The sequence below is a fragment of the Algoriphagus sp. PAP.12 genome (genome assembly GCF_026652115.1).
GTDB lineage: Bacteria > Bacteroidota > Bacteroidia > Cytophagales > Cyclobacteriaceae > Algoriphagus.
The window spans coordinates 115344-173014 of the sequence record NZ_JAPPSQ010000007.1; the positions used below are offsets into that span (position 1 = coordinate 115344).

Consider the following 57671-nt stretch of genomic DNA (forward strand, 5'->3'; position numbering starts at 1 on the left):
AATCGGGAACATGGGCAATATCGCCTTTTGGTCACGCAATATTGAGAGAAAAGGCTTCCGGATTAATGGCTTTATAAACCACTATCCCGATTTTATCATCCAAACGAAGAGCGGTAAGACTGTCCTTTTGGAGACAAAAGGAGACCATTTGGATGCTGAGCAAAAAATCCGATTGGGTGCGTTTTGGGCAAATAAAGCAGGAAATAATTTCCGGTATTTTATGGTGTATGAAAGGCGTACGGTAGATGGTGCCTACAAGCTTGAGGACTTTCTAAAAATCATTAAGGATATATAGTCTTCGGAAGTACAATTCTCAATAACAGTCGGTAGCCTGAAATTAAATGCATGAAATCAAAACAGACAGTAAAGGTAGTTGTGACAATAGCAGCGTCTACGCTCGCTATTCTGCATCTTCTTTTTCCAAAGATCAATATTGATCTTATTACGGTTTTATTATTGGCTTTGGCTGTTATTCCATGGGTTGAGACACTTTTCAAATCTGTAGAGTTACCCGGTGGCTTAAAACTTGAATTTCAAGAATTGCGAAAACTTGAAGAGGAAGCCCAAAAGGTAGGGTTAATTAGTTCTGAAGATGTAAAAAAAGAGCCGGGAGAAGAAGAGGCTGGGAAAAGACTATTTGTTGAGCTAGCTGAACAAAATCAAGAACTGGCTTTGGTGAGCTTAAGACTGGATATTGAAAAGTGCCTACGAAGCATTGCTTTAAAATATGATCTAAAGACCCAGAAGTTGGGGATAAACAATCTCTTAAGGGAACTTGCTTCACATCATATTATTCCGATTGAAGAGGAAAGTGTTTTAAAAGACATGATCGGGGTGTTGAATCAAGCTTCGCATGGAGTGGAATATGATCAGAGGACGGCAAAATGGATAATTGAAGTCGGACCCAAAATCATTGAATCTCTTGAGAGTAAAGCCGAACATAGGGGAGGTAATTTTTCCCATTCTAATCCTGAAGCAAAGGAGCACTGGATAGACAAATCATTCCAAGAATGTGAGTGGGTAACTAATGTTGAATGGGGAGAATGCATCAATAAACATCGAGATCTTTGGGAAAAAGAACTGAACAATGTTTTCAATACTTTATTGCGAAAACTAGATCCAAGCAAAAAAGCCATGCTCGAAGATTCTCAGAAACACTGGGAAAGTCAGCTCGAAATTGACAGGAATCTTGTTTTTTCTTTTGATGATTTGCAATTCAAAGTTGGACGCGAAGGAATGTTTATTGCCTCTATTTCTTTTATGAATAGGATTAGACAAAGAGCTTTAGAGCTTGAGGAGATATTGACGGCCTTGGTATAAGTACATTATTTATATAAATACTTCAAAGTAAAGGCCAAATTCAATCTTTTTTCTTGGATACTTTCTTAATATAGGCAATTCTGTTTTTATGGCCTGATCTAGAAGCTTCTGATTTGGTTTTGTCTCTTGAAGAACGATATGCATTGCTCGTTGCACAAATTCCATTGTTTTTGACAATAACTCCAGTTACCTCAGGATTTCTTGTTTTGTAGGAACATTTATCAAAGCTTATTTGAAATCCAGCTTCCCTTAATCCCTCTAGTATTTTAGAAGTTTGATCCTTAAAGTCGACTGGGGAAGAGATTGTAATGTCATCAACATAGACTGTAACCTTATATCCTAGGCCTATGTAGCTCTGAAAAATATTGCTAGATCTGTCTTCTAAAACCATAGCTGCTAAATAAGAAGAAGTCGGGCATCCCTGAGGGATACTTCCTTTTGTAGTGCAAATCCTGGTTATTAGTCTAGCCACATCGGGATAAAAGCCTCTTTTCCTCAAGGCGTTTTCTACCCATGAAAAATGTATGGATGTATAGAATCCTTTAAAATCTGCTTGGAAGAAGAATTTATTTCCCTGATGAAATCTACCATTCTTAACTGCATCCTTTCCTTTTACTCCTCCGAAAAAATAATCTGGTAAAGGGAAGTTTGTACTTAATAACTGCAAAATTTTTGATTGAACATGCTTTAATTTTTCAACAGGAGCATTTATCGGTCTTGTTTGAATCACCCCGCCTTTTATTTTCGGGTTTCCTGATTTGTCTTTTTTTACCTCATTCCATTGCTTGTAAAATCTAGAATCATCTTCCTCTATCGAATCAAATAGAGACTTGAGCTCATTTGGTGGAACTTTTAAGGCAAAGGCGAGATCTTTGATTCTACTTTTCAATTTTTTAAAGGATCAGATAGGAATGCTTTGGATATAACATCTTTCATTGTATCCTCTAAAAAATGGTAGACTTCCTTTTTAGAATCATCAACATCGTTAATATCTAAAGATAAAAAAACAAGAATTGGTGTTGGTATAGATAAATTTTGGGCGATATCCTTTAATAGCCCTAAGGTGGGTTCCTTCTTACCTTTTTCGATTAATGATAGATATGGTTGAGATAGTCCGCATTTATTTGCAAACTCCCCCTGATTAAACCCTTTCCTTAATCGAAGGTCTTTGATTGTTTTTCCAATATTCATAGTAGAATGTGTTAAAAAAGAAATGTGAAGTGGGATTAGAACAATTGATCAATGTCGTCGATTCCAAAGAGTTTCAAAAACCTCATTGCAATAAGGAGAAATTTTAAAGGGGCATCACGGCTATTACCATCAATTTCCCTTTTGGATAACTCCTCAAGTTCATTTAAAATTTCTTCCAAAAGAACTTTGTCTTCATCCGAGAACCCGTACCCGTTCTCATTTAGTAGCGACCTTAACTTTTCGCAAAGCAGGTCATTTTTGCGATTTTTTAATTTTTCTTTTTCCATATGGAGTTTGATTAAATTATTGACGGGATATCCGTCTGCTTAATTCAGACCCGTCAAAGCCATCCCATATTGGATACGGTAATTACACTTCACAATTTCTGCTTAAAGTCAGTAAACTGTTTTTTCTATTCTGTCAATAAGACTACATGTAATTAGACTGTTCTGGACCTATGGCTTTGTACCTGAGCGGCTTTCCGCTTTTCTGGGAAACCTTTCTGTACTGTGCTTTGGAGGAGGAACATGATTTAACTACAAAAACCCGCTGAAGGGTGGAGAGCAAGCTCTCTTCATTTGCCTCGATTATAAGGCACTTGGGATGGCAAATCGCAAACTTTCAAAGAACTACACTCAAATATACGGAGAAATATTACTCAGGGTTAAAAAAAAGTAATAAAAAGCTCATTTATTTTCTTTTACAGTAAAAGGGTGTGTCGATTTTTTTATGTTTTTGAGTCGGGTTTCCTTTTTCTTTAAAGGCAAGGCGGGGCTTTCCTTCGGCCAGGCAATCCACTCCCAATCTTTCTCAGTTTCCAAGAGAAAGGATTTTCGCTTCTATCCTTAAGCCTTTTCCCCCGTTTCGCCCACTCCTTTCGTTCCGATTCAGTCGCACCATTTTTCAAATGACAGCTCCTTTCTCTACACGCTAGGAAAGGGCTTTCACTCCCCACGGCTACCGCTTCACTCCACTTACCCTACTCCTAAGTCCCGGCAAGCCTGGGACTCGGGAAGGCCGTATCGTGAAGCCGTAGCCCGAACCTCTTTTAGGGGGGGGGCAAGCCTTTTTTGATTTTTCTTCCGAGCACGTCGGGATTTTTGTCCGTTTCGGTCGGTGAGCGCTCCGTTCCATTTTTTTCCTTTTATATCCCCCGGTCTTCGGTGTATGACACGACTATGCAAAGGTTGAGTGCGAACCTGCAACAGTCAAAAGTGCGCTCCGCCCTGATCTAAAAAACAGGGTCTCCTACGGACTACCTCTCAGTTTTTTATCCCAGGCTTTTGCCTTATGCAGAACCACCCTCTATGGGTTGCATGTCGGTCAGAACCTCAATACCAGTGGATAAAAAAAATGTCACTTCACGCCCACATATCGCCCTTCACTTCCAAAAATTTACCCCTTGTACTCGGGAAAAATCTCGGTTTAAGAGTCGGGTCGATCTTCCTAATATCCTTGGATATACCTGGTCTTTATGTGGCTGACAAACAACTAAATGATTTCATTATCAATCCTTTTCTGTCACACTTTAAACCACTATCACTATGAAAGCTTGGGAAAATTTCAACCAATTAGCGGAAATCGTCACCAACGAAATCATCGAAGGTATCCAAAATGAAAACCTTACATGGGAACAAGTATGGAGTCCTAAAAACTCTCCGAAGAATTATGCTTCCAACCGTCCTTATTTGGGATTCAATGCACTTTGGCTTGCCTGGGTGACTATTTCTAAGAAATTCAAAAGTCCCTATTTCCTGACCTATAATCAGGCAAAACACCTTGGCGGTAATGTCAAGAAGGATGAAAAAGGCTCTAAAGTCGTATTCTGGAAGATTTCCAAGTTTGTAAAAGGAAAGGCTATCAATGAAGAAGGAGAAAACGAGGACCTGTTTGGAAGGAAGTTTACCCCCTTTATCTGGACGGTTTTTAACATCGATCAAATAGAAGGTATTGATTTTACCCTAGAAGGTGCCGAGGAAAGGGTTTTTTCTCCGATCGAAACTTGCGAATCCATCATTTCAGGCTACACCACCTGCCCGAATATCATTCATGAAGGTGACGAGGCATTTTACAGCCCTTCCCGAGATTTTATCAATATGCCGGAAAAGGAATCCTTCAATCGAGACGAGCAATATTATTCAGTCTTATTTCATGAAATGATCCATAGCACAGGCCATTCCAGCAGATTAGGAAGATTTGCAGAAAGACCGGCTTTGGTTGGCTTTGGTTCGGTGGAATATTCCAAAGAGGAATTGATTGCCGAAATGGGAGCCAGTTTTCTGAATGCTCTTGCCGGAATCAAGGATGTCAATTTCAAAAACTCCTTGGCCTATCTGAAAGGATGGTTTAAACCACTACAGGAAGATCCAAAAATGCTGATTTATGCAGCCCAAAAAGCACATCAAGCAGCCAATTACATCCTTGGAATTGACCAAGAAGGGGAGGAGTAATTCTCCTTTTTTTTGTCAATTTTTTCTTTCCATCCACCAAAAAAAATCGACCCCCTTCGGTGGTACTTCTGAATAGGAGAGAAATTCTTGCAGGAAGTTTATCGCTCCACTAAATCAAAAAAGACCATGAATGATGGAGCTAAAAAACGGAAGAAATTTGGTTGCAGAATACCTACTTTAGGTCAAGTCAGGGATTATTTTCTAATGAACAGGTTCGAAACAGAAGAAGGGGAGCTTTTCTTTTTCTTTCACCGATCAACTTATAGGCGTTCCCAGTCCGGGGATCCAATTGGAGATTGGGTGAAAGCAGCAGACAGATGGATGTGGAACCTGGAAAACTGACAGGTTTTTGGATTAGTTAGAAATCTTTAATCTTCTAATCTTGGAGAAATAGGCATTATCAAAAAGTGATTGGTTCTTGCAAGATTTATTTCTAGTGTTTAAAATGTTGACATGGATTTGTCAAAAAAATTAACACTCGAAGAGGAAAGTCTCCGGGAAGAATTGGTGACCTTGGAGGAGCGTATCAGATTGAAGATTCGAAGGATCTGTGAAACCAATTTGAAATTGCCTTATGAGCGACTCGCAGCGGGTCGGCACCTAAAGGAATTGTGCTTGTTGGCGATTGCTTCAATAGACAATGGAGATGAAATCACGTTAGCGGCCAGTTTGAGGGAATTAAGAGAAAAGGGGATAAATATTTGAAATTTCGGATACGTTTAAAGCTTATCCAAAATTTCCCGAATCAACCGCTCCCTGTCCAGTTCCTTTTTTCTTTTTGTCCGTAGGCTTAAGATGTAAAGTATCCAAATCCCCCACGCAACTGCAAAAAGCAGAAAAGGATTTTCTGCTCCCAATGCTCCAATCATTGCAATGAAGCTGATGAAAATAGTTCCTAAAAATTTGATGGTTGGCCACATGATTGAACGGTTTGATAATCAATATACTATTTTACGGTTTTGGATCAAAGCGTGTTGGGTTTTACATATAAATAAATAAAAAAGTATTTATATAAATATGTGTTCAAATCTGTTTCGAATTTTCAAAGTCTGATCAATCGAGACGTGAACGCAAAAGCTGGTATTAGAATGGTACTAATAAAGGCCTTGGATAAAGTTTTGGTTAGTAGGGAATTAGTGGCTGTGTTTATGATTACACTTCTGAATGAAATACTCTGGACTGTGCCTTGTTTGGAAAACTAGTTTCAAAAATAATGACATGCCCATAACTATCCTTTAATCTCGACCAAATGGAAAATAACTTAATCATTGCCTTCGGAGACATCCACGGCTGCTATCAAGCCGCTGCCAAAGCCGTCAGGCTCAGCGAAGAATTGGATGCAAAAGCAATATTCCTCGGTGATTATGTAGATCGAGGTCCATCGGCAGTCAAAACACTTCAGATCCTAATCGAAGCCCAAAAGAAACATCCTGATTGGATCTTTATCAGGGGAAATCATGATCAGATGCTTTTGGACTTGATTGAGGAAAAAGCGAGTCCCATGGATATCGGTACCGTTCTCAATGGTGAATTTGACTATTGGCAAGCAGCTAAGTCTTTCTTCGAGTGGAAGGAATTAGATGCTGTGGGAAGGAAAGCAATTTATGATTTCTTAAATGGAACCATCCTATTTCACGAAACCCGAGATTTTATCTTTTGCCATGCTGTCTTGCGAGATACGGGTGAGGAACTTGGAAAAAAGTCAATGGATGAATTGATGTGGAATTATGATTATGAGCCACATTGGACCGGGAAGCGCTTTATTCATGGCCACTTACCGATAAGGAGTGTAAGTGAAACAGGGCAGGGCATCAATATCAATACCTGCTGTGGATATGGTGGGCTGCTTACTGGGTTGATATTTGATGAAATCAATCCAACCGATTATTCCACGATTCAAATCTCTGAAAATGGGGGTTTAGCTTAGGCCTAATTGGAAAAATCAAAAAAATGGAATCTCATAGTAAAGCAGCAATGTTTATATTTGAAAAATAGTCACCTACATATTTGGCCCAGAAAAAAGTGTGATCCAATTTCACATTTCGCCACTAGCTGGAATGCAAGAGATTGAAGTTCTTTATTGGGATTAGTTTTTCGTAAGTTCAATCCAAACTAATCCATTTATCTGAATTCATGCTGGAGCCACTCCTTATCGTCACGTTATTTCTCGGATCTGGATTTGTACTTTCCTTGGTCCAAGATTCACATTTGAAGAGGCCATTCCTTTCGAAGGTGGGATTTAGGCTAGTTAGCTTTGGTTCCTTCAGCTTTTTCATTTTGGGATCTTTTGCGGCATTGAAGTTTCTTTTTGGCTTCTAAAATTTTTTGCAATTCGTACAGCTCGTACGCATCGTACACCTCGCACCGTACGAAGTGTTCGAGGATCGATATTTGAAAAGATTCAATTGAAGTTCCAGGTAGATAGATCCCAGGATTTGATCAATTACAGGTTGAAGGGAAGTCCCTGAAGACTTTTCAAAAAAACAGCGGACAAGTTCTATTGGGGAAACGTTGGGACGAAACGTGGAAGTATCAATTCAAAAATCAGACAGATTCGCTACTGAATTAGCTACTGACTCCAAAAAATAAACCCTAACTACCAAGATTTCAGGCAGTTAGGGTGTTTGTTTGCAGAGAGTGGGGGATTCGAACCCCCGGTACGGTTTGACCCGTACGACAGTTTAGCAAACTGCTGGTTTAAGCCACTCACCCAACTCTCTGTTTTCCTTATTTAGGATAGCTATTTGTCCCTAAGGCGATGCAAATATAAACTAATTGAGAAGATTTTAGCAAACATTGGTGCATCACAAATTCATATTCAAAAAGTATTTTTTTAATTCCCTGACTTTCAAACGATATAATTTTTGAACTTTTGTAAATTCATGCCGTAGAATTCCTAGAAACAGGGAATTTTGTTCTCAACGCCCTTATTTTTGATTTGAAACTTTTATCGATATGCTTCTTCAGATTTCTAATGCATCCTTTTTAATAGAGAATTGTGAAAAAGACAAAAGCTGTATTTCAGTAAAGTCGGATTCACAAGATGAGCTTTATAGGCTATTTTGTTCTTCCAAAGCGTTGGAAATAGTTTCAGGCCCCATGCCATTTAAGCTGAGAGTTAGTAGACAAGAGTTTTCTAATTCTTTGATTATGCTAGTGAAAGAGATCGATTACACCAAATTTGATGGTGTGACACAGATTTCTTGAAAAAATTCAAAAAATCTTGAAAAAATTTCTTCCATCCTTTTTTGAGGATGAAAAGCATTTTTTGTTTTTGGATCAACTTTTTAAAGTATCTGAACAAATAAAGTATTGAAAATCAGTTTGTTTTGAAATTTTATTTTTCAATTTGGAATTTTTTTTAAAGAAAGTTTTTACCAAATTTTGCTTTAGAAAGTAGGATTTATCACCCAATAATTCCCCTTTAAAGTGATTAGCATTTCAAATATTGATCAATTGATTCCGGAGTATTTGAGGGAATCTGAGCATTTCTTTCTTGTCTGTTTGGACATTGAAGGAAATGTAAAGGATTGCAATGCGCTTTTCCGAAGAGCAATTTCAATCAAAGAAGGAAATTCCATTTTATCCGCATTAAATCAAGGGTTCAGAAATGAATTTGAGGGGTTGATGGATCAAATGATTCACTATCCGAGTAAGTCTCACCAAGTAATCTTAGATTTTGGTACAAGCAAACCAATTTCTTCTTCTTGGGAATTCACTATGTTGATCAATCAAGAAATGGATCCTGTTGGATTTATTGGAATTGGAGTAGAACTTTCACTTTTGGAAGGGAAGCTTTCTTGGGGAAATCTGATGGAGGTATTAAGCCTTGGGAAAGCCGATTTGGACGAAAATCTGAAATTTAGATCAGCTGATGACCAAATTTTGAAATGGTTAAATATTGATTCGGAAACATTGATTTCTAAAAGTCTTTTTGAGGTGCAAACGTTGGAACTTAATCTATTAGATCAGCTGAAGTTAAAAGAAATAGATCGGCTCAAAGACTTCTACCACTTCTCATTAGATGTTACTTCTGGATCTCATCAAGGTAAATTTTCGATCAACCTATTAAGGCATTCTAAAGGTTTTTTATTGCTCATGAGACAAATGAACCAATTGGTAAAAGAGGAAATTTTTACAAAGCCATTTACCGACTTTCAAATTGAATCATTTTCTGGTCCAGTTTGGATTCTTGAAAGAGACACTAGAATTGTCCAGCAAAATTCCTTTGCAGAAGGAGTTTCAGAAAAGTGGTTGAAGAAATTGGCGAAAGAAAGAGACCTTTTTGATCTCAAGTTTGCAAATGAAAAGTCTGACCGATTCTTGGAATTGATTGGAGATGCTTTTGAAGGAAATGAAAAAGATCTGAACCTTCAGATAAAAACAAAGAACGGAACTGCTGAATATTGGACATTTCAGGTTAAGCCATTAAAGGTTAACCCAGAAAAAGTTTTTGTGATGGTTTACGCCATAGATATGACAGCTATCAATTCCAAATTAGTAAAAATGGAAGGTGAGTTAGAGACCTTGAGAGAATTGGCGCTGTGCCCATCTCATATTTTGAGATCTCCTCTTTCGTCTATGCTAGGTCTACTTGAGTTGATTGACTATAGAAAGTTAGATCCTGAGAACCAGCGATATATTTCTTACTTAAAGCCGCTTGCTCAAGAGCTGGATGACGTGATCAGAAGCAATGCCAAGAAAATGGCTGCGTTCGATTAAAGGATCCCGTTTAAGCTGAAAAGAGAAAGTTTCGGGGGGATTTCAGGAAATCCTGAGTAAGAAAACTGTTCAGAACTAATCAAAAGCTGCTTGTTTTCTCCCAAGCTTATCCCTTCTGTGTTTCCTCGGATGGTCAAATATCCAATTTTTATAAACTGAGTACGAGAACTAAGTTTTCCATTTCCCTGAATGCTTCCAAAAAGGGAAAGAAACTGCTCATAAGGTTTCGTGCCTTGTGGTTTTATACCCAAAAGTAAAATTTGGCCACTTTCTGAATCTATTTCCGCTCCTGTTACCATACAGTCGGTCTGGACTGATTCAATAAAATTGGCATTTTGATTTTCCTGATTGATCTCCAAAGTATAGTGATCCGAATCAAGAGTAGATGGGATTTTGGTGAAAATATGAAGTTGATTGTTTGAGAAAACCATTGCCTCACAATCAAACCGATGGTCTTCCCTTGAGGTAAAATCAATCTGATCAGGATAGATGAAATTGAGTTTTTCTCCTGTAACACTTGTTTTGGTGAGTAAATCTGAAATAGAAACCTTGTAAACTGCTAAGTCTTTCCGATACCCTAGATTATTGCCAAAATCCCCGATAAAGAGATGGGTGTCGCTTTGTGCTAATTCTTCCCAGTCTCTGTTTTGGGAGTTTTCTATAGTGATACTTCTTAGGACTTTCCCTGTGTTTGGATCCAGTTCATGAACTTGGTTGGTGTTATCACCATCATTGATAGAAAAAAGGCGTCCTTCAATCCAGGCGAGACCGGAGGTTTCGTTTTGGGAAGATTCTAGATTAGACTTTTCCAAACCGACTAAAGTCAAGAGATTCCCCTCAGGATCAATCTTTATGGTGTTGACTTCATAATCATTGTCACTCGCATCTAATTCAACTTGATAGGTTTTCTCAGAACCCAATTCCAATTGATCAAAAAAGGAAAAGGACTTGGAGCTTGAATAAGGTACTTCAATTTCAATTTGTCCTGTATTGTTGGTGTAAAGCTGAAAGAGCTTTGAGTTGGAATTTGAAAATTCAACTGAACTGGGAGCCTGTAAACTTGGAAGTCCAATTTTCTTATTTGAATTGATCACAATCCGAGAATTGTTCCGAGTTCCTACAAGATTGACAGTTTGTTCTCGATTAGAAAGGGTAAACGTGCCACCCAAAGTGATTTGAGCTTCCTTTGAAAATTCAGATGAATTAGCACTTTGGAAAGAATACAGATAGGTTTCAAAAGGCAAAACAATGAATTCCTGAATTGGACTTTCATTAGGGTGAATGGTCAATTCATTTGTTTCCGAGGTGCTTTGATTAGTTAATGAAATGGTGATTTCATCTTCAAAACTTTCAGGGAAGTTTTTGTCAGAGTTTGTGAGCTGGATTTCAGAAATAGATATCCTTCCATGACCTTCTGGAATTGGACTTGGTTTTTCGTCCTCTTTACAAGCTCCAAGGAGGAAAATACATCCTAAAAAGTAAAATAAGCGTAGAGAAACCAAATTGTTTTTCATAAGGTCAAATTCGAAAGAATTTAAAAATTAAAAGGTATAAAAACTTGAATGTCAAATCGATACTTTGTTTTTAAAACCAAAGTAAGCTACTGTCACCATAACTCAAGAATCGATAATCTCTTTCCAAAGCATCTTGATAGACCTTTTTCCAATCATCGCCTAGCATCGCAGCGATTAGCAGGACCAAAGTAGTTCCTGGTTGATGGAAATTGGTAATGAGTCCTTCGATCATCTGAAATTGATATCCAGGGAAAATAAAGATCTCTGTTGTCCCCATCAATTCTCCTAGGCCTGAGGAATCCATAAATTCCAAAACTGCTTTCAAGGATTCTTTTTTGGGTGGAAGGGACTTTCTGTCTTCGTAAGGGAATAGCTTTTCGATTTTGAATTCTTTTCCTTTTCCTTCAATAAGCTTCACGCCAAACCAAAACAAACTTTCCAAACTTCTCACAGATGTGGTACCCACCGCAATGGTTTTGCCTTCCTGTTCCATGCATAGTTGGATAGTCTCCCGGCTCAAATGAATCTGCTCGCTATGCATGGGATGTTCTGTTACCTTATCAACTTTGATTGGTTGAAAGGTCCCTGCAGACACGTGCAAGGTCACTTGAGCTTCCTTGATACGCTTGGATCGGATTTTTTCAAATACCTCATTGGTGAAATGAAGACCAGCTGTAGGTGCCGCAACAGCGCCTTCTTTTTTGGAGTAAACCGTTTGGTATCGAGATTTGTCCTCCTCATCTGCCTGACGGTTCAAATAGGGCGGAAGTGGCACTTCACCGCTCGCTTCGACTATATCCACGAATGGCAATGAGAAATCAGACCAGCTGAATTCTACTCGTTTTGTATCTCTATCAATGATTTTGGCAGAGAGTATAATCTCTTTTCCGCGGAAAGGAATTCTTCCTTTGAGTATTTCACCATCTTTCCACTTTCGGGCATTCCCGATCATGCATTCCCATTGGACAGGATGCTTTGCGAGCATGATTTCCGGAATGACGGTACTTGGGGAAACTGGCTGCAAAAGAAAAATCTCAATCCTAGCGCCTGTTTCTCTCTGGAAAATCAATCTTGCTGGAATGACTTTCGTGTCATTATAAACCAATAGACTTCCAGACTCAATCAAATTGGGGATTTCAAAAAAATGAAGATGTTCGATTTTCCCATTTTTATAATGGAGTAGCTTCGATTGATCCCTTTTTTCCAAAGGATATTTAGCAATTCGATCTTCGGGTAGTGTATATTCGTAGTCTCTTAAATTGACGAGAGGCTCTAGCATAATATGAGATTTGAAAGGGCAAATATAGCTCCTTCTATTCTTTTGGCCTCTTTTTCCAGCATTTGCATGAATACCACCAATCTAAAATTTGAAATAATACCTCGCACACTTCAATTCCGATTTGATGCGGGAACTTCTAGGGGAGTCCTCAGAACTAGAAATATTTGGTGGGTAAAAGCCTATAGTCCTGAGAATTCCGAGTTTATAGGTTGGGGAGAGGCAGCACCTTTGGTGAAGTTGAGCCCGGACGATAGGCCTGATTTCGAAGAGGTTTTGAAAGGGGTTTTGGAAAAATGTGAAAGGATAGAATGGCCAAATGCAGAAAATGAGATTATTTCTTTGATCAGAGAGTTAGTTCCTTTCGAATTGCCCTCAATTCGGTTTGGATTGGAGATGGCTTTACTAGATTGGCTTCAAGGTGGAGATAAGCGATTTTTCAAAAATTCATTTTTTGATGAAAAAAAAGCAATTCCTATCAATGGATTGATCTGGATGGGGGAAAGGGAATTTATGTTCTCCCAGATCAAAGAGAAATTGGATTCTGGATTCTCTTGTATCAAAATGAAGATTGGAGCGATTGATTTTGAACAAGAATTGGAATTGCTTTCCTATATCAGGAGTCAGTTTTCTGCAGAAGAGATTGTTTTGAGAGTGGATGCCAATGGAGCTTTTGCACCTAATGAGGCTTTGGAGAAATTGAAGAGACTTTCCGAATTGGAAATTCATAGCATCGAACAACCGATCAAAGCAGGTCAGTGGGAGGAAATGGCGAATTTGTGTGAAAAAACACCACTTCCGATTGCCTTGGATGAGGAATTAATTGGTTGTCATGAAAAAGAAGGTTTGCTGGATAAGATTCAGCCACAGCATATCATTTTAAAACCCACTTTGGTCGGTGGTTTTGATGAAAGCAGAGATTGGATTAAAAAAGCAGAAGATCGATCCATTGGATGGTGGATGACTTCTGCCTTAGAAAGTAATATTGGTCTGAATGCAATAGCACAATTAACCTCTCAATTCGAACCGATGATTCCTCAGGGATTGGGAACAGGGAAACTATATCATAATAATCTAGAATCCCCCCTTATGATTCAGTCTGGGAAATTAGTTTATGGAAACCACCCCTGGGAATTCCCTTCTTAATTAATTGGGAAAAGATAGACTGGCTGGTTTCCCATTGTTCGAAGAGAAGTTTCCTTCAATTCGCCTGTTTCCAAATTTCTATCGAATACCACGATATCACCTGACTTTTGGTGGGCAGAGATCAAGTATTTTCCATCCGGGGTTAGGTTGAAATTTCTTGGCATGATTCCACCAGAAGGATAATGAGCGATTAATTCGAAACTGCCATTTTCTCCTTTTCTAAATGCTGAAATGGTATTGGCATCACCTCGATTGGAAACATAGATGTTTTTGCCATATGGAGAAACACGGACCTCAGCTGCACCAACAGCTCCCTCAAATCCTTTCTCTAAAAGAGAAAGTCTTTGTTTCGAAGTCATTTTTCCGTCTTGATAATCAAAAACCTCTAGGACCGCAGTCATTTCCTGGACTACATAGACTTCTTTTCCATCAGGGGAAAAAGCCAAATGCCTTGGTCCATCTCCTGGAGTCATTTCTACTTTTTCTTTTAAGGATAAAGGAGCTTCATTTTCTGGAGTAAAATCATAAACATAAACTCCATTGGTGCCTAGATCTGCCACCAGTACATGTTTTCCTTCTCTATCAAATGTCGAGCTGTGTACGTGTGGGCCTTCCTGTCTATCAGGATTTGTTCCTTTTCCTTCGTGTTGGATGAGCTGGGAAAATGCCAAATTACCATCAGAGCCAACTTTAAAAGCTGAAAGACTTCCTCCGGTGTAATTGCTCAAAATCAGAAAATCTTCATTGGGAGAAAGAGAAATATGGCAAGGGTGATCACCTCCTGTTTCCAATGAGTCAATTAAGGTCAGGTGATTGGTAGATATATCTCTTTTAAAACTGGCGATTTTTCCCCCACCTTTTCCTGCTTCCTCTTGGAGCGAAAAAACAAGAGACCCCGATTGGTTTGCCAAAACAAAAGAAGGATTTGAAAAGTTAGAAACTAGGTTCTTTAGGTTGATGGAGTCGCTTTCAGGACTTACTGTTAAAAAATCGATGCCTTGATCGGATGAATTTGTATAGGTTCCAACCAAAAATTGATAGGTCATAGGAGTAGTTTTTTCTGTATCTTTTTGTTGTGGTACGGAGCAGGCAATTAGACCTGACAAAAGAATTGGAAGAAGTGATTTTTTCATTCTTAAATATAGGAAATGGATTTCTATCTGGATATCCCTGCTATTTAATTGAAATGGCTATTTTGATGAAAAAAATGAATCTTTTTGCTTTAAAATTTAATGAATTGGCAATTGATTGGTCAAAATGCAATAATTTTATTAATTTGCTAAGCTTTAAACCCTAAACCGAATGTATAATACTTACGATACGGAAGTCGCCAAGCGATTTACGATTTACAACTCACTTTTTTTAGATCTTCCTTTTCACGATATCTTTCGAACAGGAACTTTGCTCCCGATTTTAGGAACGGCCTGTCAGAAAGGTTTTGAATCTGGAAAGACGCCACGTGAAATCATTGAGGGATATTTTGAGGAGATGATGCCAAATGGGACTGAAGAAAAAAGAAACGACCTTTTGTTTCAGATGATTCAGTACGTCGAGCGTCAGGTGGTGCTTTTCGATTCTATCGAGGATGCAGCTTACGAAAAGATCAATGATCTGGGAGGAAAGGGCTCTGCCAAGGCTTTGATAAACCGGGCTGAAAGTGATCATAAGAAAGAAGAGTTGATAGAAAAATTAAAATCGTTTTCTGTTCGACTGACCCTTACTGCTCACCCGACTCAATTTTACCCTGGTAGTGTTTTGGGAATCATTACTGACTTGGAAAATGCTATCAGACAGGATGATTTGGGGCAAATCAATCTTTTGCTTCAGCAATTGGGAAAGACAGGCTTTATCAATAGAGAAAAGCCAAGTCCTCTTGAAGAAGCGGTAAGTTTGATTTGGTATCTGGAAAATGTCTTTTATCAAAGTATTTCTGATATCATGATTCGCCTTTTGAATAGATTGGATCAACCGCTTCATACCTGGGAAAACCCGGGACTTTTAAAAGTAGGTTTTTGGCCGGGTGGAGATCGTGACGGAAATCCTTTTGTGACTCATACTACGACAATAGAAGTAGCTGAAAAACTCAAAAAATCAGTATTGAGATGTTACTATCGAGATATCAGGAAGTTGAGAAGGAGAATGACTTTCAGCCATGTGGAAGAGATCATTGTCAAAGCGCTAAAAGGGATTTATTCTACTCTGTTTGAAGACAAACCTGTTTATAAAAACAAGGAGGAATTGTTGAGTGATTTGCTTCAAGCTAGAGAAGCATTGATCAAATACCACAATGGCTTGTTTTTGGAGCTTTTGGATGAGTTTATCCTGAAGGTGAAGATCTTTGGTTTTCACTTTGGGTACATGGATATGCGACAAGATAGTCGTAAACATGATAGTCTATGGGAAGAAGTATTTAAAATCAAAGGAATTGAGCTTGCTGAGACTGAACCTGAGCAAATTGAGCAGGTATTAGCGGTACAAAGCCTTCCAGATCTTCCTTATTTCAAAGATGAATTCCATAAGGAAATGCTTCAGTCTTTTGGAGCTATTGAGAAAGTTCAAGAAACAAATGGGGAAGATGTTCTTCACCGCTATATTATTTCCAACTGTCAATCTGCAAAGCACCTTTTAGAGGTGTTTAAATTGGCTCAATTGACTTTGGGAGAAGGAAAGCAAAATCTGACTTTGGATGTGGTTCCATTGTTTGAAACCATTGATGACTTGGCAGAAGCTCCAGAAATCATGGATTGGCTTTACAAACTACCTGTTTATAAAAAGCATTTGGCATCTAGAGGGAATAAGCAAACTATCATGCTTGGATTCTCGGATGGAACCAAAGATGGCGGTTACTTAAAAGCCAACTGGTCAATTTTGAGAGCAAAAGAAGAGTTGACCAGAGTTTCAAAAGACAATGGAATTGAAGTAGTCTTTTTTGACGGTAGAGGTGGACCTCCGGCACGTGGAGGAGGAAATATGCACAACTTCTATGCTTCCTTAGGTGAAAAAGTAGAGAATTCTGAGATTCAGGTTACTATTCAAGGACAGACTATTTCAGCCAACTATGGAAAGCAAGCTTCCTGTATCTACAACTTTGAACAGTTGCTAAGTGCTGGTCTTGAAAATCATTTGTATTCTGATGCTGAAAGAAACCTCTCTCAGTCGCAACGTGATTTGATTGAGGAGTTGGCGAATTTGGGGTATGAGTCATACAAAGACTTCAAAAACCATCCAAAGTTTGTTCCATATCTTGAGCATGTCACCCCATTGAAATATTTCGGAAAAACCAATATTGGATCTAGACCTTTGAAAAGAGGAAAAGGTGAAGGTTTGAAGTTCGAAGATTTAAGAGCTATTCCTTTTGTAGGTTCTTGGGCTCAAATGAAGCAAAATATTCCTGGTTATTATGGTGTAGGATCTGCTATCGAGCTGATGGAAAAAGAGGGGAGGACCGAAGAGCTTCAGAAATTGTATCAGGATAGTTTGTTCTTTAGAACGCTTTTAGGGAATTCCATGCAGTCTTTGAATAAATGCTTTTACCCAGCTACAGCATATCTAAAAGAAAATAAAGATTACGGAAGTTTCTGGGAGCTGATGTTCCGTGAATATGAAAGGTCTGTTGAGAAGTTGAAGGAAGTATCTCAAATGGATGAATTAATGGGGGATAATAAAGCTATCAAAACTTCAATAGCTATTCGAGAGAAAATCGTTCTTCCATTGATTACAATCCAACAGTATGCTATCCAAACAATGCTGGAAGAAGGTAAGAGCAAAGAAGTACTTCAAAAACTGATTCTAAGAAGTATGTTTGGAATTATCAATGCTGCTAGAAATGCAGCTTAAATGAGAGTTTATTATTCTGCTCATAAATAAAAATGGTCCCGGAATTTCCGGGACCATTTTTTATTGAGATTAGAATAGGAATTCTTAATCCTTCACGATCAGACCGTCTTTGATCAGTTGGCTTACGATAGTTTCAGAAAATGTCTTGGAGAAAGTCTCTATTGAAGCAGGGTTGGTAGTCTCTGACTGAGAAGACCAAACAAGTTCTTCAGTCTCTGCATCATAAAGGTTTGCTTCTAAATAATAGTTTTTATCTGTTGTATAGTAACCCGGATCATACATGACAGGATTATAGTAGCTATAATATCCCCAGAATCTTCCATAGTATCCATAACCCATCGGAGAGTACATCGTGGACCCAGGTACATATCTAGTTTCATTGGTTTGATCCAAAACAGCAACAGTCAAAATTGCATCACTTCCCAAAGCTTTGATTTTTTGAAGTACTTCATTTTTATCTACTCCACTGGTTTTGAAGCCAGGAGGTAAAATATTGAAACTACTTTGGGCATGTACTCCTTTTTCATTAAGCAAATTGTCCAAATCCTGCTCTACAGTTTGTCTCGCAAGAATATTGTCAGTCAATGCTGTGACAAAAAGATCGTCATAGCCAGTAGTAGACATGCTTGGACTAGTCCAAGAGCCTAGAATTTTCACACTTGGGGAACATGATCCCAAAACGATTAGAGTGAAAGCAAATAGAGTTGAAAGCCTTCTCATTGGTGTTTGTTTAAGATGTTTATTTATCAAGTTTTTTAAATAATAGATCAACAGCATTGTCAATGGTAGCTGGTGTGTTTTTGGCCTTATTGGGCAATGCTCTATCAATAGTGCCTACCCAAACTGCCTGATTTATTTTTTTGTCCACTAAGTGCATGGTCAAACTACCTTCCTGATAAGTGCCGACAGGCACTTCTTGGACTTGCCAAGTATAATTTCTTTGGCCAGTGTACATGAATGGATCTGTAGCCAAGCTTGTCTCTCTTGTTTGGACTTTTTCTTCCACTGTGATCCCTAAATTGATCAATAAGTCTGGACTTGTGGATGTTTGATTAAGACCTCTTTCAATAAATTTCTTTGAAATAGCCTCTTTAAGGTATTCGATGTTCTGTTCAAACTCTGGCTTCCCTGTATTTTCTGCATCTACAGCCACAAAGTCGAATGATTGATAATTTTTCAGATTAAAATCTGAGTATAAATCACTATCCACCACGACAGGGCCAGATGATCCACATGAGGCTAGAATGAGCCCAATCAATAAGAAACTTAAAATAGAAACTGCTCTCATGGTTTGAATATTAAACGGTTAAAATTTACAAATCTTTGAAGCTATTAAGATGCTACTTATCTGAGAAATACCAAGCCTACATTGATGCCAAGATTTGATTGTCCAGCAAGATTAGTGCTTTCAAATGTGTCTAAAACGGAGGTCACTGGTCCACAGTTTACGGTGATACTGGGCCAGGTATTCCGGGAATCACTGGGCCAAAATCCGGATAGATTTTCCGGAGGTCATTGGGCCAATCCTTAGCTTTTTTTCAGAAAGATTCCGGAGGTCATTGGGCCACTTTCCATGATACAGATTAGCCTTGTAGTCAACTAACAGAGACTGCATGGCTGGACAACGAATAACTATCATGGATTTAAGAAGCTTAATTACATTCAAGCAAAAAGGACTGAGTAATCGAAAAGTTGCCACTCTTCTTGGTGTGAACCGCAAGACCGTGGACAGATATGTCAAAAAATTCAAAGAGCTTTCATTGGGTTACCCGGAGCTAATAACCCTGGACAGTAAAGACCTGCAGGAACAGTTTACTGAAACGAGTCAAACGGAAAAGGAACGATACGAACAGTTATCCAGTCGGTTCGCCCACATGGAAAGTGAGATGAAGAAGCCAGGCTGTACTCTCCAGACTCTATGGAAGGATTACATGGATACGGTTTCGGATGGGTATCAATACAGTCAGTTTACCTGGCATTACCGGCAGTGGAAGAAGCGGTATACATCCAGTGGGAAGCTGACCCACCGGGCAGGAGAAAAGCTCTTTGTCGATTTTTGTGGAAAGAAAATGCACTATGTGGACCGGAGTACAGGAGAACAGATTGCTGTTGAAGTGTTTGTGGCCGTGTTACTCTGCAGTCAGTACACCTATGTCCGAGCAGTAGCCAGTCAGAAAAGAGAAGATTTTATCAGCTGTTTGGTACATTGCTTAGGGTGGCTGGGAGGAGTTCCTTATGCAATTGTTCCGGACAATCTTAAGGCTGCAGTCGATAAGGCGTCCAAATATGCCCCTATCCTCAATAAGACCTTTTCTGATTTTGGTCTCCATTATGGTTGTGCGCTTGATCCGACCCGCCCCTATAGACCTCAAGATAAATCCCTTGTTGAGCGCTCAGTTACTTTGGTTTACCAGCGTATTTTCTACCCCTTGCACAAACAGACATTTTTTAGTCTACAAGAGCTGAATGCAGCCATTGCCGACAAGTTGGAGGAATACAACGATTTTCTGTTAAGCCATGGACAAGGAAGCCGAAGAAGCCAGTTTCTGGATATTGAAAAGGAGTTTCTTCAACCTTTGCCGACAAGGATTTATAGCCTCCGGTATTTTAAAAGGGGGACGGTCCAAAAATCCTCCCATGTGTATCTGGGAGATGACAAAAGCTATTACAGCTGTCCTTATCGGTATATCGGCAAGCAGGTGGAACTACAATATAACCAAAACATTGTAGAGATATTTTACAATCAGGAACGGATTGCATCCCATTCCAGAGGGGCCAGAGGCCGCTACCATACCATAGGTGAGCACATGCCCAGCAGCCACCAATATTACAAAAACCGGAACATGGATTTTTTTGAACAGAGAGCCCAACAGGTGGGACAGAACACCCAAGCGTATATCAAACTACTCATCGGTCAATACCCTTATCCGGAAGTGGGATACAAACAGGCAGAAGGGATCCTTGCTTTTGGAAAAACCTTTGGGAAAGAACGGCTTGAAAGAGCATGTAAACGAGCTTTAGGGTTCGAAAAAGCCTCTTATCATACCTTGGAAAGGATTCTGAAAAATAAAATGGATATGGAAGAGAGTACGCTGGAAACAGAACATATAACCCCCGATCACAATAATATCAGAGGAGCTTATCAGTGATTCCTGCTCCAGAATAAAAACAGATCAACAGTAAAAACAGAACAGATGAACGAAAACAACACAATTGAAAAAATGAAATAGATGCGTATGAATACCATGGCGGATCTATACCATCAGAGTCTAACAGAGCATCTTTATCAGGACATGTCTACTGATGAACTGCTGACCTTTTTGGTAGATAATGAATGGGAAGCGAGACAAAACAAAAGTATCGATAATCTTATCCGTCTGGCAAACTTTAAGCAGATGGCCGCAGCCACGGATATTGACTACCATACTTCCCGGAACCTTGACAGAGGCCTTTTTGAGCGACTTCTTGGACTTGCCTTCATTAAGAACAGAACCAATGTCATTCTTACCGGGGCCACTGGATCGGGTAAAAGTTTTCTTGCTCAAAGTTTAGGTATAAAGGCCTGTCAGCATAAATACCGAACCTTGTACTACCAAACCGCCAGATTCTTTGATACAGTGAAGCTGGCCAAACTGGATGGATCCTACCACAAATTGCTCAAAAAACTTGAAAAAACACAGGTACTGATCCTGGATGACTTTGGGCTTGCTCCAATGGATACGCAGGCACGACTCGCTTTAATGGACGTCATGGAAGACCGATATGATAAAACTTCAACGATCATAGCCTCTCAGATTCCTGTCAATAAATGGCATGCAGCTATCGGGGATGATAGCATCGCAGATGCGGTTTTGGACAGGCTGGTTTATTCTTCCCATAGGATTGAACTGGAAGGAAATTCCATGAGAAGCAAAAAGAAAATACAGAACTAAATTTTAACCCTATTATTGTACTTGGAAAGTGGCCCAATGATTCCCGTAATCAGTGGCCCAGTATGCGCCGGAATTACTGGCCCAGTATGGCCGGAATAGACAATAGTTGCTTTTTCATGTCAAGTTAATTTTAATTGAAAACTAAAATGCTTAAATGTTATGAGTAAAAATTTCAAATCTTTTCTTGTAAATATTTAATAAAAGTAAACTTTAACAAATTAAATACCTGCTTTTTTAACTTAAAATGATTCGTTTATGTTTAGGTAGAACCCAGAATTACCTTTTCTTCCAAATGCATAATCAGCAGAAATAGTGGTTCTGTTTTCTTCATTGATCATCACTCGAAGTCCCACTCCATATCCTATATTGACATGTTCCAAGAGCTTTTCGCTGTCAAATTTACTTCCGAAGGAATTGGCATTAACGAATAATGTTCCTCCAAAAAGATTACTGTTTTTCTGGAGTGGAAATCTATATTCTGCTTCTGAATAAAGCATGTTCTCTCCTCTAAATCTACCTTGTGCATATCCTCTTCCAGTTCGTCCAAACATATCCCATCCAAGGGAAGGGAGGTTCATGTAAGGGAGGTTTCCAGATACTAAAAAGTTCCCATATGCCCATAGCGCAAGAAGATGTCTCTTTCTTTTTTCACTTAAGTTAAAATAGTGTCTATAATCCATCAAAAGAGTAGAAGAGTTTTGATCAGACCCTAAGAATGCAGGGTTTATTTTGCAAGAAATCAGGGCAAAGTTTTTTTCATACGGCGAAACTGAATTATCCCTGTTTTCAAAGACACCGTTAATCGTGATTCCAGACAATGTGTATTTGTCAATATTAAAGCCAAGAGCCTCATTATAGGTGTTATGGGTAAATTCAAACTTTGGGATCATATCTACATCCAGAAAGTTGTTAATCCTGGAATGAATATCTAAATGGTAACCAAACCCTAAATAAAAGTTTGAATCTGAGATTCTTTTGAGTACAGTTTCATAAAACCTAAATAACCGAAAATCCATTTGTTGCTCACCCCAATAATTGGAAGGTAAGCTGGAGTTGGGGTTTAACTCAAATTCATTTGGAGTATTACTCCCTAAACCAAAAGTTGGCTGAGAGGTGATGAAATACCTCCAGTCACCAATAAGAATCAGACTATTTTGATCTAAGAAGATATTACTTCTCGAGCTGAAGATCCATTGACGTTTCGTAGTGTAAAGAAGGTTGCCTACTAGATTGGACAATTTCGTAGTCTTAGGGTTTCCCATATACCATGAGGCAGCAGGAGCAACTCCAAACATCCAGCCATTTGCTGGATTATAAGCTATTGCTGGTAGCGGAACCAGCTTAAACTCCTGTATTTTATCGGATTGGTATTTTTGTTCTTCCTGCGAAAATGCTTGAAAGCAAATTAAAAACAAGGCGAGTGCTGTATTAAGAGAATTCCTCATAAATTAAATTTAGCAGGAAACTTATCAATTAATTTCTAGGAGCAAATTTTATTCGAAAACTATCAAAAAGAAATATCCCATTGTACCCTAATGCGTGTTTCATCTTGTCTTAGGAGATCTTTGTCTTCAAATGTAAATTCAGTGATTTCGGCGGTTAATTTATTTTTGTGCCCTTCAAAGAAATAATTTATGGCAAAAGCTACTTCTTTTTGTGTGTTGGATTTGATATTCAAATCTGGTCTGTACTCCGAAAGTCTCATTGCTATTTCCAAATTTTCAGAAATTCCAGATATAATTCTATGGGGAAAATATCCGGCTTGAACATAATATCCGGCTAAAGTGGTATGTTCGTTAGTTCCCTTGTTAAAAATGAATTTTCTGTGAAGTTCACTTGCCCAAGAGAAGCCTTTGTAATTAAAAGCAGTCTCCAATTGGTATTGGTCAATTTTGTATTGACCATTAGATCCAGGCTCGTATCCAACTAACTGGCCCCCTCCGGATTGTGAAAAACGAGTATAGGGACTTGTATTTGTCACAGCTGCAAAGGCAATAATGCCTGCAGGTTTCTCAGAAATTGCTAAATCACTTCCAGAGAATGGCACTTCTCTTCCCAAAAAGTTCCATTGAAGTCTTCCAAAGTACATCAACTTATTGTCATCATTGAAAGTGGCGGCTCTCCCTGTACCTGTCAATATTGCAACCCAATAGCTGAAATTGGCGGCTCCATGACCTACTAAATTTCCATAAGCTGTTATTCCTTGCTGTCTATCTAGGGTGAACTCTCTGTTAATCAGTGATCTGTCTACCATTTGCTGGTCCCCAGAACTGATGAATCTCTCTCTAGTAAACTCAGTTTTCCATTGCCCAAATTTAAATTTCAACCAGGGCCATTTTTCGATCATTACTCTAAAATCCAATAAGTTCCCTTGCCCAAGTTCATACTCAAAATAATACTTCAACCAAGGATGATACGCATGGCCACCAATTTTGAGTCTTGATCGATTAATCTTAAAAAGACGGCTATTTAGATTGGTGAAATCGTTGAAAGTAACCGGATTTTGGTCGTCTGGTGTTGCAAATCGAAATTGTAATCTTGCAGCGATTTGTAACTCAAACTTTTTATCTGCTGTAGCAAACACAAAACCTTTCGAACTATGGGAGATAGTAGTTAATGTGCTATCTGTTTTTTGTTGTCCTTGAAGAAGTTGCGGGAACAGCAATAAAAGACCAACCGCCAAAATGAAAATTGGCGATTTGAAAAATAAGAATTTCATTTATTTCAGGAATGGATGTACAGAGAGTTAGAGAAAATCTACTCTTGTTGGCAAAATTAATAAAAAAAATACCCCTACTAAACTAGCAGGGGTGAATATTAGAATTTTACTGCTTTGGTATCCTAAATACCAATCCGCCTTCAAGTCCAAATTGATATAGCGATGAGTAGGAGCTTAGTCCTCCTCCGACTCCACCGGTACCAAAATATAGTCCCCCTCCAATTGCCTGTGTTGCAGAGATAAGAGAAGCTTGAACACGAAAGACAATGTTGTCAGCCAACCAGAAGTTGGATCCTCCCCGAATTTGCCAAGAAAGCTTTGTGGCAGAATTGGAGTTTCCATTGTCTGGATTGTCCACGCTGAAGATTCCCATTCCTACACCTGCACCAGCAAAAGGTTCTACAGTTTCATTGATGGGAAAGTATCGGGTTCCGTTGAGCATGATCCAATTGATTCCCATATCAAAAGTTGTCTGTTGCAATTGACCATTCAAATACCCTCCGTCTTGATAAACAGTTGGAGCACTCGTGTCTTGCCTTAAATATTGGAGTTCAATTGCTCCACGATCAGGAATATGATATTCTACTCCAAGTCCCCATCTGAGTCCATCTTGAATAGTTCTATATAAAATAGAAAAAGAGAAAGTATAAATAGTATTGGCTTTTTCATAAATGATAGCGTACCTAAAAAATATTTAAGGCTTTAATTATCATCAATTTGACCTTTAACTTTTGAAAAAACAAATAGCATTTCTGAGGCTATTTGTAAAGAGCGTTCTTCATATTTGAGAGTTTCAAGGCTTGTTCCATCAAATTTTTTGGGATCCTCGTATCGAAGTGGAATTCTTTTTTCGGCACCAGGAATGATCGGGCAATTTTCGTCCGCATGGCCACAAACCATGACAGTGGCGAAATCTTCTTTTGGGTTAGGCGCTTTATTATAGATTTTTGAGAAGGCTTTTATGGAAGGTTCCAGTTCTGAAAAGCTGATAAAGTAATGAGGATTTGGTGATTCTGATTTTATCTCAATTAGAAATCCTTGCCGTTTTAGAGTGGCTACAGCTCTTTCATTAAAAGCTGTTTCCTCAATTCCTCCAGAGAAAGTTTGAATTTCTATTCCCAAAGTGGAGGCAGCTGTTTTAGCCCAAACTTGGGAAAATTGGCTCCTCCTTGAATTATGAGTGCAGATGAAATTTAACTTAGGTGTCTTACCTAGTTTGATTTTATCTATAATATAGACAACCAAAACCTCCAATTCCATTTTTCTTTCAGATGAAATTGGAAGTTTTTTTGCCTGTTGTATCGTTTCAAGAAGTTTTTCGAAATGATTGTGGTTCATCGATTTTGAGTTAAGAGCAGCATCCACTCGCTGGTTCACAGCAAATATCTCTGCTTTTCTGAAGGTCTGAAAGTCTAATTTTAGGTTTGGTTAAAGGAATGCCACATTGGTCTTTGGCTAAGCAATCTGTTTTGGTGCTTTCAAGGACAAATTGTTTTCCATCGTAACCCAGTCCATATTTCCCAATTGTTTGTCCTTGGTATTCAACTTCTATTTCTAAGTCAGGGATATTCAAAGCTTTTTCTGAAAGCTCAATAATATGAATCAATTTCTCAGGATGGAGCCTGTGATCGTAATCATTGGCGCTATACAATTGGAAATTCACTTTTTGTTCATTTCTTACCGTTCCACCGCAATCAATGAAATGCTTGTCCATCAGTCCGATTTCAGTTACATGGAAATGACTGGGTACCAAACTCCCATCTGGTAAAAGAAATTGAATGGTTTGAGATTGCGCTAGGATTTGTTTTGCTTCTGATAGTTTCATGATTTATCGGTATTTTACGATGGATTGATTCAAATTTTTTTAACAGGAGGAATCACAGCAACCTTCAAAGGTTTTGAAAAAACCGTCAAATAGACTCTGGAGCTGCTTCCAATTGCCTGGATGGATACAATAACTCACTTTGGTGCCTTCGATTGTTCCTTGGATTATTCCAGCTTCTTTCAGCTCTCTGAGATGTTGGCTGATAGTGGCCTGTGCCAATCCTATTTCTTGTACCAAATCCCCGTTGATGCAAGTGTTTGAATGAATCAAGTGCTGGAGAATAGCAATTCTGGCAGGATGAGCTATTGCCTTGGCCATTGCTGCCAATTCATTTTGCTGTTTTGTAAATAGATGTGACTGAGTGACTCCCATTTTTAAAATTATATATTGCAATATTACGATTAATAAAATCAACTTCTATTTTTTTATCCAATTTTTTTCAGGAAATAATTGAAGGGTGAATGGGTGAAATGGGGTAGGGCAGGATTGCCTGATCGGGAATTTGTCTTATTTTTTGAAATTCAAATAAACCCACCTAACATGACCAAAGCTTATCCATATAATCAAACTTATATTTGGCTAATTTCCCTCACTGCTGCTCTTGGGGGATTTTTATTTGGATACGATTGGGTGGTGATAGGGGGGGCAAAGTCATTTTATGAACCCTTTTTCAATATCACGAGCCCTGCAGATCAAGGCTGGGGAACCAGTTCTGCATTGGTTGGCTGTATGGTTGGAGCGACTCTTTGCATTTTCCTAAGTGATCGGTTGGGTAGAAAGCGCTTATTAATATTCTCTGGTTTCTTATTCTCTCTTTCAGCAATAGGAACCGCATTGGCAGATACATTTTGGTGGTTCAACTTTTATCGAATCGTGGGTGGAATCGCCATGGGAATAGCCTTGAACCTTTCGCCGCTCTATATCTCAGAGATGTCTCCAGCAGAAAGAAGAGGAAGAATGGTTACAATCAACCAGTTGTTGATCATGATCGGAGTTTTGCTAGCTCAAGTCGTAAATTGGCAAATTTCATTATTAGATACCCAATTGACAGATGAAGCCACCTTTGACCAAATCGCTCAAAGCTGGAACGGCCAAGTCGGTTGGAGGTGGATGTTTGGAGCTGAGGTAATTCCCGCAGCTTTGTTTTTTATCCTTTTGTTTTTTGTTCCAGAGAGTACCCGTTGGCTTATAAAAAATGGCCAAGTGAAAGAGGCGAGGAAAATTTTGATAAAAATGGGAGGTGAGGAATATGCGCATGACTGCATTCAGGAAACTAAAGCAATTTTATCTAAGGGGGATGAATCTCAGGTGGACTTGAAGGCTTTGTTTCACCCGAAAATTTTGAGGCTCTTGGCTTTGGGGATATTCTTGGCTTTCCTTCAGCAATGGAGTGGGATTAATGTCGTGATCTATTATGCTGCTGATATTTTCCAGGCTGCTGGATTTACGCTGAAGCAGATGATGCTCAATATAGTGGTGATAGGAGGAGTAATGGTTGCTTCTGTTTTTGTGACCCTGGCTACGGTAGATAAATATGGACGTAAGTCCATTATGCTTTGGTGTTTGGGTGCAATGGCGCTTTTGTACGGAGGAATCGGCTATTCATTTTACGCTGACTTGGGAGGAGCTACGGTAGTAGTTTTAGTTTTGGCCAATGTGATGTTTTACAGTATTTCGCTAGCCCCTTTGCTGTGGGTTTTACTCTCTGAGATCTTTCCCACCAGAGTCAGAGGAGCCGCAATTTCGATAGGAGCTTTGGCCCACTGGGTCGGAAATTTCACCCTGACTTATTTTTTTCCTGCCATAAAGGAAAACTTGGGATGGGCCAATAACTTTTGGCTTTACGGAGCAATTTGTGCCTTTGGATTTCTGGTTTTGTGGAAAGTTCTGCCTGAAACTAAAGGAAAGTCTCTCGAAGAGTTGGATCAAGAACTTTCCTGATTAATTGTATTCGATTTTATCAATAGTCATTCTTATTTTTGAGGATGATTAAATGGAAACAGTACTATAGAAAAATCATTTTTGCTTTAGGTCTATTGGCTGTTTGGACAGCTTGCTCTACTCCGGGGAAAACAAATTTCGAAGAGGAACTTTCAATAAATTCTTCTGGGGAAAGAGTGACGATTGCCGAAATAGAAATAGGGATCAAGGACTTCATCGCAAAAAAAACAGAGGAGAATAATGGGTACTTTCCTGTGAAAGATGAAAACCATGACCTGAAAATGAAGCTAGTCAGAGTTCATACCGAATATCTATCTAATCTGGGTCCTGATAGTCACTTTGCTTGTGTGGATTTGGTGGATGTTTCAGGTGAGGTCTTTGATGTGGATTTTTTTATGGAGGGTGAGCCTGGAGCTATGAATGTTACTCAAACCACCGTTCATAAATTAAATGGTAAGCCGTTCTACTCATGGAAGCAAAAAGAAGATAAAACATGGTTTAGGGTGCCTTTGGAACAATCTAACAATAGTTTACTGGGAGTAGTGGAGGGAAGTGATAATTTTGAATTTTATTATTCTGTTCAAATTCCTGACATTGACTCAAATGGAAAGATGTGGATTCCAATTCCAGAATCAGATCCGTTTCAGCAAATAGAACTTATAAAAATTGAAACTGAATTAAAATCTGAAATTGTAGAAGAGAAGACATTTGGAAATAAGTTTAGATTTTTTGAATTGAGGAAAGAGGATAGTGGTCAATCTATTGAATTGACCTATAAAGTTTCAAGAAAAGAAAAAGGGCCTTATGCTAGTCCTGAACCAGATTCTGAAGTATATTTAGCAAGTAACCGACTGATGCCTACCGGTGGGAGGTTTGAGGAAATTGCCAAAGAGGTTTTGGGTCCAAAGCTTCAAGAGTCTAATCTTATCCAAGCAAGAGCTCTGTATGATTATGTCATAGAATCCATGAGCTATCAGAAATATGGAGATTATGGAAATGGAGATTCTAACTATGCCTGTGATTCTAAAACTGGAAATTGTTCCGAGTTCCATTCCTTTTTTATTTCCTTGGCTAGGTCAGTAGGGATACCTGCCAGATTTGCTATAGGAGCCTCAATCCCCTCCGATAGAGATGAAGGAGGCATAGATGGCTATCATTGTTGGGCGGAATTTTATGCGGATGGCAAATGGTGGCCAATCGATATCTCTGAAGCTAACAAATACACAGCTTTGGCAACTTATTATTTTGGGAGACACCCTGCCAATAGAGTAGAGTTGAGCAAAGGAAGAGACTTAATGGTTGATCCGATGCCTGATTCCGGTCCCATTAATTTTATTGCATTTCCCTATTTGGAGGTAGGAGGAAAAGAAGTCAAGGCTCCCTCCAAGTTTAGCTTTACAAGAATTAAAAGTTAAAAAAAAAGGTGCGATTTCACGCACCTAGATAAAGGGATTTAATTTGATGGATGTTCTGTACTATCTCCACTAGTTGGGTGTTCTGTTGGATGCTCAGAATTATCTGAAGGGTGTTCATTTACCTCTTCGGTATTTTCTGATGCTTTGTCTTTTTTACCCCCACAGGAAGTCAAACCAATTGTGGAAAAAAAAGTTAGTGCAAGTGTTAAGGACAGAATTGATTTAAATTTTTTCATAAGGTCTGTATTTGGATTTTGTTAAAGTTAAAATTATTTATTTTCACTTGGCATTCTTGCTTGAACTATCAGTCCTGATAAGATGGTTAGGATTCCGATTGTAATAATACTTGTTTCAATCCCTAATTGGTCGGCAATTATCCCAGAAAAAAAAGCACCAAATGCATATCCCAAATCTCTCCAAAGCCGAAATATTCCAATTGTTTCTGCTCTTTGATTCGGAAGAGAAAATGAGGCAATACCAGCTAGGAAGGTAGGGTAGACTAGGGCTGTGCCAATTCCTAGGACTATGTTTAGGTTGATGAAATCAAGTTTGGTAGTAGCAAAAGGAAATGAAATAATTGAAAATCCCTGCACGAGCATTCCCAAAACAATTATTCCTTTTTTGGGAAAAATATCTGCCAATTTCCCAGTACCCAATTGTCCAATACCCCATATCATAGGGTACACTGCAACCAATGACCCGATTTCTTTCATTCCAAATCCAAGATTGGTCAATAATACTGGGAAAAGTCCCCAGATCATTCCATCATTCAGATTGTTTACCAATCCCGCTTGAGTAATGGAGGAGAGTGATTTATCCTTCCATGTTGTTTTCAAAAATAGAGATTCTTGATTTTCATTTTTTTCAAGGTTTGACTCGGTTTTGACATGCTCATAGGTGTCTTTTACAAAAAAAACTGATAGAAATAAACCGATCGCTGAAATACCCACTCCGATTAAAAAAGGGAAAGGACGGATTCCGAATTGCTCCGCTACAAAAGCAGTCAAATAAGCAGTGATGCCAATGGCTAGATAACCTGCGAATTCATTGAACCCCATAGCAAGTCCTCTTTCCTTTTGTCCCACTAAATCTATTTTCATAACTACTGTACTACTCCAAGATAATCCTTGACTGATTCCTAATAGCGCATTGCTGAAAAGTACCAGAAGCCATGAATTTGTAAACCCCAAAATGAGAGGGATTGGGATAGCCAGTACCCAACCCAAAGAGAGGAGGTTTTTTCTTCCGATTTTGTCGGCCAGTTTCCCCGCAAAATAATTGCTAATTGCCTTCGTGATACCGAAAATGGCTATAAAAGAAAGAATTGCAGACTCGGTGGTGATTCCAAAAATTTCATTTGCGAATTTTGGGAAAATTGACCTCTCTAACCCCACCATAGCCCCAACAAATCCATTGATCATGACTAAAAGAAAGAATTGTCTCCAATTTTCTTTAAGCCCTAATTTTGGTTGGATTTGTGCGGAATTCATGATGCGAAATTCCGCTATTGCTATTTACTTTCTTTTTACAAATGTTAAATAATTAAGCAAGAGTGCTCCTAATTCGGCTAAGGCTAACTTGTGTGATTCCCAGATAGGATGCAATGAACTTTAAAGGGACCTTTTGGATAACTTGGGGATTGTTTTGTAAAAGGGATAGGTATCTTTCTTCAGCTGTATGAAACTGGATCATTTCTATTCTTCTAACAGTCTCCACATAAGCATTCTGAATTAGTTTTCTAAAAAGCCTTTCCAAATCGTGATGCTGATTAAAGAGTTCAAAAAGAGGTTGAGAGGGAATCGCAATGAAATTTGTGTCTTCCATACAGGTGATTCCCTTTTTACTGGGTTGATTGTAAAAAAGGGATTCAGCACGAATGATTAAATCTTTTTCAAACGCAAAATACTCTGTGATTTCGATGCCGTCTTTGTAATAAAAAATCCTCGCAGCTCCCTCCTCAACGAAATAGATGGTTTTGCATGTTCTGCCAATTTCTTGGAGCCTTTCATTTTTATTGAGTCTTACTCTAGAGCATAAGTTTGATAGCTTTTCTTTTGAGGGATTGCTGAGATTTTGGATGTCTTCCAGGTACGAGAAAAATGAATCCAAAAACTTATCCATATCTTATTTATTTGAGAACTTTTTTCAATATTTCTCTTTTGACAATGACGATCAAAAACCAACTCAACCAGGCAGCGGCTGTTCCTACTGCTGCTCCTAAAATTATATCAAAGGGATAATGGACACCTAAATAGACACGGGTATAGCTTACAAAAGCCGCATATAGATATAGCCATCCGAGGCCTTTGATTTTTCCTTTGAGCTTTCGGTTTAAGAAAACAGCCAAACCAAAAGTGTTAGCGGCATGGGATGAAACAAATCCATATAGACCACCACATCTGCCATAATTGTGAATAACTCCTTCCCATCTATCATCATGGCAGGGGCGAAGTCTTTCAAAAAATGGTTTCATAATCCCCGAAGTTACTTGATCTGAGATTAAAATAGTCATAGCAACACCACCAAATACCCACCAGCTGTTCTTAGGGTCAATTTTATAAATTTTATATATCAAAAAAGCATAGAGAGGAAACCAGGTGATAGTCTCTGTTGCCTGAAACATAATTGGATCCAACCAATCTAAATGAAAGGAATTCAACCAGAGGAAGAGTTCCTCATCCCAAAGTTTGAAGATTTCTATCATGGATGAAAATTAAGCCAATCAATGCCTTTTTTTAGATTTTGAAGAGTGAATTCCTCCTGACTTCCTGCTTGAGGTTCATGCATGTAAGTCCATTCTGCAACTGGAGGCATACTCATCAAGATGCTTTCTGTTCTACCATTAGTATCCAAGCCAAACTTAGTACCGGCATCCCAAACCAAATTGAATTCCACATATCGTCCTCTCCTTAGGTTTTGCCATGCTTTTTCGTTCTCTCCAAAAGGAATTTCAGAGTTTTTCTTCATAAAATAGCCATATACATCCGGGAATAATCTCCCAATTGCTAAACTGAATTGAAGGATTTTCTCGAAATGCTCATCTGATTCCGCACTTAGCCTGTCGTAGAAAATACCGCCAATTCCCCTTGTCTCATTTCTATGTTTCACAAAGAAGTAATCATCAGCCCAATTTTTAAATTTTGGATAATAATCTAAATCGAATTGGTCGCAGACTTTTTTGACTTCATGATGAAAGTATCGGGCATCCTCCTGAACGATATAATGTGGGGTCAGGTCAATGCCTCCTCCAAACCAATGGGTTCCATTATCCATCTCAAAATAACGGATATTCATGTGGATAATGGGAACCATGGGGCTTTTGGGGTGAAGAACGATTGATACCCCCGTTGCGAAGAATTCTGCTTTTTCGAGTCCTAATTTTTTTAGAATCTTATCAGGAGTAGGACCATGGACTGCAGAAAATGCAACCCCACCTTTTTCAATGATTTTTCCATCTTCAAAAATTCGGGTTCTACCACCACCTCCTCCAGTTCTTTGCCATGCATCTTCACGAAACTTTCCCTGCCCGTCATGTTTCTCAAGTTCACTGGTGATGTGATCTTGAATGCCTTTGTAAATCTCTGCTATTTCTTCTTTGCTTTTTCTGCTCATTTTCTTAGAAAGGATATCCTATCCCAAAATTGAGAACCGTCTGGCCTTTGAGTCCAAATGGTCTTTTAAAATTAATGTTATCCAGTACCCATCTTTCACCTTCAGGTTCGGATGGATCAATTGCTTTTGTTGCTAAATCAAGACGGATAATCAGGAAGTCAAAATCCATCCTGAGTCCTAAGCCTGTTCCCACAGCGAATTCTTTGTAGAATCTATCAAATCTAAAATCTGCTCCTGGCCTACTGAGATCAGCTCCTATCACCCAGGAGTTCCCTAGATCGACGAATAAGGCCATATCGAAATACCCATACAAGTTACGGCGATATTCGAACATTGACTCAATGATCATTTCTCCAGGCTGTTCGAAATTGTAATCGTATCTTCCTCCTGAACCGATTTGAGGATAAAAACTTCCAGGTCCCAATCGTCTTGCCTGCCATGCACGAATGCTTGTTCCACCACCTGCAAAGAAGTATTTTTCATAAGGAAGAATACCCGCACTGACTCCATATGGCTGGGCGATTCCAAAATTGAATCGGTATGCAAATGTCTGTTTTTGGTCAATAGGATAATATCTTCTGAAATCTGCCTGAAACTTCAACCATTGGAAATTGGCGAAATCAATATTTTCGACATCATTGTTGTTAGGCACGTTAAACAAGTTTAGAGTAGTACCTCCACTTTCTACAAATAATTTCAAAAGTGAGGAAGGTCTTGTTTTCCAATTCCCATATTGATTGAAATTAATAATAGATTGGGCAGAAAAGCTACTAACAAAAGATGGCAGGAAAGACCATTTCAAATTGTTGCCCTGACTTGCAAGCTCTTCTAATACATCGTAGAATTCTTGGGTTATTTTTGGTGTTCGGATATAATTGATGTCAGCTACATTGACTGTAAACTGCTGTCGATTATTTGTAGTGGCCCAGTTATAAGATAGTAAAGCATTGATCCCTTTTCGGGTGTATTCAGGCCTGTTTGTATAGTTGTAACCGATTTGTGTCCTCGTATTAGGGTTGTATCTACCGTATTTTTCTAGTGTTCTTGGAGCAAATGGAATCAAGAATCTTGGGAAGATTATGGAAGCTGAAACTCCGAGTTCTTTACTTTGATAAACACCTTGGTTGGTTGCTGAAGCCACACCTTCTAGTCCTGCTCTAAAATTGAATTCTAAAATTTCCCCAGCTCTAAAGAAATTCCGATTTCTAAGTGAGGTACTGAAAAATGGTCCTGGTAATTGTTCCGTGACACTTAAACCTAGTTGGTTTGTCAACTGGTACTTTTGTGCAGGTTGTGTAAATATATTTGCGGTAAGAGAGGTGCCTAAAGTGTCGAATGTAATGTTTACAAACCGGAAGAGGTCCAAATTGCTCAATTGTCTTTGACTTTCTATAACAGATGACCTGCTGTATTTGTCACCTTTGTTGAATAAAACCCTAGAGGCAAGAATTCGCTCAGAGTATCTATCTCGATAAAAACTGAAATCTATATCATTGAATTCGCCCTTTACTTGGGCATCTGCAAATTCATCAGAAGGAGGGTTGATTCTGAAATTAATAGAGTCAATCGAATAAACTTCATGTTTTTCGGCAAATGTGGGTTGACGAATCAATTGCTCAATTTGGACTTCTTTTTTGGCAGTGTCTTGATAGACATTGTATTCCAAATAGGATTTCGAAAACATAAAAAAACCATTGTTTTTCAACAGTTCTTCTACTCTGTTTCTCTCTGAGATAATATCGTCTTGGGCATATCTTTTTCCTACAGCAAGATTTGATCGATCTTTGGAAGACTTTAAGAGGTTAAGAATTTCTGAATTTTGAGACTTTGTGAAAATTGAATCTACTAGATATGGACTGTTTTCAGTTAATTGATAAGTGATATAAGCTTTTTTACCTTTGGTGGTGACTGAATAATTCGTTTTTGAATCAAAAAAACTATTATTCATAAGGTATCCTGCCATGTTTTTTTCAGAAGCCTCTATCAAGCTGCTATCCAATTTAGTCACAGGGTTACCAGTTCTCATTAATCCATTTCCGTATTCTTCTTTTTTAGAATATCCTTCAATTTTTGATTGTAGCTTGTCTTGCCTTTTTTGAAGTTTTCTGTCTTCGGGAATGCTGTCTAATTGGTTGGTGATTTGATTCAGTTCTTCTTCAGCACTTTCTTTTTTATTTGTGATTTTCTCTTTGTCATAAAACGCATTACCAATCCTATAAATTGTAACACCAGGAGAGACATTTAAAAGAGGTATTCTGAAGTTAGGTTCTAATTGGTTGAGATTAGCCAATGCCTCCTCATTAGATTTATCAGATCCTTCAATTTCTGCATCAAAAACGACATATTCGCCTTCTGATAGGTTTTTGGTCAGGGAACAGCCTAGACATAACCCTAGCAGCAAAAGAAAAAGTATATATTTGGATAATTTCAAATTGGGAGAATCAAACGGAATGCTTAGCAAAAATACAGTTAAGTTTATAAAATCCTTACATCAAAAGAAATACAGATCTGAGCACAGAAAGTTCTTTGTGGAAGGTGAAAAGAGTGTCGTGGAGGTCCTTTCATCGGATTTTAAAACGGATTTATTGATTGCTACGGATAGTTTTTTGGACAATAATCATACCCTCATTTCCAAATCTGAGCTAGAAGTTATTCCAGCCACTCAAAAACAGTTAGAATCATTAGGTCAATACCAAAGTAATGACTCGGCATTAGCAGTAGTGCGGATGAAAGACATTCAAGAGTTTTTGCCTAAAAATGAAGAATTGATTTTGGCATTGGACGATGTGAGAGACCCTGGGAATCTTGGGACAATCATCAGGATTGCGGATTGGTATGGCATTAAAAAGCTTGCTTTATCTCTTCAAACAGCTGATTTTTATAATCCTAAGGTGATCCAATCAACCATGGGGTCATTTACTCGAGTTGAATTTTTCTATGCGGATTTGAAAGAATTACTTAAGAGCTGGAATCTGCCTGTCTATGGTGCTTTTTTAGAGGGGGAGAATATTCATAAATTATCCAAAGTGGAACCTGGAGTAATTTTGATGGGGAATGAATCAAAGGGAATTTCTCAGGAAGTGGAGGAATTGGTTACACAAAAAATCACTATTCCAGCTTTTGGTTCTGCAGAATCACTGAATGTTGCAATCGCTACAGCTGTCCTTTGTGACAATTTCAAACGACTTATTTCATAATTGTGAAGAATCTTATTCAGTTACTTCAAAAGGTCGGTATCAACGGGTTTTTGTTGGGGCTTTTTGGAGCTATTTTTTTAGCGTGGTTATTTCCCACCATCGGTTCTACAGAGAGTGGGTTTCCATGGAAGTCAATCATCAATGTTGGTATTGCTTTGGTGTTTTTCTTCTATGGGGTTAAGCTAAATCCCATGCAATTAAGAGAAGGATTGGCCAATTGGAAATTGCATGTTTTGATACAAAGTATCACATTTATCATTTTTCCAGTGGTTGTTTTTTTCTTACTTCAATTGATCCCATGGATCGATGATGATTTTAAGTTAGGTATTACCTACCTATCAGCTTTGCCGTCTACTGTAAGTGCATCTGTCGTGATGGTTTCGATTGCTGGCGGAAATATGCCGTCGGCTATATTCAATGCAAGTATTTCTAGCTTATTGGGCGTATTCATTACTCCAATATGGATGGGCATTTTGGGAGAAAGTACCGGCGGAATGGAGATTGACATGATGCCAACGATTTTGGAATTGACTTTCAAGGTAATTCTTCCGGTATGCTTAGGAGTTTTACTCCATGGAAAATTTTTTCCTTTGATTGAAAACCACCTCAAAAAATTGAAATATGTTGACCAAACAGTGATTATGATGATTGTTTTTACAGCATTTTCTGATTCCTTTTCTCAAGGAGTTTTTGCCCCGTATAAAACTGAAACACTGATTCAAGTAGCTTTCATTATGCTTTCATTGTTTTTGTTTATATGGACCCTAATTTGGATATTTTCAAATGTCCTTGGGTTTACTCTAAAAGATCGAATTACTGCGCTTTTTTGCGGGTCTAAAAAGTCTCTGGTCCATGGAGTAGTAATTGGTAAAATACTATTCCCAGACCCTGCACTATTAGGTTTAGTATTACTTCCCGTGATGCTTTATCACATTCAACAGTTGATCATTGGTTCTGCTATAGCTCAATATTTTTCAAGGAAAACTGAAGCCTCCTGATATGTTTTGATTCAGAATTACATGTATTTGGACGAAAGTTCCTCTACAAATGAAATATATTCCTCAGTGGCTTCATTTTTACTTTTCCCCTTGAAATTGAGCCATGAATTGTATTTTGCGGCAGCCTTAAAATCAAAGCCTCCTGGTCTTTCGGTTTCATTGTCACCTTCTGTAGCTTGTTTGTAAAGACCATATAACTTCAATAATTCCTCGTTGGAAGGTCGGCTTGTAAATTTCTTAGTCAATGCTGCAGCCTCTTCAAGGTTGATGATTTCCATGTAAACTCAAATTATGATTTCTAGTTTCCAAATATGAATTCAAAAATTGAAAAACATAACATTTTGGGTATAAAAAAAGCCAACCTTTTAAGAGGTTGGCTTCAAATTATTTTATGGAGGTTTATCGCTTGTTCATAGAAACGTAGTCACGCTCATTTGCACCTACATAAACCTGACGAGGACGCCCGATAGGCTCGCCATTTTCTCTCATTTCTTTCCACTGAGCAATCCAGCCCGGTAGACGGCCTAGGGCAAACATGACAGTGAACATATCGGTAGGGATACCAAGTGCTCTGTAGATGATACCAGAATAGAAATCTACGTTTGGATAAAGTTTTCTGTCTACGAAGTACTGATCATGAAGTGCCGCGTATTCCAATTCTTTGGCGATTTCCAAAACAGGATCGTTAACACCCAATTTTTCCAATACATCATCAGCAGCTTTCTTGATGATCTTAGCTCTTGGATCGAAGTTTTTATAAACTCTGTGTCCAAAGCCCATCAATCTGAAAGGATCGTTTTTGTCTTTAGCTTTGTCTAAGTACTTCTTCGCATCTCCACCATCTGCCTTAATGGCCTCTAGCATCTCGATTACAGACTGGTTAGCACCACCGTGCAATGGTCCCCAAAGGGCATTGATACCTGCAGAAATGGAAGCGTAAATGGTAGCTTGAGAAGAACCAACGATTCTTACGGTTGAGGTAGAGCAGTTTTGCTCGTGATCAGCATGAAGTATTAGCAATTTGTCCAATGCTTTTGCAACAACCGGATCTACATCGTATTTCTCAGCAGGAAGCGCGAACATCATTTTCAAGAAATTGGAACAATAATCCAAGGTGTTGTCTGGGTAGTTCACCGGATGTCCCATTTCATTTTTGTAAGCCCAAGCAGCGAAAGTTGGCATCTTTGCCAGCAAACGGATGATGCTCATATTTACTTCGTCTTTGCTTCTGTTAGGATTCAAAGAGTTAGGATAGAATGCAGACAAGGAGCAGATCAAAGAAGACAATACGCCCATAGGGTGCGCATTGGAAGGGAAACCATCCAAAATCTTCTTGATATCTTCATGGACCAAGGTATGATGGGTGATTTCTTTAGTGAAAGATTCATACTCAGCTTGAGTTGGCAATTCGCCATAGATCAACAAGTATGCAACTTCCATGAAAGTTGATTTTTCTGCCAAATCTTCAATTCTGTATCCTCTGTATCTGAGGATTCCTTCCTCTCCATCCAAAAATGTAATAGCACTGGTTGTAGAACCTGTGTTTTTGTAGCCCGGATCAAGGGTGATCAAGCCGGTTGAGCCTCTCAGCTTTGCAATATCAATTGCAGCTTCATTCTCGGTACCGACAGTAATTGGGAATTCAAAATCTTGTCCGTTATAGGACAGCTTGGCGGAATCAGACATTTTATAAGAATTTGGATTGCGTTTTTTAGAAAACCTTAAAAGATGGCCTTAAGTTAATAAAATCCCATATTTTTTAAGGTTTTTATTATGCAACGGGTGATATATTAATTCGAGTTCAATAATTTTTTAATCGCAAATATCCTGAAAATCCTAAATAGATTATCTGAGGACTAAGATTTTATAAAAGGAAATCCTGAAAATCTATTTTTTTTCAAAATATTCATGAAAAAAAGCCCCGAAGGGCTGATTTTGATTTTAGTCACAGAAATGCTCGAAAACCTCAACCAAGTGATCTCCAATCATTTTAGCATTTCTTCCTTCGATATGGTGACGCTCAATGAAGTGAACCAATTCACCATCTTTGAACAATGCCATTGCTGGAGAAGATGGAGGGTAAGGAAGAACCAATTCTCTGAATTTAGCAACTGCCTCACGGTCATTACCTGCAAATACAGTAGCCAAAGTAGTTGGTTTTTTATCAGAAGCCTCTAGAGCGTAAGTAACTCCAGGACGAGCAGCACCTGCAGCACATCCACACACAGAGTTCACTACCACAAAGGTGGTTCCTTTATGATCTGGACCTAAATGCTCAGCAACTTGCTCTGCTGTTCTAAACTCTTCAAATCCTTTATCGGAAAGTTCTGCTCTCATTGGAGCAATTAGTTCTTCAGGGTACATATTATTTGATTTTTAATTGTCGATTATAGAAATCCTAATTCAAGTTTTGCAGCTTCGGACATCATATCTTGAGAGTAGGGAGGGTCAAATGTAACTTCTACTTCCACATTGTTGATTCCTTGGATCTGCTGAATTTTATCTTTTACTTCTGATGGAATAAATTCAGCCGATGGACAATTGGGAGAAGTCAAAGTCATCATCACGTAGACATTATTTACTGGATAAACTGTAATCTCATAGATCAGACCCAGTTCGTAGACATCCACTGGAATCTCAGGGTCATAGACCTGTTTGATTGCCATCACTACTTTTTCCTTCAAGTCGTCAATCTGACTTACCTTATTTTCAGTTTCCATTTGATGCGTTTAGTTTGGTTTGGAAAGCCAAAGCATACAATTTCATTTGTTTGATCATGGCAGCGAGTCCATTGGATCTTTGGCTTCCAATAATCCCACCCATTCCGATTTTTTGAATAAAATCCAGATCAGCTTGGATGATTTCTTCAGGCTTTCTGTCATTGAGCACTCGGATCAAAAGGTAAATCAAACCTTTTGTAATATCTGTGTTGGAATCTGCCTGAAAATGGATTTTTCCATCTTTTTCATCAGCGATCAACCACACTTTGGATTGGCAACCTTTGATGATATTTTCCTCTTTTTGCTCTTCTTCGGGAAATGCTTCCAAATTGTTACCGATTTCCATGATATAGAAAATGGTGGACTCTCTGTCATCTCCTAAGATTTCGAATTCTGATACGATTTCGTCCTGAATCTCCTGTATGCTCATTTATTCTTGATTTTGGCTATACGTGCTACGCCTTCTGCCAATTGCTCAATTTCTGATTTGGTATTGTAAACAGAAAAGCTGGCCCGAACAGTTCCTTCAATTCCAAAACGTTTCATCAAAGGTTGAGTACAGTGATGACCAGTTCTCACAGCAATCCCTCTGGCATCCAACATTTGGCCTACATCGAATGGATGCATTCCGTTGATATTGAATGATAAAACACTGACTTTATCTGCTGCCGTACCTACAGGAATAAACCCTTTGACTTCTTTCAAAAGTTCATTGGAATAGGTCAATAATTCATCTTCATGAGCTTTGATTACTGGTTTTCCTAAACTTTTGATAAAGTCCAAAGCCTCTTTGAAGGCAATTACATCGGCAATATTTGGTGTTCCCGCTTCAAATTTGAATGGAATGTCATTGTAGGTAGTCTTTTCAAAAGTTACCTCTTTGATCATTTCTCCTCCTCCCAAAAATGGAGGCATGGCTTCCAAAACTTCTCTTTTTCCATACAAAACCCCAAGACCCGTAGGACCATAGATTTTATGTGCTGAAAGCGCTAAGAAATCACAATCTAAATCCTGAACGTCTATTTCCAGGTGGCTGGAAGACTGAGCCCCATCCAGAAGCACTTTGGCCCCTACAGCATGTGCCGCTTCAATGATTCGTTTTACAGGATTGATGGTTCCCAATGCATTGGAAGCATGGACGATGCTAACCAATTTGGTTTTTGGAGAAAGCAATTTTTCAAACTCGCCATAATCCAATTCTCCGTTGTCATGGATAGGGATGACTTTGAGAACTGCTCCTTTTTCCTCGCAGAGCATCTGCCAAGGAACGATATTGGAGTGGTGTTCCATAGTTGAGATGATTATTTCATCTCCTTGGCCAATAAACTTTCTTCCAAATGTCTGAGCTACCAGATTGATAGACTCAGTGGTGCCTTTTGTAAAAATAATCTCAGCACTTTCTTTCGCATTGATGAACTCTCGAACTGTCTCTCTGGTATTTTCATAATACTGAGTCGCTCGATCCGCTAATGCGTGTGCACCTCGATGAATGTTGGAGTTGTCATGCTCATAATACTTCATTAGAGCATCCAAAACTGCTTTCGGCTTTTGGGTTGTAGCAGCGTTATCAAAATAAATCAAGGGCTTGCCGTGTACTTCTTGATGAAGCACAGGAAACAAGCCCCTGATTTCGTTTATATCAAATTTCATGAAGGGAATTTAGAATTTGCTCCCTAATCTTTCCTGTACTAAGGAAACGCAATAATTGTGGAAGCTTTCGTCTTCGATATGTTCTAAAACTTCACCAGCAAAAGCATAAAGCAACAATCCTTTTGCTTGGGTTTTGTCAATTCCTCTTGCCTGTAGGTAGAATAATGCTTCCTCATCCAATTGACCAGTAGTACAGCCATGAGAGCATTTTACATCATCTGCCCAGATTTCCAATTGAGGCTTGGTATTGATCACCGCATCTTCAGAAAGAAGGATGTTGTTGTTTTGCTGGAAAGCATTGGTTTTCTGAGCGTCTTGACGCACGAAAATCTTTCCGTTGAAAACACCTCTAGATTGATCAGCGAGAATTCCTTTGTATAATTCATTGGATTCTGCATGAGGAATAGTATGATCCACGTTGGTATGATTGTCCACGTGGGTCTTATCATTCAATAGGTATAAACCATACATGTTTCCTTCAGAATTACTTCCCAAAAGATTCAAGTTCAGGTTATTTCTAACCATGTCACCAGAAAGGGAAATAGTAACTGCAGTGAACTGAGAGTCTTTCTGGATATCTGTTTCAATATTACTTACCTCAATTGCTTGATCGCCTTCGTTTTGAAGCCTGTAATAATGGACTTTGCTATTGATAGCTCCTTTGATTTCCACTACTTGGTTTGAAAAGACTTTGTCTTCACCTAATAGAATGGTTTTTTCGATGAAAGTCACTTCAGCAAAATCTCCAGCTTCAATCCAAATTCTCGGTTGTACAACCTGCCCAGCACTTGCTTGAGTAAAGGAAAGAATCAGGATTGGTTTTTCAACCTGAGTTTTCTTAGGAACAGAAACTGCCAGTCCGTCTACAAATGAAGCTTGATTTAAAGCGACAAATGCATCTTTTACAGGCTTGGCAATGGATCCAATTTCCTGGTCTGAAAGAGCAGAAAATGAGACTTCAGATGGAAGTTGAGAAAGCTCTTCTTCCAGTTTACCATTGTTCAATACAAGCACGTATCCATCAAACCCTTCGAAAATGGCAGTTTTAACCATTTCTTCAGTGATAGATACAGGTTTTGCTGGATTGAAATCAGAGATTTCTTTTTCCAGTTTTCTGGCAATCTGAGTGAATTTATATTCCTCTGCTTTGACCGCAGGGAGTCCTTGTGCATAGAAGCTTTCTTTAGCCAAAGCTCTCTCAGAAGAGAAATCAGCAGGAGCTCCTTCAAACAAAGGGGTAAGGGTATCTTGTGTTGTCAAGGTACTCATATTCTTTTTTTTAGAAATCAGACAGTAGCTGCGGAATCAACTTCTTCTTTGATCCAGTCGTAGCCTTTTTCTTCCAGTTCCAACGCCAATTCTTTGGTTCCAGACTTAACGATTCTTCCTTTGTACAATACGTGTACATAATCAGGAACAATGTAATCCAACAATCTTTGGTAGTGAGTTACTACGATGGTTGCATTATCAGCTGATTTCAATTGATTAACTCCGTTGGATACAATTCTCAACGCATCGATATCCAAACCTGAATCAGTTTCATCCAAAATGGAAAGAGATGGTTCTAGCATGGCCATTTGGAAGATTTCATTTCTCTTCTTTTCACCACCAGAAAACCCTTCGTTCAAAGCTCTACTCAACAGCTTTTGATCGATCTCAACCAATTTCATTTTTTCTTTCATCAAAGAAAGGAACTTCACAGCGTCAAGGGCTTCCAATCCTCTGTATTCTCTTACTTGGTTGACAGCAGTTCTCAAGAAGTTGGTAGAAGAAACCCCTGGGATTTCCACAGGATATTGGAAAGCCAAGAATACACCTTCCCTAGCACGATCTTCAGGAGCTAGGTCCAAAAGATCTTTTCCTTTGAAAGTAACTTCACCTTCGGTTACCTCATATTCTTCTCTTCCTGCCAATACTGAAGCCAAGGTAGATTTTCCTGAACCGTTAGGTCCCATGATAGCATGAACCTCACCGGCTTTGACTTCCAAGTTGATTCCTCTTAGGATCGGCGTCCCTTCAATTGAAGCGTGTAGATTTTTTATAGAAAGCATGATACTAATTTTTCAATTTTTAATTTTCCAATTTTTCAATTGGGATTACCCCACAGATCCTTCCAAAGTCAATGCAAGAAGCTTTTGTGCTTCTACAGCAAATTCCATCGGAAGTTGATTCAAGACTTCTTTCGCATAACCATTAACGATTAGGGCCACTGCATCTTCAGTAGCAATACCTCTTTGGTTACAGTAGAAGATTTGATCCTCGCCGATTTTAGAAGTGGTAGCTTCATGTTCCACCTTGGCAGTAGGGTTGTTGATATCGATATAAGGGAAAGTGTGGGCTCCACATCTATCTCCCATTAATAAAGAGTCACATTGGGAGAAGTTACGTGCATTGGTTGCGCGCTTCATTACCTGAACTTGACCTCTATATGAGTTTTGAGATTTTCCTGCAGAAATACCTTTGGAAACGATTCTTGATTTGGTGTTTTTACCTATGTGAATCATTTTGGTTCCTGTGTCAGCTTGCTGATAATTATTTGTTACAGCGACAGAATAGAATTCTCCGATAGAATTATCTCCTTTCAAAATACAAGAAGGGTACTTCCAAGTTACAGCAGATCCGGTTTCTACTTGAGTCCAGGAAATTTTGGAGTTGTCACCGGCACAAATACCTCTTTTGGTCACGAAGTTGTAGATACCGCCTTTTCCTTCTTTGTCGCCAGGAAACCAGTTTTGAACAGTAGAATATTTTACTTCTGCATTGGTTGCAGCATAAATTTCCACCACCGCAGCATGAAGTTGATTTTCGTCTCTTTGTGGTGCCGTACATCCCTCCAAATAAGAAACGTATGCATCATCCTCAGCTACGATCAATGTTCTTTCGAACTGACCAGTATTGGCCGCATTGATTCTGAAGTAAGTAGAAAGCTCCATTGGGCATCTTACTCCTTTTGGTATATAGCAGAATGAACCGTCAGAGAAAACCGCCGAGTTCAATGCTGCATAATAGTTATCAGTCATTGGTACGACTGATCCCAAATATTTTTTAATCAATTCAGGATGCTCTTTTACAGCTTCACTGAAAGAACAGAAGATGATTCCAAGTTTAGCCAAAGTGCCTTTGAACGTGGTCGCAACAGAAACTGAGTCTAGTACAGCATCTACTGCTATTCCCTGCAATCTTTTTTGCTCGTTCATGGAGATCCCCAGTCTTTCATAGATCGCTAACAATTCAGGATCTACTTCTTCTAAGCTTTTCGCTTTCTTCTGCTGCTTTGGTGCAGAGTAATAACGAAGCTTTTGAAAATCAACTTTAGGGTAGGTTACATTAGCCCATTCAGGCTCCTGCATTTCTTGCCAAGTTCTAAAAGCTTTCAATCTCCACTCCAACAGCCAAGTTGGCTCTTCTTTCTTCGCGGAGATCCATTTAATGATTTCCTCATTCAGTCCGATCGGTGCTTCGTCCACTTCATAATTGACGGACCATCCGTGTTCGTATTCTTTTGAGGTAAATTCTTCTAAAATCTGGTTGTCTTTGCTCATGGGTGTGAGTTATTTAGACTAATTACATTTTGACTTGCGAAGGTACAACATAAAACCAAATTATTATGTTCAATCCTATTTTAAAAATCTATCAGGGATTCAAAATTTCAATGAAAAAGGCCGTTTTGGCTATGTATACACGTTTTTGGAAGGATAAAAAAAAGCCCGAATTATTCGGGCTTAATATATGATTTAAATCATATATTTTATTTGGATTTGATCTAAATAGAGAGTATTCTTATTTTTCTTTGTCAAAAAACTGAATAGGGCGATTGATACTTTCTTCCAATACGATCAATGTTTCTGTTCTGTCAATTCCATCCACTTTCTGAATTTTGTCCAAAACCATTCTTAAATGGTTGGTATCACGGCAAATGATTTTTGCAAAAATTGAATAGTTACCAGTAGTATAGTAAGCGCTGACAACTTCTGAAATTTCCTTCAGCCTTTCAATAACATTGTCATAAAGGGAGCTTTTTTCCAAATAGATTCCCAAAAAAGCAGAGATATCATATCCCAGTTTAGAGAAGTCAATGTTGAGGGTGGCACTTTTTACAATCCCCATGTCTTCCAATTTCTTCATCCTCACGTGTACAGTTCCAGAAGAAACGAATACTTTTTTGGCTATTTCAGTGTATGGGGTTTTGGCATCCTCGTTTAAAAGCGAGATGATTTTTAGGTCTATGTTATCGATATCTAAAATTTTATCCATTTTTCTATGTTGGATTTAGATGATTGTTAATGAAATCGCTTGTAAATTAGAGATTGTTCAAAATATTGCAAAATTATTTTTTCAATTTGTAATTAAAATCAAAAATCTTTTACTTTGGAATCGAAATAATTGTCTTTCTGAAAATTTTGATTTTTAATTATTAATGAATCGAATATTCGGGATATTGGTGTTTTGCCAAACTTTCAGTTATTTCGAGTAAAACTTTTAATCTCTAAAGTTATATTTGGGTTTATATTCTGAAAAGGGTCTTGCTACTGGCAGGACTTTTTTGTTGTCTTTTTTAAAATTTTAAATACATTTTTTTGCATTTGAAAATTTAAAAAGTGTATTTTTGTCGTAAATCCTCCTGAAAGTATGATCAGACAATATTCTATCAAATCGCTTCCCGTTTTTATTTTTTGTATTCTATTTATCGGCCAGCAATTGACTGCAAAAGCAATGGCTCAAGTAAATGGCGAAGATGGAATAGATAAAAATGTAACTGTTCAGTATAATAAGTTGAGTCTTTCAATGGTAGAACCTACGGAAAGAAATTTCAAGATTAGCAGTGCAGAAGATGTCGAACTGGTACCTTTGACCCTTGTGGAAGAAAATATAGCCAATAATTTGTCGTCTCATTGGGCTTGGCCTGAGTATACATTGGAAATGATTGATTCTTATTCTCCATTTTTATTCAGAACCAAAAAATCTCAAGAAGTCGAAGAGGTCAAAGTTCACTTAAAAGTAGATTCTAAGGGCAAAGTGTCAGGATATGAATTGGTATCAGAGGTTGATAAAGGTTTGAAAGAAAGAATAGATTATTTGGTCAGAAAGCTTCCAAAATGTAAGCCTGTCCCAGGTTTTTCTAATTATTCACCTGAGGTATTTGAATTGACTATCAGAAAATAAGGTCCGGTTTTTCGCTTTTTCTTTAAACGGTGCTATTACACAATAGCGCCTTTTTTATTTTTAACCCTTTCAAAAACCACCCAGCATATGAAAAAAATCATTACTATTTCTGGTTTTGCCTTGATTGCAGGACTAGGTCAAGCTCAGGTCAAGCCCTTTCAAAAGGAACCAGTTTTTCCTGAAAATAACTCAAAAGCGAAGTTTTACACGGTTTCTGGAGAAAGACACGGTCCTTCATTTTTTAAAAAAGAAGTTTTTCCTGAGGTAGAATATACCCCTGGCGAAAGCCTTGAATTTAATAAATATCACACTGTAAATGTGATGTATCACTGGTATGAAACATGGGCCAAACAGTTTCCTGAGATAGTTGATTTGTATGTGATTGGGGAATCATTGGAAGGTCGACCAATTTATCAAATGACCATTACCAATAAGAAAACTGGGAAAGAAACTGATAAACCAGCTGCTTACTTTGAAGGAGGAAGACATTCTGGTGAAATCACATCTTCCGAATCCATTCTTTGGTTAACTCAGCATATTTTGGATAATTATGGAAAAGATCCAGAAATCACCCACTTGGTAGATACAAAGACAATTTACCTTCGTCCTCAGAACAATCCGGATGGATCAAACCTTTATCTATACACTGCTCAAGCAAATAGAAGTACAGTAAGACCTCATGACAATGATCGCGATGGGTTATTGGATGAAGATCCTGGGGAAGACCTTGATGGTGATGGTATTCTTTATCAAATTAGAAAGAAAGCTGAAACTGAAGAAGATAAGAAAAAGGCGAATTTTATCGTAGATCCTGATCATCCATCTGGGAAACTGATGAAAAGAGTCCAAGCTGGAAAAGGGGAATATTTGATGTATTCAGAAGGAATTGATAACGATGGAGATGGGAGTTTTAATGAAGATGGGATAGGTGGACTAGATCTTCATAGAAACTACCCTGAAAACTGGAGGCCAGATATTGGAGGAGATCTGACAGGTAGAGGATATACACAATATGGCGCCGGTGAATACCCTTTGAGCGAGCCTGAAAGTAAAGCGACAGTTCTTTGGGTCTTGAGTCATCCCAATATTTCGGTGGTAAACTCTATGGATACACGTGTTCCTATGCATCTTAGAGCACCATCTACTTCCAAAGCAGAGGAAAGTATGTACCCAAGTGATTTGGAGATTTACAAAGAGATGGATGAATTGGGACTTTCATTTACAGCTTATCCTTGGGCGGGTGACGTGTATGAAACTTACGCTACTCGATACAAAGTGAATCGAATGACGGGAGATCCTTTGAAACCATCACCATTATTTGGACATGGGCCAGATTTTGGGTATTTCTATTTTGGAAGTGTATGGTATGGTGATGAGTTATGGAACAACGGCGCCATGAAAGATTACAATGGCGACGGAATCTACGATGATTACGATGCTTTGATGTGGGATGAGGAAGAGAATGGGGGCAAAGGATTTAAATCCTGGACTCCTTTGACCCATCCCCAATTGGGAGAAGTAGAGATCGGAGGTTTCCATCCTAAGTTCTTTGGGCAAAACGGACCCACCTGGCAGTTAGAAAATTGGGCTAAAAAACAGGCACAATTCAATTTGGCCATGGCAAAAAGACTTCCTGAATTGAAAGTAGGTGAAGCGGTGGTGAAAGAATTAGGGAAAGGCGAATATGAAGTCAGTCTTTCTTGGGAAAATGTTGGTGGTTTGCCAGTCGCTTTAGAACAAGCCAAATTGGTGAAAATTGTACAGGAAGATCGAGTGTCTCTAAATTTTGCTAAGGAACTTACAGAAGGCTATGAGGATGCAAAAGTTCAAATTCTGAGCCCTGAACTAAATGATAAGACCATTTATGCAGGATATACTGGGAAAGGCGAAAAGAAATCGGCCACCTTCAAACTGAAGGTTAATTCAGAAGAGCCAGTAAAAGGAAAGATCAGGTTATCTTCTACTAGAGGTGGCTTTTTTGAAAAAGAATTCACTATAAACTAAAACCAATTATTTATGCTACGTAAAATTAGCGGAGCCTTGTTGGCATGCCTTTTTTTGGCTGTTGGCAGCTTATCCGCTCAGCAAAAGAGATCACTTACTCATGACGACTATGATGGGTGGGAAAGTTTAGGATCTAGCCAGATTACCAAAGATGGTAAATGGGTAGGCTATATGATTTCTCCTCAAGAAGGAGATGGGAGGTTGGAAATCCTTCCTTTCAAAGATGTTTCCAAAAAATTTGTCATTCCTAGAGCTCAGTCATGGAGTTTTTCACCCGACGGAACATTTGCAGTTGGAAAAATCGAACCACAGGCTGACTCAGTGAGACTTTTGAAACTGAAAAAGACTAAAAAGGATGATATGCCTAAGGATAGCCTTTTTATCTATCAGATGTCGAATGGCAACTTGGAGAAAATGGCCAATGTGAAGTCTTTCTCTATTCCTCAAGAGGAGGGAAGCTGGATTGCTATTCAGTTTGAAAAAGAAAAACCGGCAAAAAAAGACCCTTCAGATTCTACAAATACTGAGAAGCCGAAGAAAACGGACGGAACTAATCTATTGGTTAGATCATTGGACGGGTCGAAATCTTATGAGTTTGAAAGAGTAAAAAGTTATGGCTTTTCCAAAAATGGAGACTTCCTTCAATACGTTTTGGCTGAGGAAGATACCTTGGATAACTCAGCTATTCAGCTTTTAAATCTAGCAACAGGAGAATCCAGTCTTTTGCATGAAGGGAATACCAGTTATGAAAGAGTTTCTTTCAGTCCAGAATCAAAATACTTGGCCTTCATCAGTACCAATGATTCGGCCAAAGCAGAAAAGCCATATTATGAGGTTTTCTTGACTACAACCGCTTCTCCCGATGTGAATGTTTTGATAGGAAATGAAACTCCAGGTTTATTGGAAGATAGCAGGATTAGCTCGGATGCCTCAATTCGCTTTTCTGAAGACGAATCAAGAATGTTTTTCGGAGTAATGGATGATTATGTGGATTATGCGTACGAATCTGACACGACTATTTTGGATGAAGATAGAGTGAGTCTGGATATCTGGGGATGGCAGGATGCTGAAATCCAACCGATGCAGTTGAGAAATAAGTCACGTGAGCAAAAAAGGACTTATACTGCTACAATTGACCTGAACAATAAGCAGATCGCTCAATTAGAAGATCGCGAAGTAAACAATGTGATTTTGGAAAGTAAAATCGAAAAGGATTTTGCCATTGCTTGGACAGATGCACCTTATAGAAGAAACTACAGCTGGGATATTCAAATCGGAAGAGATTTGTATGCGGTTGACTTTGAAACAGGAGATAGAACTTTGATTGAAGAGAATATCTCTGGATATCCAAGTCTTTCTCCAGAGGGGAAATACGTTTCTTGGTATTCAGGGCGAGACAGCTCCTGGGTCGCTTACGATTTGGAAGCTAAAAAGCATATCGATTTGACAGAAGGAATTCAGGATGTCGTTTTTTATGATGAATTGCATGACTCTCCATCTCTTCCGGGCTCTTATGGATCAGCAGGATGGTTGGCTGATGATGCGGCTTTACTTATTTATGATCGATTTGATATTTGGAAAATAGATCCAAAAAATCCTTCGGCTGCCGTAAATATCACAGCAGGTGAAGGCAGAAAGCAGATGATTCAATTTAGAAGACAGGATTTGGACCGGGAAGAAAGAAGTATTGATCCAAAAGCAGCTTTATATTTGACCGCTTTCAATGAGGTGAGTAAAGAGTCTGGAATGTTTGGGGGTAAAATCAATGGAGGGACACCAACAAAAATCATGATGACCCCGCATAGATATTATGGCTTGACCAAAGCAGAAGATTCCGATGAGATCATGATCCGTAGAAGTACCTACCAAGAAAACCCAGACTTGTATTTGGGAGATCTTTCCTTTAAAAGTCTCAAAAAGGCATCTGATCTGAACCCTCAACAGGAAGGAATTAAATGGGGTTCTGTAGAATTGGTTGATTATTTGGCAAATGACGGCACTCCTCTTCAAGGTTTGTTGTTCAAGCCAGAATATTTTGATGAGAATAAAAAGTACCCAATGATGGTGTATTTCTATGAAAGAAACAGTGATGGGCTTTACAGTTACAGAACTCCTGCGCCTTCAGCATCTACTATTAATATCCCATATTTTGTAAGTAATGATTATGTGGTGTTTGTTCCGGATATTAAATATGAATTAGGTCTTCCGGGACCTTCAGCATATGATTGTATCATTCCTGGTGTCCAATCAGTAGTAGCAAAAGGATTTGTCGATAAAGAAAATATGGCAATCCAAGGTCAAAGCTGGGGAGGTTATCAGGTTGCATATTTGATTACACAAACGGATATGTTTAAAGCTGCTGGTGCAGGTGCACCAGTGGTGAACATGACTTCTGCTTATGGTGGAATCAGATGGGGGACTGGGATGAGCCGTATGTTCCAATACGAACAAACTCAATCAAGAATCGGAGGAACCATTTGGCAAAAGCCTCTTTATTATATTGAGAATTCTCCTCTATTCTTTATGGACCGCGTGAATACTCCGGTTTTGATTATGCATAATGACGAAGATGGAGCAGTTCCGTGGTACCAAGGCATTGAGATGTTTATGGCTTTGAAGAGATTGAATCAGCCTGCTTGGTTGCTTCAGTACAATGGGGAAGATCATAACCTTCGCCAAAGAAAAAACAGAAAAGATCTTTCTGTAAGATTGAGTCAGTTCTTTGATCACTATTTGAAAGGGGCTCCTGCTCCACTTTGGATGACAGAAGGTCTTCCTGCAGTGGAAAAGGGAAGGACTTTGAAATATGAATTGAATGATAATTAATATGAAATCCCCGGCTTTGTCGGGGATTTTTTTTAACCGAAATCCTGAATTTTTGAAATCTTGTTTTCCTTGAACTCAAAGATGGATTTTCCTTCAAATTCTAATTTTTCACCTTTTTTAGGTCCATTTGGAATGTCGATAGCCAAAATCGCATGATAGGAAATTGTAACTTCAGAATTACTTTTTTGATGAGTGAGATTCAATATGGATTGATTTCTTTCTGTAAAATATCCCAATCCTTCCAAGGCCTGATTTTTAAATGCTTTTTTGCCTACCAAAAAGTGAGTTCTTTCATCTCCGGTGTAATTTTCAAAGATCAATTCGGAATGAAGAGGGCTGAGCATTTTCTCTACATTCTTAGTGTTGTATGCAGAGATATATTCTTTAATAAGTGCTTCTTTTTCTTCGTTTTTCATAGGCGGAGAATAAAAAAAGCTGAATCAAATTTGATCCAGCTTAACAATTTTAGACTGCAACAGGAGCCTTGATATGTGGGTGCGGATCATAATTGATCAATTCAAAATCCTCGTATTTGAAATCAAAGATGTCTTTTACTTCTGGATTGATTTTCATGGTTGGAAGCGGTCTGAAATCACGGCTTAATTGCAATTCAGCTTGCTCCAGGTGATTCAAATAAAGATGAGCATCTCCAAACGTGTGAACGAATTCGCCTGGTTCCAAATCACAAACTTGAGCAATCATCATGGTAAATAGTGCGTAAGATGCGATGTTAAAGGGAACTCCTAAGAATACATCTGCACTTCTTTGATATAGCTGACAAGAAAGTTTGCCATCAGCTACATAGAATTGGAAAAGTGTATGACAAGGAGGTAGAGCCATGTTGTCTACATCAGCAACATTCCAAGCACTCACGATATGTCTTCTGCTATCAGGTTTGGTTTTGATTTGATGAATCAGATTTTTGATTTGGTCGATTTCGCCACCTTTTCCATCAGGCCAATGTCTCCATTGATACCCATAAACGGGACCTAAATCCCCGTTTTCATCAGCCCACTCATCCCAGATAGAAACCTTGTTGTTTTTGAGATAGGTGATATTGCTGTCACCTTTCAAAAACCATAGTAATTCGATAATGATACTTCTCAAATGAAGTTTCTTCGTAGTTACCACAGGAAAACCTTCAGAAAGATCAAAACGCATCTGATGTCCAAAAATGCTGATGGTACCCGTTCCCGTCCTATCGGATTTCTTGGTTCCTTCACTCAAAATTTTCTTCATCAAATCGTGGTACTGCTGCATTTTTTTCGGGTTTTAAAGATCTTGGCAAGATACTAGGTTCCATGAAAAATCGGAACTTGAAAAAAAGAAACTCAGCGATAAGAATTTTAAATCTTTGACAAATCTTGTCAATTATTAAATCGCCTATTCTGATTCAGGTGAAGAGTTTTCTAACTGAAACGTCGCAGATACTGGATAATGATCTGAATAGTCTACCTCTCGATGAGTTTTGAAATCAACAGCTTTTAAGCTTGGAGAAGTGAAAATGTGGTCGATTCTTAAGAAGAAAAGAATCTTGTTATACGTAAAACCAAATCCCCTTCCAGCAGTTTCAAAAGCGTTTGTCAACGTTTTGCTCAACCTGAAATAGGTGTTGGAGTAAGGGATTTCGTTGAAATCACCCATGACGATAACTGGGTGAGGACTGTTGGCAATATGTTCTTCTAATACTTTTAATTGTTTGCTTCTTTCAAGGCTACCTCGGTGGAGTTTCCCGAGAGTTTGCCTATATTTTTCCTTTACACCGTCAATATTGTCAAGAGATTCTGAGTCGATTTTCATGGATTCAAGGTGACAGTTATAAATTCGGACCGTATCAGAATTGTGTTTGATATCTGCGAAAATGGCTCCATTTGTATGTTGTGTTTCAAAAACTTTCCCATCATTGACTATTGGGTAACGTGAAAAAATCGCCAAGCCATAAGAGCGAGTTTTAGGCTTGCCTTCAATGATTTGATAGGAAACTTCTAATCCAGAATCTTCGCCCAATAACTTAACTGCATTTCTTGATGGCGTTGTAAAGTCCTGATAAAACTCCTGAAAGACTTTTACATCTGCAGGGTGATCTTGAAGCCAAGTGAAAATATTTGGATCAAACTTTCCTCCATTTCTTCCTTTATAATTAAAGAGGTGAGCATTATAGGTTAGGACTTTAAGTCCTTCGGGGTTTTCTGCTTTTGGGTTAAGTTGAAAAGTGATTTCTGCAAATCGATATCCAATGAGTAACGTCGCCAAAGGAACAAAAGCAAGTCTTCTCCAAGATAAAGTAAGGATTACAAAAAGGGAAAAATTGATCATCCAAGCAACTGGGATCAGAAATGGTAAAAGTCCAATGTATGGAAAGTCCTCAGGAGAAATAAAAACACTACCAAAAACTAATAGCGTACATATAAATAGGAGCCAGGTAAGAAATCTCATGTAACAGATTCCAGATTATTGAAATAGTTTGGTTTAATTTAATTGTTAATCTAACCCTTAAACGGATTCTTTCCGTAAAGAAGCAAAAGAGAGGCTAAAAAATGAAACTGATTAAAAAAATGTCATTTCATGAATTAATAATTCATTTACCGATAGGCAGGAATTTTGCATTCGATATTTTATCCTTTTATTTCAGTATTAAATTGAAACAATATGAATAACCGCTACACAATTTGGGTTTTTGTAATTTTTGGAGCAATGCTCATTTCTTGCTCTTCTAAAACTTCTAAGGAGGCAACTGGCGAAATGGAAACTTTGGAAAGTACTGAAGAGTCTTCTGAAGAATCTAGACCTAGCCCATTGGAAGTCAAAACTGGTCAAATTTCAGGTAAGGATTTTCGAGTTCAATATGGCTCTCCAGCTGTTAAGGGAAGAGAATTGTGGGGTGATTTAGTTCCCTATAATGTTGTGTGGAGAACAGGTGCAAACGAAGCTACTTACGTGGATTTATCCTCTGATATGACAATTGAAGGAAAAACTTTGGCAGCTGGAAAATATTCATTGTTTACCATCCCTAAGGAAAATGGAAAGTGGACTGTGATCTTCAATTCAGAATGGGATTTGGAACATGGACATTTTCAATATGATGAGAAAAATGATGTTTTGAGAGTTGAAGTTAGCCCAGAATGGGTTGCGGAAGCTCAGGAAAGGTTGTCAATAGATATTGAGTCTCCTGGCTTGGTGATTCGATGGGAAAAATTGAAACTCCCAATTACGATTAATTAGAGTTTTTAAAAATATAGAGCCCTGAAAATTCAGTTTTTGGGGCTTTTTTTTGTTCAATTTGAAAGGTTCGCTGATTTTAGAATATAGAATCTTTAGCTAAATTCGCTTCCGCCCAAAGACCCTGTTATTTATGAAATATTTAGGTTTCATTTTTGTTTTTTTACTGACAATAGCCATTGGATATTTAGGGTCCATTCCCTTAGGTCCTGCTCCTCCAATTGTACCCTTGCTGGACCCCAATCATGGGTTTTGGCAGCAAACCAAGAGTGAAGACGAATTGGCTGAAGAAGAAGTCTCATTGGAAAATTTACTGAATCCAGTCAAAGTTTCTTATGATGAAAATTTGATTCCACATGTTTTCGCTAAAAATGAGGAAGATCTTTATAGGGTTCAAGGATATGTAACTGCGCAACATCGACTTTGGCAAATGGAATTCCAAACGATGGCCGCTGCTGGTCGTATTTCTGAGATTGTTGGTCCAATCGCCTTGGAATTGGATAGAATGACCAGAAGAAAAGGCTTGGGTTATGGAGCCGAATTGGGGTTGAAATTTTTGGAAGAAAATGATCAGGAAACGCTAAGGTTTCTTGAAGCATATGCAGACGGCGTCAATCAATACATTGATCAATTAACAGAGGCGAGGGTTCCAGTGGAATATAAAATACTGAACTACAGACCAGAGCATTGGTCCGCTTATAAGTCTATACTTCTTTTGAAGTACATGTCAGATATGTTGGTAGGAGACAAGGACTTGGAGTTTTCCAATTTGAGAAAGATCCTAGGAGAAGAACTTTTGAATAAGCTTTTTCCTGATTTTCCTTTAGATAATGATCCAATAATTGAAGCAGAACATGTTTGGGATTTTCAACCAATTCCGATTTCAAAGCCAGATAGTATCAATTTTCCGAATGATGAATTAGTGATTGATCCTTTGCCTCAACCTGAGGAAGGAACAGGATCCAATAACTGGGCTGTATCTGGCTCCAAAACCAAAAATGGCTACCCAATCCTTGCCAATGATCCCCATTTGAGCCTTAATCTTCCTTCTTTGTGGTTCAGTATGCAGTTAAGTACCCCCGAATATTCAGTAAAAGGTGCCACTTTGCCTGGAGCATTGGGGGTTATTTCTGGCTTCAATGAAAATATAGCTTGGGGAGTCACGAATGCCACTAAAGATGCCAGAGATTGGTATAAAATCACCTTCCGGGATAAAAGTCGGTCTACTTATAGATATGGAGATGAGTGGCGAAAGACTGAATTTAGAGTGGAAGAAATCAAAGTAAAAGGTGAGAAAACCTATTTGGATACGGTGGTCTATACCCATTATGGACCTGTGGTTTATGATCGGACCTTTAGAGGGGAAAGGCAGGATGCAAATTTTGCCTTAAAATGGACTGTTCATGAAGGATCTAATGAGCAACGCACATTCCTGATGCTCAATAGGTCCAAAAATCATGAAGATTACAACGCGGCCTTGGATAACTTCACTGCTCCTGCTCAAAACTTTGCATTTGCTTCAAAATCAGGAGATGTAGCAATGAGAGTCCAAGGGAAATTTGCTTTGAAATGGCCAGAACAGGGTAAATTTTTTATGGATGGAGCGGATCCAAGAATGGAATGGCAGCAGTATATTCCCAATGATCAGAATCCGAGTACCCTGAATCCGGAACGAGGCTTTGTTTCTTCTGCCAATCAACATCCGGTAGCTCAATCCTATCCTTATTATGTTTTTGACAATAGTTATGAACATTATCGAAATAGAAGATTAAATAATAGGTTAAGGGAAATGAATAATATCACGGTAGAAGATATGAAAGCCCTTCAGTTTGATGATTATTATCTGCATGCGGCAGAAGCATTACCTGTTATGGTTAGCTTGCTTGGAGAGCCATCTGGTTTGAGTGAAAAAGCTTCCCAGTTTTTGAAAGAGGTCAAAGGATGGGATTTGTATGCTGATCCTAATCAAAAAGGGCCAACCATTTTTTATCTGTGGTGGAATGAAACCTATAATCAAATTTGGTCTGATTTAAGTAATTTGAATGTGTCGGTGGTAAGACCTAATAACTATCAAACTACCCTTTTGATGAAAACCGAGCCAGAAAGTACAGTTTTTGACTTGAAAAATACACCTACTAAGGAGGTCGCGAAAGATCATGTGAAAAAGGGCTTTGAATTGATGGTGTCTAAATTGGAGAGTTGGGTGAATGAAGAGGGTGATTATTCCTGGGCAAATTATAAGAAAACCACAATTCAGCATTTGGTACCGCAGTTTACAGCATTTTCTGTTGTGAATGTGTATACTGGAGGGGGTAGAGGGATGTTAAATGCTACCAGTGAAAGACATGGCGCTAGCTGGAGAATGGTTGTTGAGCTAGGAGATGAAATCAAAGCTTTTGGAATATACCCCGGAGGTCAATCAGGAAATCCGGGAAGTAAGTTTTACTCCAATTTTATTCCAAAATGGGCCAATGGAGAATATTTGGATTTTGGTTTGAGAAATGAAAATCAAGAATCGACTTTGTTATTTGAAACTACTTTTACCCCAGTAAAATGAAATTCTTTGGATATTTAGTTGTCACAATTTTGGTGGTTGTATTTGTGAACCCTTTCATACCATATTGGGGAATTATGGTACTACTTTTTCTTTTTGCCTTAATTTTAAAGCCAGGGAACTCAGCGGCATTTTGGGGAGGAGGATTTGGGCTGGCTCTTTCTTGGATCGGTTTAAGTCTTTTTTTGACAATTGATTCAGGAAGTGATCTTCCAAATAAGATGGCCCAAATTTTAGGTGCTCCCTCCGGAACTGTATTGGTGGCTGTCACAGGAGTGATTGGTTTTCTTTTGGGGGCACTTTCTTCGCTCAGTGGCAATCTATTTAGAAATCTAGTAAAAAGAAGACCGACTGATATTTACCGTGGGTAGGCTTTAAATTCAATTTTTAAGCCTAATTATCCTTAATTTCTAGGACTATTATTTTTTCCAGTTCTATCT

At 38.6% G+C, this 57671-nt stretch carries 56 protein-coding genes and 1 tRNA gene (1 of these 57 only partly in view); 22 read left to right on the forward strand and 35 right to left on the reverse strand.

Features of this window, described 5'->3' with window-relative positions; genetic code table 11:
* Nucleotides 1–295 carry the final stretch of a DEAD/DEAH box helicase gene (locus O0V13_RS10495; RefSeq protein ID WP_268034923.1) on the forward strand. Its footprint begins 2315 nt before the window's first position, so 295 of the gene's 2610 nt are visible here — the last part of the coding sequence; the start codon falls outside the window, past its left edge; its stop codon occupies nt 293–295.
* Between the two features lie 50 nt (nt 296–345).
* On the forward strand, nt 346–1320 hold the full coding sequence (locus O0V13_RS10500) for a lysozyme inhibitor LprI family protein (RefSeq protein WP_268034924.1): 975 nt from the start codon (nt 346–348) through the stop codon (nt 1318–1320).
* 40 nt (nt 1321–1360) lie between these two features.
* Here O0V13_RS10500 and O0V13_RS10505 read toward each other — a convergent pair whose 3' ends face one another.
* From O0V13_RS10505 to O0V13_RS10515, 3 genes are all read right to left on the reverse strand, one after another.
* Nucleotides 1361–2050 carry a reverse transcriptase family protein gene (locus tag O0V13_RS10505; protein WP_268034925.1) on the reverse strand — a complete coding sequence of 230 codons (690 nt, stop codon included), beginning with the start codon at nt 2048–2050 and terminating at the stop codon, nt 1361–1363.
* A 155-nt stretch (nt 2051–2205) separates the two neighbouring features.
* Entirely contained in the window at nt 2206–2511 is a 306-nt protein-coding gene (locus tag O0V13_RS10510; RefSeq protein WP_111390971.1) for a helix-turn-helix domain-containing protein, read from the reverse strand.
* Between the two features lie 35 nt (nt 2512–2546).
* The gene (locus O0V13_RS10515; RefSeq protein WP_111390972.1) at nt 2547–2798 is read right to left on the reverse strand and encodes a hypothetical protein; all 252 of its coding nucleotides are present in this window, start codon (nt 2796–2798) and stop codon (nt 2547–2549) included.
* Between the two features lie 1257 nt (nt 2799–4055).
* Here O0V13_RS10515 and O0V13_RS10520 point away from each other — a divergent pair.
* From O0V13_RS10520 to O0V13_RS10530, 3 genes are all read left to right on the forward strand, one after another.
* Nucleotides 4056–4961, forward strand: a complete 906-nt coding sequence (locus O0V13_RS10520; RefSeq protein ID WP_268034926.1) for an ArdC family protein — start codon at nt 4056–4058, stop codon at nt 4959–4961.
* 204 nt (nt 4962–5165) lie between these two features.
* The gene (locus tag O0V13_RS10525) at nt 5166–5303 is read left to right on the forward strand and encodes a hypothetical protein (RefSeq protein WP_268034927.1); all 138 of its coding nucleotides are present in this window, start codon (nt 5166–5168) and stop codon (nt 5301–5303) included.
* Nucleotides 5304–5420: 117 nt separating this feature from the next.
* Nucleotides 5421–5666: a hypothetical protein gene (locus O0V13_RS10530; protein ID WP_268034928.1), complete on the forward strand. Its 246-nt coding sequence runs from the start codon at nt 5421–5423 to the stop codon at nt 5664–5666.
* 14 nt (nt 5667–5680) lie between these two features.
* Here O0V13_RS10530 and O0V13_RS10535 read toward each other — a convergent pair whose 3' ends face one another.
* Complete coding sequence (locus O0V13_RS10535) at nt 5681–5881, reverse strand: hypothetical protein (protein WP_111390986.1); 201 nt, start codon at nt 5879–5881, stop codon at nt 5681–5683.
* Nucleotides 5882–6210: 329 nt separating this feature from the next.
* Here O0V13_RS10535 and O0V13_RS10540 point away from each other — a divergent pair, with 329 nt between their 5' ends.
* On the forward strand, nt 6211–6888 hold the full coding sequence (locus O0V13_RS10540; RefSeq protein WP_268034929.1) for a metallophosphoesterase: 678 nt from the start codon (nt 6211–6213) through the stop codon (nt 6886–6888).
* A 704-nt stretch (nt 6889–7592) separates the two neighbouring features.
* On the opposite strand, the gene O0V13_RS10545 is transcribed toward O0V13_RS10540, so the two are convergent.
* A tRNA-Ser gene (locus O0V13_RS10545) sits at nt 7593–7681 on the reverse strand.
* A gap of 235 nt (nt 7682–7916) precedes the next feature.
* Here O0V13_RS10545 and O0V13_RS10550 point away from each other — a divergent pair.
* Entirely contained in the window at nt 7917–8168 is a 252-nt protein-coding gene (locus tag O0V13_RS10550; protein ID WP_268034930.1) for a hypothetical protein, read from the forward strand.
* Between the two features lie 222 nt (nt 8169–8390).
* A complete protein-coding gene (locus tag O0V13_RS10555; RefSeq protein ID WP_268034931.1) occupies nt 8391–9683 on the forward strand; it encodes a hypothetical protein in 1293 nt (430 codons plus the stop codon).
* Here O0V13_RS10555 and O0V13_RS10560 read toward each other — a convergent pair.
* Together O0V13_RS10560 and O0V13_RS10565 are read right to left on the reverse strand one after the other, a co-directional pair.
* Entirely contained in the window at nt 9680–11197 is a 1518-nt protein-coding gene (locus O0V13_RS10560) for a hypothetical protein (RefSeq protein ID WP_268034932.1), read from the reverse strand. The two genes, O0V13_RS10555 and O0V13_RS10560, sit on opposite strands and share 4 nt — an antisense overlap.
* 70 nt (nt 11198–11267) lie before the next feature.
* Nucleotides 11268–12476 (reverse strand): S-adenosylmethionine:tRNA ribosyltransferase-isomerase, encoded by a 1209-nt coding sequence (locus O0V13_RS10565; protein WP_268034933.1) that lies wholly within the window; start codon nt 12474–12476, stop codon nt 11268–11270.
* 3 nt (nt 12477–12479) lie between these two features.
* On the opposite strand from O0V13_RS10565, the gene O0V13_RS10570 reads away from it, so the two are divergent.
* The gene (locus O0V13_RS10570; RefSeq protein ID WP_268034934.1) at nt 12480–13619 is read left to right on the forward strand and encodes an o-succinylbenzoate synthase; all 1140 of its coding nucleotides are present in this window, start codon (nt 12480–12482) and stop codon (nt 13617–13619) included.
* Here O0V13_RS10570 and O0V13_RS10575 read toward each other — a convergent pair.
* Nucleotides 13616–14752 (reverse strand): lactonase family protein, encoded by a 1137-nt coding sequence (locus O0V13_RS10575; protein WP_268034935.1) that lies wholly within the window; start codon nt 14750–14752, stop codon nt 13616–13618. The genes O0V13_RS10570 and O0V13_RS10575 overlap by 4 nt on opposite strands.
* A 169-nt stretch (nt 14753–14921) precedes the next feature.
* On the opposite strand from O0V13_RS10575, the gene O0V13_RS10580 reads away from it, so the two are divergent.
* Nucleotides 14922–17456 carry a phosphoenolpyruvate carboxylase gene (locus O0V13_RS10580; RefSeq protein ID WP_268034936.1) on the forward strand — a complete coding sequence of 845 codons (2535 nt, stop codon included), beginning with the start codon at nt 14922–14924 and terminating at the stop codon, nt 17454–17456.
* 84 nt (nt 17457–17540) lie between these two features.
* On the opposite strand, the gene O0V13_RS10585 is transcribed toward O0V13_RS10580, so the two are convergent.
* Complete coding sequence (locus O0V13_RS10585) at nt 17541–18176, reverse strand: hypothetical protein (protein WP_268034937.1); 636 nt, start codon at nt 18174–18176, stop codon at nt 17541–17543.
* 19 nt (nt 18177–18195) lie between these two features.
* Nucleotides 18196–18744: a DUF4136 domain-containing protein gene (locus O0V13_RS10590; protein ID WP_268034938.1), complete on the reverse strand. Its 549-nt coding sequence runs from the start codon at nt 18742–18744 to the stop codon at nt 18196–18198.
* A 349-nt stretch (nt 18745–19093) separates the two neighbouring features.
* Here O0V13_RS10590 and istA point away from each other — a divergent pair, with 349 nt between their 5' ends.
* Together istA and istB are read left to right on the forward strand one after the other, a co-directional pair.
* Entirely contained in the window at nt 19094–20605 is a 1512-nt protein-coding gene (gene istA, locus O0V13_RS10595; protein ID WP_268034939.1) for an IS21 family transposase, read from the forward strand.
* Nucleotides 20606–20686: 81 nt separating this feature from the next.
* Nucleotides 20687–21388 (forward strand): IS21-like element helper ATPase IstB, encoded by a 702-nt coding sequence (gene istB / locus O0V13_RS10600; RefSeq protein WP_268034940.1) that lies wholly within the window; start codon nt 20687–20689, stop codon nt 21386–21388.
* Nucleotides 21389–21627: 239 nt separating this feature from the next.
* Here istB and O0V13_RS10605 read toward each other — a convergent pair whose 3' ends face one another.
* The 6 genes from O0V13_RS10605 to O0V13_RS10630 all read right to left on the reverse strand — a co-directional run bounded on the left by O0V13_RS10605 (nt 21628) and on the right by O0V13_RS10630 (nt 26304).
* The gene (locus O0V13_RS10605) at nt 21628–22833 is read right to left on the reverse strand and encodes a BamA/TamA family outer membrane protein (RefSeq protein WP_268034941.1); all 1206 of its coding nucleotides are present in this window, start codon (nt 22831–22833) and stop codon (nt 21628–21630) included.
* A 62-nt stretch (nt 22834–22895) separates the two neighbouring features.
* Nucleotides 22896–24107, reverse strand: a complete 1212-nt coding sequence (locus tag O0V13_RS10610) for a porin (protein WP_268034942.1) — start codon at nt 24105–24107, stop codon at nt 22896–22898.
* A 106-nt stretch (nt 24108–24213) separates the two neighbouring features.
* A complete protein-coding gene (locus O0V13_RS10615; RefSeq protein WP_326492718.1) occupies nt 24214–24801 on the reverse strand; it encodes an outer membrane protein in 588 nt (195 codons plus the stop codon).
* A gap of 8 nt (nt 24802–24809) precedes the next feature.
* Nucleotides 24810–25445 (reverse strand): protein-tyrosine-phosphatase, encoded by a 636-nt coding sequence (locus tag O0V13_RS10620; protein WP_268034943.1) that lies wholly within the window; start codon nt 25443–25445, stop codon nt 24810–24812.
* Nucleotides 25446–25455: 10 nt separating this feature from the next.
* Complete coding sequence (locus tag O0V13_RS10625) at nt 25456–25932, reverse strand: DUF6428 family protein (protein WP_268034944.1); 477 nt, start codon at nt 25930–25932, stop codon at nt 25456–25458.
* A 39-nt stretch (nt 25933–25971) separates the two neighbouring features.
* A complete protein-coding gene (locus tag O0V13_RS10630; RefSeq protein ID WP_268034945.1) occupies nt 25972–26304 on the reverse strand; it encodes an ArsR/SmtB family transcription factor in 333 nt (110 codons plus the stop codon).
* 168 nt (nt 26305–26472) lie between these two features.
* On the opposite strand from O0V13_RS10630, the gene O0V13_RS10635 reads away from it, so the two are divergent.
* Complete coding sequence (locus tag O0V13_RS10635) at nt 26473–27873, forward strand: sugar porter family MFS transporter (protein WP_268034946.1); 1401 nt, start codon at nt 26473–26475, stop codon at nt 27871–27873.
* Nucleotides 27874–27917: 44 nt separating this feature from the next.
* Nucleotides 27918–29288, forward strand: coding sequence for a transglutaminase-like domain-containing protein (locus tag O0V13_RS10640; RefSeq protein WP_268034947.1), 1371 nt, complete (start codon nt 27918–27920; stop codon nt 29286–29288).
* A gap of 38 nt (nt 29289–29326) precedes the next feature.
* Here O0V13_RS10640 and O0V13_RS10645 read toward each other — a convergent pair whose 3' ends face one another.
* From O0V13_RS10645 to tamL, 6 genes are read right to left on the reverse strand one after another with little or no spacing between them, the layout of a single operon-like run.
* A complete protein-coding gene (locus O0V13_RS10645; protein WP_268034948.1) occupies nt 29327–29524 on the reverse strand; it encodes a hypothetical protein in 198 nt (65 codons plus the stop codon).
* Between the two features lie 33 nt (nt 29525–29557).
* On the reverse strand, nt 29558–30778 hold the full coding sequence (locus O0V13_RS10650) for an MFS transporter (protein WP_268034949.1): 1221 nt from the start codon (nt 30776–30778) through the stop codon (nt 29558–29560).
* A gap of 52 nt (nt 30779–30830) precedes the next feature.
* Complete coding sequence (locus tag O0V13_RS10655) at nt 30831–31409, reverse strand: Crp/Fnr family transcriptional regulator (protein ID WP_268034950.1); 579 nt, start codon at nt 31407–31409, stop codon at nt 30831–30833.
* A gap of 7 nt (nt 31410–31416) precedes the next feature.
* Nucleotides 31417–31992, reverse strand: a complete 576-nt coding sequence (locus O0V13_RS10660) for a phosphatase PAP2 family protein (protein ID WP_268034951.1) — start codon at nt 31990–31992, stop codon at nt 31417–31419.
* On the reverse strand, nt 31989–32900 hold the full coding sequence (hemF, locus tag O0V13_RS10665; protein WP_268034952.1) for an oxygen-dependent coproporphyrinogen oxidase: 912 nt from the start codon (nt 32898–32900) through the stop codon (nt 31989–31991). Before hemF ends, O0V13_RS10660 begins: the two co-directional genes overlap by 4 nt.
* Before the next feature lie 4 nt (nt 32901–32904).
* Nucleotides 32905–35301 (reverse strand): translocation and assembly module lipoprotein TamL, encoded by a 2397-nt coding sequence (tamL, locus tag O0V13_RS10670; RefSeq protein ID WP_268034953.1) that lies wholly within the window; start codon nt 35299–35301, stop codon nt 32905–32907.
* 49 nt (nt 35302–35350) lie between these two features.
* Between tamL and O0V13_RS10675 the strand changes: the two genes are divergently transcribed.
* Nucleotides 35351–36097 carry a TrmH family RNA methyltransferase gene (locus O0V13_RS10675; RefSeq protein ID WP_268034954.1) on the forward strand — a complete coding sequence of 249 codons (747 nt, stop codon included), beginning with the start codon at nt 35351–35353 and terminating at the stop codon, nt 36095–36097.
* 2 nt (nt 36098–36099) lie between these two features.
* Complete coding sequence (locus O0V13_RS10680; RefSeq protein WP_326492716.1) at nt 36100–37095, forward strand: bile acid:sodium symporter family protein; 996 nt, start codon at nt 36100–36102, stop codon at nt 37093–37095.
* Nucleotides 37096–37112: 17 nt separating this feature from the next.
* On the opposite strand, the gene O0V13_RS10685 is transcribed toward O0V13_RS10680, so the two are convergent.
* The 10 genes from O0V13_RS10685 to O0V13_RS10730 all read right to left on the reverse strand — a co-directional run bounded on the left by O0V13_RS10685 (nt 37113) and on the right by O0V13_RS10730 (nt 45719).
* The gene (locus O0V13_RS10685; RefSeq protein ID WP_268034955.1) at nt 37113–37373 is read right to left on the reverse strand and encodes an acyl-CoA-binding protein; all 261 of its coding nucleotides are present in this window, start codon (nt 37371–37373) and stop codon (nt 37113–37115) included.
* A gap of 121 nt (nt 37374–37494) precedes the next feature.
* Nucleotides 37495–38781: a citrate synthase gene (locus O0V13_RS10690; RefSeq protein WP_268034956.1), complete on the reverse strand. Its 1287-nt coding sequence runs from the start codon at nt 38779–38781 to the stop codon at nt 37495–37497.
* A gap of 255 nt (nt 38782–39036) precedes the next feature.
* Entirely contained in the window at nt 39037–39459 is a 423-nt protein-coding gene (locus O0V13_RS10695; protein WP_268034957.1) for a BrxA/BrxB family bacilliredoxin, read from the reverse strand.
* Between the two features lie 23 nt (nt 39460–39482).
* The gene (locus O0V13_RS10700) at nt 39483–39815 is read right to left on the reverse strand and encodes an iron-sulfur cluster assembly protein (RefSeq protein ID WP_268034958.1); all 333 of its coding nucleotides are present in this window, start codon (nt 39813–39815) and stop codon (nt 39483–39485) included.
* Entirely contained in the window at nt 39805–40245 is a 441-nt protein-coding gene (locus tag O0V13_RS10705) for a SufE family protein (RefSeq protein WP_268034959.1), read from the reverse strand. The genes O0V13_RS10700 and O0V13_RS10705 overlap by 11 nt, the downstream gene beginning before the upstream one ends.
* Nucleotides 40242–41465 (reverse strand): cysteine desulfurase, encoded by a 1224-nt coding sequence (locus O0V13_RS10710; RefSeq protein WP_268034960.1) that lies wholly within the window; start codon nt 41463–41465, stop codon nt 40242–40244. Before O0V13_RS10710 ends, O0V13_RS10705 begins: the two co-directional genes overlap by 4 nt.
* 9 nt (nt 41466–41474) lie before the next feature.
* Nucleotides 41475–42734: a Fe-S cluster assembly protein SufD gene (gene sufD / locus O0V13_RS10715; RefSeq protein WP_268034961.1), complete on the reverse strand. Its 1260-nt coding sequence runs from the start codon at nt 42732–42734 to the stop codon at nt 41475–41477.
* A 17-nt stretch (nt 42735–42751) separates the two neighbouring features.
* On the reverse strand, nt 42752–43516 hold the full coding sequence (sufC, locus tag O0V13_RS10720) for a Fe-S cluster assembly ATPase SufC (RefSeq protein WP_073573035.1): 765 nt from the start codon (nt 43514–43516) through the stop codon (nt 42752–42754).
* A 45-nt stretch (nt 43517–43561) separates the two neighbouring features.
* The gene (gene sufB / locus O0V13_RS10725; RefSeq protein WP_268034962.1) at nt 43562–45007 is read right to left on the reverse strand and encodes a Fe-S cluster assembly protein SufB; all 1446 of its coding nucleotides are present in this window, start codon (nt 45005–45007) and stop codon (nt 43562–43564) included.
* A gap of 238 nt (nt 45008–45245) precedes the next feature.
* Nucleotides 45246–45719 carry an Lrp/AsnC ligand binding domain-containing protein gene (locus tag O0V13_RS10730; protein WP_268034963.1) on the reverse strand — a complete coding sequence of 158 codons (474 nt, stop codon included), beginning with the start codon at nt 45717–45719 and terminating at the stop codon, nt 45246–45248.
* Nucleotides 45720–46094: 375 nt separating this feature from the next.
* Between O0V13_RS10730 and O0V13_RS10735 the strand changes: the two genes are divergently transcribed.
* The 3 genes from O0V13_RS10735 to O0V13_RS10745 all read left to right on the forward strand — a co-directional run bounded on the left by O0V13_RS10735 (nt 46095) and on the right by O0V13_RS10745 (nt 51458).
* Nucleotides 46095–46628, forward strand: a complete 534-nt coding sequence (locus O0V13_RS10735) for a hypothetical protein (RefSeq protein ID WP_268034964.1) — start codon at nt 46095–46097, stop codon at nt 46626–46628.
* Between the two features lie 87 nt (nt 46629–46715).
* Nucleotides 46716–48632, forward strand: a complete 1917-nt coding sequence (locus O0V13_RS10740) for a M14 family metallopeptidase (RefSeq protein ID WP_268034965.1) — start codon at nt 46716–46718, stop codon at nt 48630–48632.
* 12 nt (nt 48633–48644) lie between these two features.
* Nucleotides 48645–51458 (forward strand): S9 family peptidase, encoded by a 2814-nt coding sequence (locus O0V13_RS10745; RefSeq protein WP_268034966.1) that lies wholly within the window; start codon nt 48645–48647, stop codon nt 51456–51458.
* Nucleotides 51459–51490: 32 nt separating this feature from the next.
* Here the strand turns inward: O0V13_RS10745 and O0V13_RS10750 are convergent, their stop codons facing one another.
* The 3 genes from O0V13_RS10750 to O0V13_RS10760 all read right to left on the reverse strand — a co-directional run bounded on the left by O0V13_RS10750 (nt 51491) and on the right by O0V13_RS10760 (nt 53894).
* The gene (locus O0V13_RS10750; protein WP_268034967.1) at nt 51491–51874 is read right to left on the reverse strand and encodes a nuclear transport factor 2 family protein; all 384 of its coding nucleotides are present in this window, start codon (nt 51872–51874) and stop codon (nt 51491–51493) included.
* 49 nt (nt 51875–51923) lie between these two features.
* Complete coding sequence (locus O0V13_RS10755) at nt 51924–52718, reverse strand: thymidylate synthase (protein ID WP_268034968.1); 795 nt, start codon at nt 52716–52718, stop codon at nt 51924–51926.
* A gap of 123 nt (nt 52719–52841) precedes the next feature.
* Nucleotides 52842–53894 carry an endonuclease/exonuclease/phosphatase family protein gene (locus O0V13_RS10760; protein ID WP_268034969.1) on the reverse strand — a complete coding sequence of 351 codons (1053 nt, stop codon included), beginning with the start codon at nt 53892–53894 and terminating at the stop codon, nt 52842–52844.
* A 213-nt stretch (nt 53895–54107) separates the two neighbouring features.
* Between O0V13_RS10760 and O0V13_RS10765 the strand changes: the two genes are divergently transcribed.
* The 3 genes from O0V13_RS10765 (at nt 54108) to O0V13_RS10775 (ending at nt 57602) form a co-directional block, all read left to right on the forward strand.
* Nucleotides 54108–54680: a DUF2911 domain-containing protein gene (locus O0V13_RS10765; protein ID WP_268034970.1), complete on the forward strand. Its 573-nt coding sequence runs from the start codon at nt 54108–54110 to the stop codon at nt 54678–54680.
* Between the two features lie 130 nt (nt 54681–54810).
* Complete coding sequence (locus O0V13_RS10770; protein ID WP_268034971.1) at nt 54811–57234, forward strand: penicillin acylase family protein; 2424 nt, start codon at nt 54811–54813, stop codon at nt 57232–57234.
* A 74-nt stretch (nt 57235–57308) separates the two neighbouring features.
* On the forward strand, nt 57309–57602 hold the full coding sequence (locus O0V13_RS10775; RefSeq protein ID WP_268034972.1) for a hypothetical protein: 294 nt from the start codon (nt 57309–57311) through the stop codon (nt 57600–57602).
* Nucleotides 57603–57671 lie beyond the last annotated feature (69 nt).

Coding starts and splice junctions, on each gene's coding strand:
- O0V13_RS10630 (WP_268034945.1), bottom strand. CDS start 26,304: ATGGGAGTCACTCAGTCACATCTATTTACAAAACAGCAAAATGAATTG.
- O0V13_RS10610 (WP_268034942.1), bottom strand. CDS start 24,107: ATGAAATTCTTATTTTTCAAATCGCCAATTTTCATTTTGGCGGTTGGT.
- O0V13_RS10510 (WP_111390971.1), bottom strand. CDS start 2,511: ATGAATATTGGAAAAACAATCAAAGACCTTCGATTAAGGAAAGGGTTT.
- istB (WP_268034940.1), top strand. CDS start 20,687: ATGCGTATGAATACCATGGCGGATCTATACCATCAGAGTCTAACAGAG.
- O0V13_RS10695 (WP_268034957.1), bottom strand. CDS start 39,459: ATGTACCCTGAAGAACTAATTGCTCCAATGAGAGCAGAACTTTCCGAT.
- O0V13_RS10560 (WP_268034932.1), bottom strand. CDS start 11,197: ATGAAAAACAATTTGGTTTCTCTACGCTTATTTTACTTTTTAGGATGT.
- O0V13_RS10770 (WP_268034971.1), top strand. CDS start 54,811: ATGAAATATTTAGGTTTCATTTTTGTTTTTTTACTGACAATAGCCATT.
- O0V13_RS10685 (WP_268034955.1), bottom strand. CDS start 37,373: ATGGAAATCATCAACCTTGAAGAGGCTGCAGCATTGACTAAGAAATTT.
- O0V13_RS10755 (WP_268034968.1), bottom strand. CDS start 52,718: ATGCAGCAGTACCACGATTTGATGAAGAAAATTTTGAGTGAAGGAACC.
- O0V13_RS10525 (WP_268034927.1), top strand. CDS start 5,166: ATGAACAGGTTCGAAACAGAAGAAGGGGAGCTTTTCTTTTTCTTTCAC.
- sufD (WP_268034961.1), bottom strand. CDS start 42,734: ATGAGTACCTTGACAACACAAGATACCCTTACCCCTTTGTTTGAAGGA.
- O0V13_RS10650 (WP_268034949.1), bottom strand. CDS start 30,778: ATGAATTCCGCACAAATCCAACCAAAATTAGGGCTTAAAGAAAATTGG.
- O0V13_RS10535 (WP_111390986.1), bottom strand. CDS start 5,881: ATGTGGCCAACCATCAAATTTTTAGGAACTATTTTCATCAGCTTCATT.
- hemF (WP_268034952.1), bottom strand. CDS start 32,900: ATGAGCAGAAAAAGCAAAGAAGAAATAGCAGAGATTTACAAAGGCATT.
- O0V13_RS10690 (WP_268034956.1), bottom strand. CDS start 38,781: ATGTCTGATTCCGCCAAGCTGTCCTATAACGGACAAGATTTTGAATTC.
- O0V13_RS10735 (WP_268034964.1), top strand. CDS start 46,095: ATGATCAGACAATATTCTATCAAATCGCTTCCCGTTTTTATTTTTTGT.
- O0V13_RS10660 (WP_268034951.1), bottom strand. CDS start 31,992: ATGATAGAAATCTTCAAACTTTGGGATGAGGAACTCTTCCTCTGGTTG.
- O0V13_RS10640 (WP_268034947.1), top strand. CDS start 27,918: ATGATTAAATGGAAACAGTACTATAGAAAAATCATTTTTGCTTTAGGT.
- O0V13_RS10745 (WP_268034966.1), top strand. CDS start 48,645: ATGCTACGTAAAATTAGCGGAGCCTTGTTGGCATGCCTTTTTTTGGCT.
- O0V13_RS10645 (WP_268034948.1), bottom strand. CDS start 29,524: ATGAAAAAATTTAAATCAATTCTGTCCTTAACACTTGCACTAACTTTT.
- O0V13_RS10635 (WP_268034946.1), top strand. CDS start 26,473: ATGACCAAAGCTTATCCATATAATCAAACTTATATTTGGCTAATTTCC.
- O0V13_RS10540 (WP_268034929.1), top strand. CDS start 6,211: ATGGAAAATAACTTAATCATTGCCTTCGGAGACATCCACGGCTGCTAT.
- O0V13_RS10765 (WP_268034970.1), top strand. CDS start 54,108: ATGAATAACCGCTACACAATTTGGGTTTTTGTAATTTTTGGAGCAATG.
- O0V13_RS10740 (WP_268034965.1), top strand. CDS start 46,716: ATGAAAAAAATCATTACTATTTCTGGTTTTGCCTTGATTGCAGGACTA.
- O0V13_RS10710 (WP_268034960.1), bottom strand. CDS start 41,465: ATGAAATTTGATATAAACGAAATCAGGGGCTTGTTTCCTGTGCTTCAT.
- O0V13_RS10565 (WP_268034933.1), bottom strand. CDS start 12,476: ATGCTAGAGCCTCTCGTCAATTTAAGAGACTACGAATATACACTACCC.
- O0V13_RS10500 (WP_268034924.1), top strand. CDS start 346: ATGAAATCAAAACAGACAGTAAAGGTAGTTGTGACAATAGCAGCGTCT.
- O0V13_RS10585 (WP_268034937.1), bottom strand. CDS start 18,176: ATGAGAAGGCTTTCAACTCTATTTGCTTTCACTCTAATCGTTTTGGGA.
- O0V13_RS10620 (WP_268034943.1), bottom strand. CDS start 25,445: ATGAACCACAATCATTTCGAAAAACTTCTTGAAACGATACAACAGGCA.
- O0V13_RS10705 (WP_268034959.1), bottom strand. CDS start 40,245: ATGAGCATACAGGAGATTCAGGACGAAATCGTATCAGAATTCGAAATC.
- O0V13_RS10520 (WP_268034926.1), top strand. CDS start 4,056: ATGAAAGCTTGGGAAAATTTCAACCAATTAGCGGAAATCGTCACCAAC.
- O0V13_RS10605 (WP_268034941.1), bottom strand. CDS start 22,833: ATGAGGAATTCTCTTAATACAGCACTCGCCTTGTTTTTAATTTGCTTT.
- O0V13_RS10580 (WP_268034936.1), top strand. CDS start 14,922: ATGTATAATACTTACGATACGGAAGTCGCCAAGCGATTTACGATTTAC.
- O0V13_RS10730 (WP_268034963.1), bottom strand. CDS start 45,719: ATGGATAAAATTTTAGATATCGATAACATAGACCTAAAAATCATCTCG.
- O0V13_RS10760 (WP_268034969.1), bottom strand. CDS start 53,894: ATGAGATTTCTTACCTGGCTCCTATTTATATGTACGCTATTAGTTTTT.
- O0V13_RS10700 (WP_268034958.1), bottom strand. CDS start 39,815: ATGGAAACTGAAAATAAGGTAAGTCAGATTGACGACTTGAAGGAAAAA.
- O0V13_RS10515 (WP_111390972.1), bottom strand. CDS start 2,798: ATGGAAAAAGAAAAATTAAAAAATCGCAAAAATGACCTGCTTTGCGAA.
- O0V13_RS10775 (WP_268034972.1), top strand. CDS start 57,309: ATGGTACTACTTTTTCTTTTTGCCTTAATTTTAAAGCCAGGGAACTCA.
- O0V13_RS10570 (WP_268034934.1), top strand. CDS start 12,480: ATGAGATTTGAAAGGGCAAATATAGCTCCTTCTATTCTTTTGGCCTCT.
- sufC (WP_073573035.1), bottom strand. CDS start 43,516: ATGCTTTCTATAAAAAATCTACACGCTTCAATTGAAGGGACGCCGATC.
- sufB (WP_268034962.1), bottom strand. CDS start 45,007: ATGAGCAAAGACAACCAGATTTTAGAAGAATTTACCTCAAAAGAATAC.
- istA (WP_268034939.1), top strand. CDS start 19,094: ATGGATTTAAGAAGCTTAATTACATTCAAGCAAAAAGGACTGAGTAAT.
- O0V13_RS10625 (WP_268034944.1), bottom strand. CDS start 25,932: ATGAAACTATCAGAAGCAAAACAAATCCTAGCGCAATCTCAAACCATT.
- O0V13_RS10750 (WP_268034967.1), bottom strand. CDS start 51,874: ATGAAAAACGAAGAAAAAGAAGCACTTATTAAAGAATATATCTCTGCA.
- O0V13_RS10655 (WP_268034950.1), bottom strand. CDS start 31,409: ATGGATAAGTTTTTGGATTCATTTTTCTCGTACCTGGAAGACATCCAA.
- O0V13_RS10550 (WP_268034930.1), top strand. CDS start 7,917: ATGCTTCTTCAGATTTCTAATGCATCCTTTTTAATAGAGAATTGTGAA.
- O0V13_RS10590 (WP_268034938.1), bottom strand. CDS start 18,744: ATGAGAGCAGTTTCTATTTTAAGTTTCTTATTGATTGGGCTCATTCTA.
- O0V13_RS10675 (WP_268034954.1), top strand. CDS start 35,351: ATGCTTAGCAAAAATACAGTTAAGTTTATAAAATCCTTACATCAAAAG.
- O0V13_RS10575 (WP_268034935.1), bottom strand. CDS start 14,752: ATGAAAAAATCACTTCTTCCAATTCTTTTGTCAGGTCTAATTGCCTGC.